The 47,658-nt window shown below is 66.0% G+C and carries 46 protein-coding genes; 17 read left to right on the top strand and 29 right to left on the bottom strand.

Features of this window, described 5'->3' with window-relative positions; genetic code table 11:
* From RT513_RS14985 to RT513_RS14955, 7 genes are all read left to right on the top strand, one after another.
* A partial coding sequence (locus RT513_RS14985) for an outer membrane protein transport protein (protein ID WP_313534133.1) occupies window positions 1-844 on the top strand: 844 nt, incomplete at its 5' end.
* Between the two features lie 83 nt (window positions 845-927).
* Window positions 928-1,800: an ATPase gene (locus RT513_RS14980; RefSeq protein ID WP_290685390.1), complete on the top strand. Its 873-nt coding sequence runs from the start codon at window positions 928-930 to the stop codon at window positions 1,798-1,800.
* A gap of 26 nt (window positions 1,801-1,826) precedes the next feature.
* Window positions 1,827-2,753, top strand: a complete 927-nt coding sequence (metA, locus tag RT513_RS14975; protein WP_290685385.1) for a homoserine O-succinyltransferase — start codon at window positions 1,827-1,829, stop codon at window positions 2,751-2,753.
* A complete protein-coding gene (locus RT513_RS14970; RefSeq protein ID WP_290685383.1) occupies window positions 2,740-3,711 on the top strand; it encodes an alpha/beta fold hydrolase in 972 nt (323 codons plus the stop codon). The genes metA and RT513_RS14970 overlap by 14 nt, the downstream gene beginning before the upstream one ends.
* A gap of 47 nt (window positions 3,712-3,758) precedes the next feature.
* Window positions 3,759-4,640 (top strand): polyphosphate kinase 2, encoded by an 882-nt coding sequence (gene ppk2 / locus RT513_RS14965; protein ID WP_290685381.1) that lies wholly within the window; start codon window positions 3,759-3,761, stop codon window positions 4,638-4,640.
* Window positions 4,633-5,247, top strand: a complete 615-nt coding sequence (locus RT513_RS14960; RefSeq protein ID WP_290685379.1) for a TetR/AcrR family transcriptional regulator — start codon at window positions 4,633-4,635, stop codon at window positions 5,245-5,247. Before ppk2 ends, RT513_RS14960 begins: the two co-directional genes overlap by 8 nt.
* Window positions 5,248-5,256: 9 nt before the next feature.
* Window positions 5,257-5,667, top strand: coding sequence for a GNAT family N-acetyltransferase (locus RT513_RS14955; RefSeq protein WP_290685377.1), 411 nt, complete (start codon window positions 5,257-5,259; stop codon window positions 5,665-5,667).
* 2 nt (window positions 5,668-5,669) lie between these two features.
* Here RT513_RS14955 and RT513_RS14950 read toward each other — a convergent pair whose 3' ends face one another.
* From RT513_RS14950 to RT513_RS14935, 4 genes are all read right to left on the bottom strand, one after another.
* Window positions 5,670-6,752 (bottom strand): ABC transporter ATP-binding protein, encoded by a 1,083-nt coding sequence (locus tag RT513_RS14950; protein ID WP_409518420.1) that lies wholly within the window; start codon window positions 6,750-6,752, stop codon window positions 5,670-5,672.
* Between the two features lie 68 nt (window positions 6,753-6,820).
* Window positions 6,821-7,627, bottom strand: a complete 807-nt coding sequence (locus RT513_RS14945; protein WP_088214980.1) for an ABC transporter permease — start codon at window positions 7,625-7,627, stop codon at window positions 6,821-6,823.
* The gene (locus tag RT513_RS14940) at window positions 7,624-8,505 is read right to left on the bottom strand and encodes an ABC transporter permease (protein WP_290685375.1); all 882 of its coding nucleotides are present in this window, start codon (window positions 8,503-8,505) and stop codon (window positions 7,624-7,626) included. The genes RT513_RS14945 and RT513_RS14940 overlap by 4 nt, the downstream gene beginning before the upstream one ends.
* Window positions 8,506-9,008: 503 nt before the next feature.
* The gene (locus RT513_RS14935) at window positions 9,009-10,463 is read right to left on the bottom strand and encodes an aldehyde dehydrogenase family protein (protein ID WP_290685373.1); all 1,455 of its coding nucleotides are present in this window, start codon (window positions 10,461-10,463) and stop codon (window positions 9,009-9,011) included.
* A gap of 132 nt (window positions 10,464-10,595) precedes the next feature.
* Here RT513_RS14935 and RT513_RS14930 point away from each other — a divergent pair, with 132 nt between their 5' ends.
* Complete coding sequence (locus RT513_RS14930; RefSeq protein ID WP_290685371.1) at window positions 10,596-12,599, top strand: acyltransferase family protein; 2,004 nt, start codon at window positions 10,596-10,598, stop codon at window positions 12,597-12,599.
* 84 nt (window positions 12,600-12,683) lie between these two features.
* Here RT513_RS14930 and rpsI read toward each other — a convergent pair whose 3' ends face one another.
* The 3 genes from rpsI to RT513_RS14915 all read right to left on the bottom strand — a co-directional run bounded on the left by rpsI (window position 12,684) and on the right by RT513_RS14915 (window position 14,232).
* Complete coding sequence (rpsI, locus tag RT513_RS14925) at window positions 12,684-13,187, bottom strand: 30S ribosomal protein S9 (protein ID WP_088214977.1); 504 nt, start codon at window positions 13,185-13,187, stop codon at window positions 12,684-12,686.
* A gap of 4 nt (window positions 13,188-13,191) precedes the next feature.
* Window positions 13,192-13,656: a 50S ribosomal protein L13 gene (rplM, locus tag RT513_RS14920; protein ID WP_035705529.1), complete on the bottom strand. Its 465-nt coding sequence runs from the start codon at window positions 13,654-13,656 to the stop codon at window positions 13,192-13,194.
* A gap of 168 nt (window positions 13,657-13,824) precedes the next feature.
* Window positions 13,825-14,232, bottom strand: coding sequence for a PaaI family thioesterase (locus RT513_RS14915; RefSeq protein WP_179209144.1), 408 nt, complete (start codon window positions 14,230-14,232; stop codon window positions 13,825-13,827).
* Between the two features lie 67 nt (window positions 14,233-14,299).
* Here RT513_RS14915 and RT513_RS14910 point away from each other — a divergent pair, with 67 nt between their 5' ends.
* Entirely contained in the window at window positions 14,300-15,088 is a 789-nt protein-coding gene (locus RT513_RS14910; RefSeq protein WP_290685366.1) for an enoyl-CoA hydratase, read from the top strand.
* A gap of 138 nt (window positions 15,089-15,226) precedes the next feature.
* Here RT513_RS14910 and RT513_RS14905 read toward each other — a convergent pair whose 3' ends face one another.
* The 5 genes from RT513_RS14905 to RT513_RS14885 are packed head-to-tail and all read right to left on the bottom strand — an operon-like array spanning window position 15,227 to window position 19,925.
* Complete coding sequence (locus RT513_RS14905; protein ID WP_290685364.1) at window positions 15,227-15,874, bottom strand: aspartate/glutamate racemase family protein; 648 nt, start codon at window positions 15,872-15,874, stop codon at window positions 15,227-15,229.
* A 3-nt stretch (window positions 15,875-15,877) separates the two neighbouring features.
* The gene (locus RT513_RS14900; protein WP_290685362.1) at window positions 15,878-16,714 is read right to left on the bottom strand and encodes an ABC transporter permease; all 837 of its coding nucleotides are present in this window, start codon (window positions 16,712-16,714) and stop codon (window positions 15,878-15,880) included.
* On the bottom strand, window positions 16,714-17,682 hold the full coding sequence (locus tag RT513_RS14895) for an ABC transporter permease (RefSeq protein ID WP_256947269.1): 969 nt from the start codon (window positions 17,680-17,682) through the stop codon (window positions 16,714-16,716). Before RT513_RS14895 ends, RT513_RS14900 begins: the two co-directional genes overlap by 1 nt.
* On the bottom strand, window positions 17,663-18,928 hold the full coding sequence (locus RT513_RS14890; protein ID WP_290685358.1) for a PotD/PotF family extracellular solute-binding protein: 1,266 nt from the start codon (window positions 18,926-18,928) through the stop codon (window positions 17,663-17,665). The genes RT513_RS14895 and RT513_RS14890 overlap by 20 nt, the downstream gene beginning before the upstream one ends.
* 22 nt (window positions 18,929-18,950) lie before the next feature.
* Window positions 18,951-19,925: an ABC transporter ATP-binding protein gene (locus tag RT513_RS14885; protein ID WP_035743122.1), complete on the bottom strand. Its 975-nt coding sequence runs from the start codon at window positions 19,923-19,925 to the stop codon at window positions 18,951-18,953.
* A gap of 212 nt (window positions 19,926-20,137) precedes the next feature.
* Here RT513_RS14885 and RT513_RS14880 point away from each other — a divergent pair, with 212 nt between their 5' ends.
* Complete coding sequence (locus tag RT513_RS14880) at window positions 20,138-20,845, top strand: GntR family transcriptional regulator (protein ID WP_290685355.1); 708 nt, start codon at window positions 20,138-20,140, stop codon at window positions 20,843-20,845.
* Here RT513_RS14880 and RT513_RS14875 read toward each other — a convergent pair.
* The 14 genes from RT513_RS14875 to RT513_RS14810 form a co-directional block, all read right to left on the bottom strand.
* Window positions 20,833-22,311: a carboxypeptidase M32 gene (locus RT513_RS14875; RefSeq protein ID WP_313534132.1), complete on the bottom strand. Its 1,479-nt coding sequence runs from the start codon at window positions 22,309-22,311 to the stop codon at window positions 20,833-20,835. The genes RT513_RS14880 and RT513_RS14875 overlap by 13 nt on opposite strands.
* Window positions 22,308-23,468, bottom strand: coding sequence for a heme A synthase (gene ctaA / locus RT513_RS14870; RefSeq protein WP_290685353.1), 1,161 nt, complete (start codon window positions 23,466-23,468; stop codon window positions 22,308-22,310). Before ctaA ends, RT513_RS14875 begins: the two co-directional genes overlap by 4 nt.
* A 148-nt stretch (window positions 23,469-23,616) precedes the next feature.
* Complete coding sequence (locus tag RT513_RS14865; protein WP_290685351.1) at window positions 23,617-26,730, bottom strand: efflux RND transporter permease subunit; 3,114 nt, start codon at window positions 26,728-26,730, stop codon at window positions 23,617-23,619.
* Window positions 26,711-27,901 (bottom strand): efflux RND transporter periplasmic adaptor subunit, encoded by a 1,191-nt coding sequence (locus tag RT513_RS14860; protein WP_313534131.1) that lies wholly within the window; start codon window positions 27,899-27,901, stop codon window positions 26,711-26,713. The genes RT513_RS14865 and RT513_RS14860 overlap by 20 nt, the downstream gene beginning before the upstream one ends.
* A gap of 133 nt (window positions 27,902-28,034) precedes the next feature.
* Window positions 28,035-28,595 carry a membrane integrity-associated transporter subunit PqiC gene (locus RT513_RS14855; RefSeq protein ID WP_290685345.1) on the bottom strand — a complete coding sequence of 187 codons (561 nt, stop codon included), beginning with the start codon at window positions 28,593-28,595 and terminating at the stop codon, window positions 28,035-28,037.
* 9 nt (window positions 28,596-28,604) lie between these two features.
* Window positions 28,605-30,722 (bottom strand): MlaD family protein, encoded by a 2,118-nt coding sequence (locus RT513_RS14850; RefSeq protein ID WP_290685343.1) that lies wholly within the window; start codon window positions 30,720-30,722, stop codon window positions 28,605-28,607.
* Window positions 30,715-31,419: a paraquat-inducible protein A gene (locus RT513_RS14845; RefSeq protein ID WP_409518419.1), complete on the bottom strand. Its 705-nt coding sequence runs from the start codon at window positions 31,417-31,419 to the stop codon at window positions 30,715-30,717. The genes RT513_RS14850 and RT513_RS14845 overlap by 8 nt, the downstream gene beginning before the upstream one ends.
* Complete coding sequence (locus RT513_RS14840) at window positions 31,377-32,009, bottom strand: paraquat-inducible protein A (RefSeq protein WP_290685340.1); 633 nt, start codon at window positions 32,007-32,009, stop codon at window positions 31,377-31,379. Before RT513_RS14840 ends, RT513_RS14845 begins: the two co-directional genes overlap by 43 nt.
* A 107-nt stretch (window positions 32,010-32,116) precedes the next feature.
* Window positions 32,117-32,284 carry a hypothetical protein gene (locus RT513_RS14835; RefSeq protein ID WP_290685336.1) on the bottom strand — a complete coding sequence of 56 codons (168 nt, stop codon included), beginning with the start codon at window positions 32,282-32,284 and terminating at the stop codon, window positions 32,117-32,119.
* A gap of 153 nt (window positions 32,285-32,437) precedes the next feature.
* The gene (locus RT513_RS14830; protein ID WP_290685334.1) at window positions 32,438-33,622 is read right to left on the bottom strand and encodes a vWA domain-containing protein; all 1,185 of its coding nucleotides are present in this window, start codon (window positions 33,620-33,622) and stop codon (window positions 32,438-32,440) included.
* A complete protein-coding gene (locus RT513_RS14825; protein ID WP_088214958.1) occupies window positions 33,622-33,795 on the bottom strand; it encodes a hypothetical protein in 174 nt (57 codons plus the stop codon). The genes RT513_RS14830 and RT513_RS14825 overlap by 1 nt, the downstream gene beginning before the upstream one ends.
* 2 nt (window positions 33,796-33,797) lie before the next feature.
* Window positions 33,798-35,183 carry a DUF2927 domain-containing protein gene (locus RT513_RS14820; RefSeq protein ID WP_290685331.1) on the bottom strand — a complete coding sequence of 462 codons (1,386 nt, stop codon included), beginning with the start codon at window positions 35,181-35,183 and terminating at the stop codon, window positions 33,798-33,800.
* A gap of 84 nt (window positions 35,184-35,267) precedes the next feature.
* Window positions 35,268-35,738 carry a GNAT family N-acetyltransferase gene (locus RT513_RS14815; RefSeq protein WP_290685329.1) on the bottom strand — a complete coding sequence of 157 codons (471 nt, stop codon included), beginning with the start codon at window positions 35,736-35,738 and terminating at the stop codon, window positions 35,268-35,270.
* A gap of 9 nt (window positions 35,739-35,747) precedes the next feature.
* Window positions 35,748-36,587 carry an AAA family ATPase gene (locus tag RT513_RS14810; protein ID WP_290685327.1) on the bottom strand — a complete coding sequence of 280 codons (840 nt, stop codon included), beginning with the start codon at window positions 36,585-36,587 and terminating at the stop codon, window positions 35,748-35,750.
* 177 nt (window positions 36,588-36,764) lie between these two features.
* Here RT513_RS14810 and dksA point away from each other — a divergent pair, with 177 nt between their 5' ends.
* Together dksA and RT513_RS14800 are read left to right on the top strand one after the other, a co-directional pair.
* The gene (gene dksA / locus RT513_RS14805) at window positions 36,765-37,187 is read left to right on the top strand and encodes an RNA polymerase-binding protein DksA (RefSeq protein WP_035706764.1); all 423 of its coding nucleotides are present in this window, start codon (window positions 36,765-36,767) and stop codon (window positions 37,185-37,187) included.
* A gap of 105 nt (window positions 37,188-37,292) precedes the next feature.
* Window positions 37,293-38,471 carry an FAD-dependent oxidoreductase gene (locus tag RT513_RS14800; protein WP_290685323.1) on the top strand — a complete coding sequence of 393 codons (1,179 nt, stop codon included), beginning with the start codon at window positions 37,293-37,295 and terminating at the stop codon, window positions 38,469-38,471.
* A 28-nt stretch (window positions 38,472-38,499) separates the two neighbouring features.
* Here RT513_RS14800 and RT513_RS14795 read toward each other — a convergent pair whose 3' ends face one another.
* Window positions 38,500-38,901 (bottom strand): cell division protein ZapA, encoded by a 402-nt coding sequence (locus RT513_RS14795; RefSeq protein ID WP_290685321.1) that lies wholly within the window; start codon window positions 38,899-38,901, stop codon window positions 38,500-38,502.
* Window positions 38,894-39,355 carry a hypothetical protein gene (locus RT513_RS14790; protein WP_290685319.1) on the bottom strand — a complete coding sequence of 154 codons (462 nt, stop codon included), beginning with the start codon at window positions 39,353-39,355 and terminating at the stop codon, window positions 38,894-38,896. Before RT513_RS14790 ends, RT513_RS14795 begins: the two co-directional genes overlap by 8 nt.
* A 227-nt stretch (window positions 39,356-39,582) precedes the next feature.
* On the opposite strand from RT513_RS14790, the gene tkt reads away from it, so the two are divergent.
* Window positions 39,583-41,613 carry a transketolase gene (gene tkt / locus RT513_RS14785; protein WP_290685317.1) on the top strand — a complete coding sequence of 677 codons (2,031 nt, stop codon included), beginning with the start codon at window positions 39,583-39,585 and terminating at the stop codon, window positions 41,611-41,613.
* A gap of 288 nt (window positions 41,614-41,901) precedes the next feature.
* On the opposite strand, the gene RT513_RS14780 is transcribed toward tkt, so the two are convergent.
* Window positions 41,902-42,909: a DUF808 domain-containing protein gene (locus RT513_RS14780; RefSeq protein ID WP_290685315.1), complete on the bottom strand. Its 1,008-nt coding sequence runs from the start codon at window positions 42,907-42,909 to the stop codon at window positions 41,902-41,904.
* A gap of 219 nt (window positions 42,910-43,128) precedes the next feature.
* On the opposite strand from RT513_RS14780, the gene gap reads away from it, so the two are divergent.
* The 4 genes from gap (at window position 43,129) to RT513_RS14760 (ending at window position 47,518) form a co-directional block, all read left to right on the top strand.
* Window positions 43,129-44,130, top strand: coding sequence for a type I glyceraldehyde-3-phosphate dehydrogenase (gap, locus tag RT513_RS14775; protein ID WP_088214950.1), 1,002 nt, complete (start codon window positions 43,129-43,131; stop codon window positions 44,128-44,130).
* Window positions 44,131-44,415: 285 nt separating this feature from the next.
* Window positions 44,416-45,318 (top strand): 5-bromo-4-chloroindolyl phosphate hydrolysis family protein, encoded by a 903-nt coding sequence (locus RT513_RS14770; protein ID WP_290685312.1) that lies wholly within the window; start codon window positions 44,416-44,418, stop codon window positions 45,316-45,318.
* 33 nt (window positions 45,319-45,351) lie between these two features.
* Complete coding sequence (locus tag RT513_RS14765) at window positions 45,352-46,545, top strand: toxic anion resistance protein (protein ID WP_290685310.1); 1,194 nt, start codon at window positions 45,352-45,354, stop codon at window positions 46,543-46,545.
* Between the two features lies 1 nt (window position 46,546).
* Window positions 46,547-47,518: a DUF2927 domain-containing protein gene (locus tag RT513_RS14760; RefSeq protein ID WP_290685308.1), complete on the top strand. Its 972-nt coding sequence runs from the start codon at window positions 46,547-46,549 to the stop codon at window positions 47,516-47,518.
* Window positions 47,519-47,658: the final 140 nt, after the last annotated feature.

Raw genomic sequence — 47,658 nt, 5'->3', positions numbered from 1 at the left:
GTCACATGCCCGGAGCCCGCTGCTCGGCAATTTCCACCACATTCGCGACACGACCGATGTAAGCTATCCGTCCGACACGTATTACCCCCTCGCGGGAACGCGGGCCAAGGTGCGCTCCAACGGCGCGACCCTGATGGCGCGTTACAAGTTCAACGAGAATTTCAGCATCTATGGCGGCCTGCGCGTGCTGCGGACGTCCGGGCACGTGAATCTGAACACGCCGCGGTTCACCTACGGATTGCAGACGGATTCGGAGACCGATCTGGGCTGGCTGGCCGGGGTGGCCTACGAGATCCCGGAATATGCGGTTCGGGTCGCGTTGACCTATACCTCCCCCATCGATCATGATTTCGGGGCGCGGGATACGTTCGTGGGCGACACGCGCTTCACCACCACCATCCCGAAGTCGGTTCAGCTCGAGTTTCAGACCGGCATCGCGCCCGACTGGCTGGCCTTCGGCTCCATCCGCTGGGTGGAATGGTCCAAATTCGATATCAATCCGCCGGCCTACAACATGCTGACGGGCGGGCCGCTGGTGGGGTATGAAGACGATACCACGACCGTCGTGGTGGGCATTGGCCACAAGTTCAACGAAACCTGGTCCGGCGCCGTGCTGTTCGGCTATGAGACCGCGATGGACGGCTATTCCTCCAACCTCGGGCCGCCCAACGGGCGTCGGAGCATCGGCCTGGCCGGAACCTATACCCACGGCCCGATGAAGGTGACGGCTGGCCTCTCCTATCTCGACATGCGGGACAGCGAGACGAACATCGGCGGAGCCTATACCGCGACCTTCAACCAGAAAGGTCTGCTGGCCGCCATGAAAGTGGGCTACGCCTTCTGATTGCCAACCGCCCCGTTCCCGCGCGAACGGGGCTACCCATGCCGGATCGAAGCGGTTATCCCTCCGGCAAAACCGGAGGGATCATGATCTACGCCACCGCCCGCGACTGGCTCGACGCGCCTGCGAAACGGGTGCTGCTGTTCGGCATGTCTGGGCTTGGCAAGACCCATGTTTCCAACATCCTGCGCGACAGTGGGCGCTGGTTCCACTACTCCGTCGATTATCGCATCGGCACGCGCTACATGGGCGAATACATCGTCGATAACTTCAAGCGCGAAGCGATGCGGAACCCGTTCCTGCGCGAGCTTCTGATGAGCGACTCGATCTTCATCGGCTCCAACATCACCTTCGACAACCTCGCACCGCTTTCGACCTATCTCGGCAAACCCGGCAACCCGGAGAAGGGCGGCCTGCCCTTCGCCGAATACATGAAGCGGCAGGAGCAGCACCGGGAGGCGGAGATCGCCTCGCTGCTCGATACCGGGCGCTTCATCGACCGGTCAGAGGATATCTATGGCTATCCGCATTTCGTCTGTGACTCCGGCGGATCCATCTGCGAGGTCGTGGAGCCCGACGACCCGGAGGACACGGTGCTGACGGCGCTCGCCTCCCGTGCCCTGCTCATCTGGATTAAGGGGTCGGAGGCGCATACCGCGGAACTCGTCCGGCGCTTCGACCGGGCGCCGAAGCCGATGTATTACCAGCCCTCCTTCCTCCATGACGCCTGGGCGACCTATCTGACTGATACCGGTCTGGGAGAGACGGAGGTCGATCCCGACGCTTTCGTCCGCTGGACCTATGCCCGCGCCCTCGCCCACCGCCAGCCGCGCTATGCCGCCATGGCGCGGAACTGGGGTATCAGCCTCGATGCGGAGGATGTAGCGCGGGTGAGATCGTCCGATGATTTCGCGGCCCTTGTCGCGAGAGGGCTTGAGGACAAACGCGCGAGAGCATAACTCGCCGCTCTGGAAGGAGCCGCATCATGCCGATCAAACTGCCCGAGAACCTGCCCGCCTACGATGTCCTGTCGCGAGAGGGCGTCATGGTGATGTCGGACGATCGGGCCGCGCGGCAGGACATCCGCCCCTTGCGTATCGGGCTGCTGAACCTGATGCCGAAGAAGATCCAGACGGAGAACCAGTTCGCCCGCCTGATCGGCGCCACCCCGCTGCAGATCGACCTGCACCTCATCCGCATGTCGGAGCATCAGACGAAGAACACCGCCGCCGAGCATATGGAGGAGTTCTACCGCCCCTTCCAGGATGTGAAGGCATCGGGCGAGAAGTTCGACGGCCTGCTCGTCACCGGCGCGCCCATCGAGCATCTGGCCTTCGAAGATGTGACCTACTGGGATGAACTGCGCGAGGTTTTCGACTGGACGCAGCGCAATGTCCACTCCACCTTTGGCGTATGCTGGGGCGGAATGGCGATGATCAACCACTTTCACGGCGTTCAGAAGCACCTCCTGCCAGCCAAGTCCTTCGGATGCTTCCGTCACACCAACATGTCGCCTTCCTCCCCCTATCTCCGCGGCTTTTCCGACGACTTCGTCATTCCTGTCAGCCGCTGGACAGAAATGCGGCAGGCAGAGATCGACGCGCATGAAGGGCTGGTCACGCTCCTCGGCTCCCATGAGGTCGGCCCCTGTCTGGTGGAGGATCCGGCCCATCGCGCGCTCTATATCTTCAATCACTTCGAGTATGATACTCATACTCTGAAGGAAGAATACGACCGGGATGTGGTGCAGGGAAAAACCATCAACGTGCCGCTCAACTATTACCCCGACGACGATCCCGCCCGCCCGCCTGTCAACCGCTGGCGGAGCCACGCCCATCTGCTCTACGGCAACTGGATCAACGAAATCTACCAGTCCACTTCTTATGACATGAGAGAGATTGGCGAGCGGTAGCCTCCTCATCGCCCTCGTGGCAGGCGGGGGCTTCGCGCTCCTCACCCGCCATCGGGCGAAGCGGAACACCCTGCGGGCGGAGGCGGAGTATCCTGCCGTCGGTCCCCCGCTCACCATAGACGGCATACGGGTGGAGGCGGTCACCCGCGGGCATGGGCCGGACCTGGTGCTCATCCACGGGGCGAGCGGCAATCACCGCGACTTCTCCGCATTGTTGCCCCGCCTTGTGGATGCGTTCCGCGTCACTGTCTTCGACCGACCCTCTCTCGGCTGGACAGGCGGGATCGACCGGGAAACCGATCCTGCGGCACAGGCTGAGTTCCTGAGCGCGGCGGCGGACAAGCTGGGGCTTCGCAATCCGATCCTGGTCGGTCATTCCTACGGGGGCGCCGTGGCGCTTGCCTGGGCGATGCAGCGTCCCGGCAGGGTCAGGGCTGTGGTGGCGATCAGCGCGGCGACTCACCCGTATCCCCGGCCCGTCGCGCTCACCACGCGGCTGCTGGCCACGGCCTTTGCCGGTCGGCTTTCCGCGCCGTTCTTCACCGCATGGTCCACGCCGCGCATGATGCGCGCCGCCTTCGGCCCCGCGTTTGCCCCCCAGCTCGCGCCCGGCGATTATGCGCAGACAGCGGGGCTGGCGCTCACGCTCCGCCCTGCGAGCTTCACCGCCAATGCCCGGCAGGTGGCGGGCCTCAGCCGGGCGCTCCGCCGGTTGCGGCAGGGGTATCCCGGACTGATCCTGCCGGTGGAGGTGCTCCACGGCGATGCGGATGCCATCGTGCCCGTTCGCCGCAACGGCGAGGCGCTGGCGATCGATGTGCCGTCGGCGGTGCTGAGCGTGATCCCGCATGCCGGGCACATGCTCCATCACACCCACCCCGACGCGGTGATCGCCGCGATACAACGGGCGCGGCTTCGCTCCGCGGGCGCTGCACGCCCATTGCCGTCGGAGCGATGATCTGGATAGTGGGCATGTCCGGGCCAGCGACATAGCGGGGGAATGCCATGACTGACAAAAGCAAGCTGCCATTCGATGGTGCTATTTCTGCCTACTACGAAAAGGATGCTCCAAAGGAGGTCCGCGAGGCGATCAAGAAAGCGGGCAAGAAGGATGTCCTTGCCAAGGACTATCCCTATCCCACCGAGCTTTCCCGGGACGAATACGACGCGCTGATGGAGCCGCTTCAGATAGAGCTGGCGAAGCTCGTCTCGCATGTGCGGCGCAAGGGGTCACGGCTCATGATCCTGTTCGAGGGGCGGGATGCCGCCGGCAAGGGCGGCACCATCGCGGCGGTGACAGAGAACATGAACCCGCGCGTGGCCCATACCGTCGCGTTGTCCAAACCCTCCGACCGCGAGGCGACGCAGTGGTATTTCCAGCGCTACGTGCAGCACCTGCCCGCCGCCGGAGAGATCATGCTCTTTGACAGGAGCTGGTACAACCGGGGCGTGGTGGAGAAGGTCTTCGGTTTCTGCACCGACATGGAACGCGCCCAGTTCTTCCGCCAGCTCCCGCCGTTCGAGCAGATGATCGTCAGCGAGGGGATCACCTTCGTGAAGGTCTGGCTGAGCGTGGGACGAGCCGAGCAACTCCGCCGGTTTCTCCAGCGCGAACAGGATCCGCTCAAGCAGTGGAAGCTCTCCAATATCGACGTCGAGGGGCTGAAACGCTGGGATGATTACAGCGCCGCCATCCGCGAGACGCTGATCACCAGCCATACCGACTTCGCGCCCTGGACCATCGTGCGCTCCGACGACAAGCGGCGGGAGCGGATCGCGGTGGTTCAGTCCATCCTGCTCAGCCTCGACTACGAGGGGCGCGACAAGAAGGCCATCGGCCAGCCCGACCCGAAGATTTGCGGCGGGCTTGACATGCTGGATGCTTAAGCGCGGCTATCATCACGGCAACCTCCGTCAGGCGCTGGTCGATGCGGCGCTGAAGCTGATAGAGGAGAAGGGACCGCAGGGCTTCACCCTGTCGGAAGCCGCGAAGGCTGCCGGTGTGACGCCTGCGGCGGTCTATCGGCATTTTGCGGGGCGCGACGACCTGATCGCCGAATGCGCGCGGCAGGGGTACGAAATCTTCGCCGACCTGATGGAATTCGCCTTTGACAGCGGGCCGACGGCGCTCGCGGCCTTTGAGGCGACGGGGCGCGCCTACATCGCCTTTGCCCGCAAGTTTCCCGGCCACTACATCGCCATGTTCGAAAGCGGGATTTCCCCCAACATCTCGCCCGGCCTTGCCGATGCGGCGGCGCGCGCGCGGGGCGTGCTGGAGCGCGCCGCAGTGCGGCTTTCGGAAAACATCCCCCCCGAGAAACGCCCGCCCGCCTCCATGTTCAGCGCGCATATCTGGGCGATGAGCCATGGCGTGGTGGAGCTTTACGGCCGGGGTGCGCCGGGTGCCCGATCCCCCTTCCCGCCGGAGGAACTCCTGGAAGCGGGGATCGGCATCTATCTTCGCGGGCTTGGCCTGCTGCCGCCCGATAACTGAGGTGAGACCATGAACGACCGCTACACCCTGCTCGACAGCCTGCCCACGGCGGAGGACTTCTGCCGTCTGCGCGAGGTTTCCGGCCTCTCACCGAAGTCGCTTGCCGCCGCGCGGATCGGCTTGCCGAATTCCGTCCTCGGGGTCTGCGTGACGGAGGCCGGGCGCACCGTCGGCATGGGCCGGGTGATCGGTGACGGGGGAACCGTGTTCCAGATCGTCGATATAGCGGTGGAGCCGGGTCATCAGGGCCAGGGGCTCGGCAAGGCGATCATGGCGCGGATCATGACGCGCCTGAAGGAACTGGCCCCCGGGGCCTATGTCAGCCTCATCGCCGATGGCGAGGCGCGCCACCTCTACGCGCAATACGGCTTTGCGCCGGTGGCGCCCGCGTCCATCGGCATGGCGATCCTGCTGCCCTGATCTCAGACGAAGAGCACGGCGGACCGCGGATCCCAGGCGACCCGCGTCCGCACGCCGCGGTCCAGCACGGGACGGGAGATCAGGTTCTTCATCGACAGGCGAACCGGCTCCTCCAACCCGTCCAGACGCACGTCGTAATAGGTCATATCACCGTAATAGACGACCTCGTCCACCACGCCTTCGGAAACCTGCTGGGCCGGATTGATCGCCTCGTCGCCATAGATCAGCGACATGGATTCCGGCCGGATGCCGATGCTGGCCGCGCCGACCCGCACGCCACCCGGCGCCTGTGCATCCTCCAGCGTGAACCGGCCAAGCCCCGGTGACTGCACCTCGGCCCGGCCCCCGCTATCGGACAGCACCTCCGCGGGCAGGAAGTTCATCATGCCGATGAAATCCGCCACGGCGCGGGTCTTCGGTCGCCGGTAGAGCACTTCGGGGTCGTCCATCTGCGCGATCTGCCCCTCGAACATCACGGCGATGCGGTCGGACATGACCAGCGCCTCCTCCTGATCGTGGGTGACGAGGATGAAAGTGATCCCCACTTGCCGCTGGAGCTTGATGAGTTCGACCTGCATCTGCTCCCGCATCTTCTTGTCGAGCGCGGAGAGCGGCTCGTCCAGGAGCAAAACCTTGGGCTTCAGGATGAGCGCGCGCGCCAGCGCCACCCGCTGCCGCTGCCCGCCCGAGAGCGCATGCGCCGCCCGTTTGCCGTAGCCGGAAAGCCCGACCATCTCCAGCGCCTCGCCCACCCGACGCAATTTCTCCTCCTTCGTGCCAGGATCGCGACGAAGGCCGAAGCCCACGTTCTCCTCCACAGAAAGATGGGGAAAGATCGCATAGGACTGGAACACCATGTTGGTGGGCCGCCGGTTGGCGGGGACGCCCGCCATGTCCTTGCCGTCGATCAGAACGGTGCCGGAGGACAAGTCCTCGAACCCCGCAATGGTGCGGAGCAGGGTCGTCTTGCCGCAACCGGACGGGCCGAGCAGCGAGAAGAACTCCCCTTGCCGGATATCGGCGGTGATGCCACGGAGGGCGTGGTAATCGCCGTAGTATTTCTGGACGTCCCTCAACTCGATGATCGGGCGGCCGGAAGGCTGCACACGCTGCCCCGGACGGGGGGTGCGGGAGGTGGGAGCGGGCGAGAGCGTCACAGGAAGCCTCCGGTATCGACCCCGCCGCGCCGCCGGACACCGCGCCGGCGGAACATCTCGGCGAGGGTCAGGAGCACGACGGACAGGATGACGAGAATTGTCCCCAGCGCCATGACCACCGGCACCTTCGCCGGGAAGCGGAACTGGGAGAAGATATAGACCGGCAGCGTCGGCTGCGATCCGGTGAGAAAGTAGGCGATGATGAATTCGTCGAGCGAGATGGTGAAGCCGATCAGCAGCGACGACACGATCCCCGGCGCCACCAGCGGGAGCGTGACGAGGCGGAAGGTGGACATCCGCGTCTCGCCCAGATCAATGGACGCCTCCTCCAGCGAACGGTCGAGCGAGGAGAAGGCCGAAGACAGGATCGCCACCGCATAGGGCGTGCAGATCAGCACATGTCCGAAGATCACCGTCCAGAAGGCCAGCGGGATGCCCATGGCCAGCAGCACGACCAGCAGCGACACCGCCACGATCACCTCCGGCAGCACCAGCGGCAGCATGATCAGCCCGCTCATCGCCGCCTTGCCGGGGAAGTCGTAGCGTGTGATGGCGCGCGCTGCGAAGATGCCGAGCATGGTGGAGAACACCGCCGAGGAAATCGCGATGATGAGGCTGTTCTTGACGGCCTGATGCAGCGCGGGAATGGTCCACAGCTCATCAAACCATTTCGTCGTGAAGCCGTTCAGCGGAAAGGCGATGATCGTGCCGTCGTTGAAGGCGAACAGCGGCAGCAGAATGATCGGCGCGTACAGAAACAGCAGGTAGAGATAGGCGTAGATACGCAGGCCGCCCGCTTTCATTTCGACCCCTTCAGGAAGCGGCGGTTGAGGAACAGGAACACCAGCGACACCGCCGCGACGATCAGCATGGCGGAGACGGCCAGCGCCGATCCCAGCGGATAGTTGTCGAGCCGCATGTATTGAAGCTGGATGACGTTGGCGATCATCTGCCCCTGCGGCCCTCCGACGAGGTTCGGCGTCACGTAATCCCCGATGGTGGGGATGAACACGATCATCACCGCAGCGATCACCCCCGTCATGGAAAGCGGCAGCGTCACCCGGAGGAAGGACATCACCTTGCCCTCCCCCAGATCCTGGGATGCCTCCAGCAGCGAGCGGTCGATCTTCTCCAGCGCCACGAAGATCGGCAGGATCGCGAAGGGCGCATAGGCATGGGCCAGCGTGATGACCACCGAATTCACATTGTAGAGCAGGAAGGTGAGCGGCTCATCAATCAGGCGGAGCTTCATCAGCCCGGTATTCAGCACGCCGTTGTAGCCAAGGATCACCTTCCACAGGAACACCCGGATCAGGTAGCTCGTCCAGAAGGGGATGGTGATGAGGAAAAGCCACAGCGCTTTTCTGGAGCCGCTGACGTGGAAGGACACGTAATATGCCACCGGATAGGCCAGCACCACAGTCACCAGCGTCACCATCGCCGCGACACCGAGGGAGCGGAGCATGACCTGCCGATAGAGCGGCTCCGTCCAGGCGGCGATATAGTTCTCCATCGTGAAGGTCTTGATGATCTCCAGATAGCCGTCCGTCCAGAAACTGTAGAGCACGATCAGCCCGACCGGCACCGCCAGAAGCAGCACCGAGTAGATGAACGGCGGCGCGATCAGCGCATAGCCGCTCTTCACTTCGGGTTCGCTGAAGCGGTTCACCCTGTTGGCCATCCCATTGTCCCTGCGCCGTTTCCGGTCCTTCCGGCGATTTAGGCAGAAACCACCGCCGGAGAAAAGCCTGCTCCCGCGCGGCATTGCGCCCCGGTGGCGTTTTCTTCATCCGCTGCTCAATCCGAAGGCACATGCAGGCGCGCCCCCGGTCGGGCGGGAGCCGCGGATATGCGGCGGGATATCCGTGTCGCGGGGCGAGCCAGATGTGATGCGGCGCCACTGCATGACGCGTCTCCGGGTGGGCGGCAGCCGTGGATATGCCTCTTGCTGACATATTGCAGGTTCCGCGCGCGATGGCCGTGGTGATGGAGGTATCACATGCGCCGGGCGCATCTCCCGGCCTGCTGTGCCTGCTCATGATCACCGAGCTTGCGCACAGTCCCAGACACGCGTCCCGGGGGCGTGGCCGCCCTGCCCTTCGGCGGAAACGGGCGGCAGAGGCTCCCACCTGTCCGAGCGCGCGAAACGGCCCCAGCCGCGGGTGCAACCCCGGCGCGGTGCTGTCAGCCCTGCGGCAGATGCAGAGTCTTTACCTCCTGGAACGCTTCGATGCCGAGCCTGCCGCCCTCTCGCCCGAGGCCCGATTGCTTCCAGCCGCCGAAGGGAGAGCCCCAGCCCATGCCCGTGCCGTTCACATGGATCGCCCCCGCGTCGAGCGCGCGGCCGACCCGTCCGGCCCGCTCCATATCGCCGGTCTGCACATAGGCGGCGAGGCCATAGGGCGAATCGTTGGCGATGCGGATGGCCTCCGCCTCCCCGTCCACCGGGAGGATGGAAAGGACGGGGCCGAAAATCTCCTCCCGCGCGATCCGCATGTCGGGGGTCACATCGGCAAAGACCGTCGGCCGGACCCAGTAGCCCGCATTGAAACCGGGCGCGAGGCCCGGGCCGCCCGCCACGGCCCGCGCGCCCTCCGACACACCGGCGGCTATCAGGTCCTGCACCCGCTCGAACTGCGTGGCGTTGACCAGCGGGCCGATGTGATCGCCCGGTTCCGAGGGCAGGCCAAGCACGGTGTTCGCCGCCGCATCGGCCGCGATCTCAACCACCCGGTCATAGACGCCTCGCTCCACCAGCATCCGTGTCGGAGCATCGCAGGACTGGCCGGAGTTCAGGAAGCATTCCGCCACGCTGTCGCGCACGCGCTGCTCGAGGTCCGATCCGCAATCGGCAAAGACGAGGTTCGCCGACTTGCCCCCGAGTTCCAGCGTGATGCGCCGGATGTCCTCCGCCGCGGCATCGGCGACGGCCCGCCCCGCCCGCGTGGAGCCGGTGAAGGAGACATGGCTCACCAACGGGTCCGTGGAAAGCGCGACGCCCGCTCCCGGCCCGTTCCCCTGCACCATGTTGACCACGCCCGCAGGCACCCCTGCCGCGTCGAGGATCTCCATATAGACGATGGCGGAAAGCGGCGTGTATTCAGACGGCTTCAGCACGCAGGTGCCGCCTGTCGCGATCACCGGCAGCACCTTCAGCGAGATCTGGTTGATCGGCCAGTTCCACGGCGTGATGAGCCCCGAAATCCCCACCGGGGCGCGGATCAGCAGGTCGCCGTTGGTGAGCCGTTCCTCCTCCTCCATCCCCTCCAGCGCCTCGATGAAGCCCGCGGCATGACCGACGCCCGCCCCCGCCTGCGCTCTTCGGGCCATGTCGATCGGCGCGCCCATTTCCAGGGAAATCGCCTGGGCGAGGTCGCCGATACGCTCCTGCGTCAGATCGTGAATCCGCCGCAGCAATGCCAGCCGTTCCGCCTTGGAGGTGCGGGAGAAACCGGCGAAAGCGCGCCGCGCCGCATCGAGCGCGCGCGCCACATCCTGCGCACCGGCAAGGATGATACTTCCCCGCACCGCCGCGTCATGCGGCGTCTCGAAGGGAAACGCCTCCGTGGAGAGCGGCGCGATCCAGTGGCCATCGACGTAATGGGTGACGAGTTTCTCGGAATCGATCGTGTCGCGCATGGGGCACCTCCGCCAGATACCATCGCTTGCAGGGATGAGTTGCGTCAAGCTTTGCCAGACACAGGCGGCGTCTCCCCTTGACTACCGCCGAAGGTCCACCAGTCTCTTCGCGGTCAGGAGAGCCGCCCCCACATGAAATATCGCCCAGAGATCGACGGCCTGCGCGCCATTGCCGTTGCGACGGTCGTTCTGTTCCACGCGCGTGCGCCCTTCTTCGGCGGTGGCTATATCGGCGTCGATATCTTCTTCGTCATCTCCGGCTTTCTCATTACCGGTATCCTCATTCAGGACATCGAAGCGCGTCGCTACAGCCTGACGGAGTTCTACGTGCGCCGGGCGCGGCGTATCCTTCCCGCGCTTTTCGTGATGCTCGCGGCCTGCATCCCCGTCGCCTGGGTATGGATGCTTCCGGCGGACTTCGCGGATTTCGGGCGGAGCATCGCGGCAGCAGCGCTGTTCCTTTCCAATGTTCACTTCTCCCGACACGCGGATTATTTCAGCACCGCGGCAGAGTTGCAGCCCCTGCTTCACACATGGAGCCTGGCCATCGAAGAGCAGTTCTACCTGGTCTTCCCGCCGCTCCTTTTCCTTCTGGTCACACGCGGCGGACGGAGGATCGCGCTCATCGTGCTGGGCGTGATCGCGCTTGCCTCCCTCGCGCTGGCGGAGGTGGGCTGGCGCATCCGGCCGGAGGAGAACTTCTTCTTCACCCCGTCGCGGATATGGGAGCTTCTGGCCGGGTCGCTTGCAGCCCTCGGCATCCGCCTTCGCCCGCAGGCGCCGCGTGGCGGTCCCGCGGCGCTGGGGCTGGCGATGATCCTCGTATCGCTCCTCTTGCTGCCGGGGATGCCCTCGCCGTCGCTCGCGACGCTGCTGCCGGTTCTCGGGGCGGTGCTGGTGCTGGTATGGGGCGGTCAGGGCACGCGGGTGGGGCAGATCCTCTCACTCCGGCCGGTCGTGTGGCTCGGCCTCATCAGCTACAGCACCTATCTGTGGCACCAGCCGCTGATGGCCTTCACGCGGCTTCGGCTGGCGGAGGAACCCCGTGCGGGCGTGATGGCGCTGCTGGTCATCGCCTCCGTCCTGCTTGGCTGGCTGAGCTGGCGCTGGGTAGAGCAGCCGTTCCGCGGCGGCGCCCCCCTGCTCGCCGGGCGTCGCCTGCCGCTTGCCACAGCGGTCGTGGGGATCGTGCTTTTCTCCGCCGCCGGCATCGGGATCCGCAAGGCGGAAGGGTTCCCTGAGCGTATGCCATGGGCCACGGAGCTTCTGGCGGGGCGGGAGCGGTATCGCGGCCATTGTCTGACCGCCGACAACGATCCCCCGCCCATCCACCCGGTCCGCACCTGTGCCGCCGGTGAATCCGGCCCGCAGGTCGCGATCATGGGCGACAGCCACGCCACCAGTCTCGCCCCGCCGTTGCAGGCGATGCTGACCGGGATGGGCATCGGCAGCTACGTTTCGGGATATGCCGGTTGTCCGCCCGTGCCCGGTCTTGTCCGGCTCGACAAGCTGCCCTCGCGCAGTTGCGACGCATATAATCGCGCCTATCTGGACTGGCTGGAACAGTCCGGCGTCAGAACGGTGGTCCTTGCCGCGCGATGGCCGGTCTATGCGAGCGGGCTCAGGGCGCGAAATGGCGAGGGCGGCAATGAACCGGGACCGCCCATACCGATGGACGTGGCCGCGCTCCCTCCCGGCGATCCCTTCGACGGCGAGCGGGAGGCCCGGGTCATTTCTGCCTATGCCACGCAGGTCGCCGCGCTGGCGGAGCGGTTCAACGTCGTTCTGGTCTATCCCTATCCGGAGGCGGGATGGAAAGTGCCGCTCCGCGTTGCGCGGGAGTTGATGTTCGACCCGGAGGCACAACCGGCAATCTCCACCAGCAGGACATTTTTCCATCGCCGTTCCGATGCCATCATCACCGCCTTCGACGCGATCCACAGCCCGCGTATTGCCCGCGTGCGCCCGGACAGGCTGCTCTGCGACACATTCATTCCAAACCGTTGCGCAAATGCCTTCGGCGGAAAGATGTTCTACTTCGACGACAATCACCCCTCGCCGGAAGGTGCGGCTCTGGTCGCGCCGGAGATCGTGGCCGCCATCCGCGCCCTTGATCGGGAACAGGCCAGCCGCTGACGGTTGGCAAGGGAGGTTCCCGCCACGCGCGCAAACAAAAAGGCCCGCCACAGGGGGCGGGCCTTTCCGAATATCGACGCGAAATCAGCGTTTGGAGAACTGGAAGCTCCGGCGGGCTTTCGCCTTGCCGTATTTCTTCCGTTCGACGACGCGGCTGTCGCGGGTCAGGAAGCCTGCAGCTTTCAGCGCCGAACGCAGCGTGGGATCGTAGAGTTGCAGCGCCTTGGAAATGCCGTGCTTCACCGCACCGGCCTGACCGGAAAGACCGCCGCCCGCAACCGTGGCCATCACGTCGAACTGACCTTCGACATTGGCGACCTGGAACGGCTGGCGCAGGATCATCTGGAGCACCGGGCGCGCGAAATACGCGGTGTAGTCGATGAACTCACCTTTGTTGTTGCGGATGAGGAACTTGCCGGAACCCGGCTTGATCCAGACGCGGGCGACCGCATCCTTCCGCTTGCCGGTGGCGTAGGACCGGCCAAGTTCGTCACGCACGGGCTCACGCGGGGCTTCGTCGGCCACGGCGGCGGCGGACCCGGAGACAACCGATTTCAGGTCATCGAGGGTTTTGATGTCTTCGGCCATTTACTTACGCGCTCCGGGTGTTCTTCGGGTTCAGCGTCTTGACGTCCAGCACTTCGGGTTGCTGGGCTTCATGCGGATGTTCGGCGCCCGCATAGATACGCAGGTTGGTCATCTGCTGGCGCGAGAGCTTGCCGCCCGGCAGCATGCGCTGCACGGCTTTCTCGACCACGCGGGTCGGGAACTTGCCCTCGAGGATCTGACGCGCGGTGCGGTCCTTGATCCCACCCGGATAGCCGGTGTGCCAGTAGTATTTCTTGTCATCCCGCTTGGTGCCGGTGAGTTGCACCTTGTCGGCGTTGATGATGATCACGTTGTCGCCCATGTCCATGTGCGGCGTGAAGGTCGGCTTGTGCTTGCCGCGGAGGCGGTTGGCGACGATCGTGGCGAGGCGGCCCAGAACGACGCCTTCGGCGTCGATCAGGATCCACTTCTTCTCGATGTCCGCAGGCGTCGCGGTGAAGGTCTTCATGGTCCAGATCCCGTTCGTTTGCAGAGAGCCCGGCCGGGACCGGACTCCGAGAATTCGGATTGCGGTGTTCTATAGAAGTTCGCTGCACAGTCAAGCACGTGATGCAAGTAATTTCTTATAGATTTCAATTACTTGAAAAATAGGTATTACAATACCCCACATTTCACCTCATTTCGGCGGGATCGAATAGGTCAGTGTCGCCCGCGCCACTGGCTCTTCCTGCCCGTCGGAGAAGACAAGCACGTCCCCCACCGCCAGAACCCGGCCGAGCTTCAGTATCCGTGTCCGCGCGATCAGGTCCGCACCGGAGACGGGCTTGCGCAGGAAGTCGATGGAACAGTTCGTCGTTACCGTGAGCGCCTTCGGCCCGATCCTGGCAAGGATGGCGAGATAGACCGACACATCCGCCAGCGCGAACATGGCGGGGCCGGAGACGGTGCCGCCCGGCCGCAGATGCCTGTCCCCCACCAGCAGACGGGTGACCAGTTCCTCCTCCCCCAGGGCATCGATGGCGAAATCCGCCGCCACCTGCGGGAACTGTGCGTGCATGAAGGCATCAAGCCCGGTCATCGTCATTGTCAGCGCCACGGCTTCCTCCCCCGTTTTTCGCGCGCTACAGTTCCGGCAACGGGGAGGAATGACAATGGATGATATACTCTTGCGGTCGGATGACGTCGGGGTCGCCACGCTCACGCTGAACAGTCCGGCCAATCTCAATGCCCTGTCGGATGCGATGCTGGCCGCCCTTTCCGACGCATTCCGCGCGCTTTCGCAGGACGAGAGCATCCGTGCCGTCGTGCTGCGGGGGGCAGGCAAGGCGTTCTGCGCAGGGCATGACCTGAAGGAAATGCAGGCGAAGCGCGCAGCGCCCGATGGCGGGGCTGCGGCCTTTGCCGACCTGTTCGACCGTTGCGCAAGGGTGATGACCGCCATCCCCCGCCTGCCCCAGCCCGTGATCGCCGAGGTGCATGGCATCGCCACGGCGGCGGGCTGTCAGCTCGTCGCCTCCTGCGACATGGCGGTGGCGGCGGAGGGCACGCACTTTGGCGTGAACGGGGTGAACATCGGGCTATTCTGCTCCACGCCCATGGTCGCGCTGACCCGCAACATCGCGCGGAAGCAGGCGTTCGAGATGCTGACCACGGGGGAGTTCATCGACGCCGCCCGCGCGCGGGAGCTGGGCCTCGTCAACCGGGTCGTCGCGGCCGAACGGCTGTCGGAGGAGACGGCGCGGCTTGCCGCCACGGTTGCAGGCAAGCTCGGCACTGCGGTGCGGATCGGCAAGCGGACCTTCTACGACCAGATCGGTCTGCCGCTGGAGGATGCCTACGCCCTCGCCGGTGGCGTCATGGTGGAGAACATGCTCCACGCCGACACGAACGAGGGTATCTGCGCCTTTCTGGACAAGCGCAAACCAGACTGGGCGGTCTAGCAGGCTGCTGAATAAGCTTTAAAAATCCGGAAATCAGCCCCGGAACTACCGGCAATGCGTGGATTTCGGGCTGGATTTCCCCGGATTGCGGAGGATTTCCGCTCCCGCGCAGACCTGGAGGCCCTTTTCAGCCCCCTGCTAGGCGGCGCTGCGGAGCCGGGCGAGGCTTTCCGCCAGCAGCGCCGCCGCGGCCACCCCGTCCACCAGCGGCATGGAAAGCCGCGCGGCGAGCCGCGGGCGCAGCGCGCTCATCCCCGCGCAGCCCAGCACCACGGGATCGTCTCCACCGGCGCCCCGGATCGCGGCGGCGAGGCGGTCCACCACCTCCTCCGTGCCGCTGTCGAGGTCCAGCACCGGGATCCCGCTGGCATGCAGACCCGCGCACCGCGGCGCGAACCCATAGGCGGATATGTTCTGCCCGATCACCGGCAGTGCCGCCTCCACCGAGGTCATCACCCGGAAGCGGGGCGCCATCAGGGCCGCCATGTGAAACGCGGCCTCGCCGATGCCGATCACCGGGCAATGGGCACTGGCCCGGATCCGCTCAAGCCCGGTATCGTCGAAACAGGCGATGACGATCGCATCCGCCCCCCAGTCCCGCGCCGCCTCCAGCCGGGAGAGAACGCCCGGAACCGCGCGTTCCCCGTCCTCCGCCCCCTCGATGGCCGGAGGTCCGTCGTGGTTGGTCCAGCCGGCGACCTCTGCCGTCGTCAGCGCGCAGGCGGTCGCCACCACCGCCTCCGTCATGCTGACCGTGGCATTCGGATTGATGAACAGCAGTCGCAAACCCTAGACCCCTCTCCCCGCATCGGAGAGGAGCTTTGCCCGCCGTTTCGCGGCAATGGCAAGAGCCAGAACGAAAACCCCGATCACAAGGAAGGAAAACAGTGTCGTCAGCGTCCCCAGCGCAAAGATCACCGGCGTGGTGACATTGGTGGTCATCCCGTAGATCTCCAGCGGCAGCGTGTTGTAGCTGCCCGCCGTCAGCAGCGTCCGCGCGAATTCGTCATAGGAGAGCGTGAAGCCGAACAGCGCCACCCCGATCAGCGACGGCGCGATGATCGGGATGACCACATGCCAGAGCGTCTGCCATGCCGTCGCCCCCTGATCGCGCGCCGCTTCCTCATAGGCCGGGTTGAAGCGGTTGAAGATGGCGAACATGATCAGCAGCCCGAAGGGCAGCGTCCATGTCAGCTGCGCGCCGAAGCCCGATGTCGCCCAATGCACCGTAAGCCCCGATTGGGAGAAGATCAGCCCGACTCCGAGCGAGACGAGAATGGAGGGAATGACGAGGCTGGTGATGATGAGATAGAACACCAGGCCCGACCCGGTGAACCGCTTGCGGAACGCCAGACCGCCCATGACGGAGATCACCACCGTCGCCACCATCACCATGAGGCCGAGCGCCAGGCTCCGCCGGAAGGCGCCCCAGATGTCGCCGACCGCCTGCTGCTCGAACAGGTCGCGGAACCAGTGGAGCGAGACGCCGCGCATCGGAAAGGTCAACCCGCCCTCCGGCCCCTGAAAGGACAGGATGGCGATGGTGATGGTCGGCCCGTAAAGAAACAGCAAAAACAGCGTAAAGAACGCCGCCAGCGCATAGAAGGACCACGGACGCCGTTCCATCACAGCTCCTTCCTGATATCGACGAAGCGCAGCATGATGCCGATCACGATCAGCACGGTGCAGAGCAGCACCACCGCCGTCGCCGCGGCCGACGGATATTGCAGCAGGGCGATGTCGTTGGAGATGAGCCGCCCCACATTGGCCGATTGCGAGCCGGACATGAACCGGACGGTGATGAAATCACCCATCACCAGCGTTACGACAAAGATCGTGCCGATCATGATGCCAGGCTTGCAGAGCGGGATGATGACGTTCCACAGGATCTGCCAGCCGGATGCGCCCGCATCGTTCGCCGCCTCGATCAGGCTGCGGTCGATCCGCATCATCGTGTTGAAGATCGGCACGACCATGAACAGCGTGTACAGATGCACGAAGGCGAGGATCACCGAAAAGTCGGAGAACAGCAGCCATTCCAGCGGCTCGTCGATCACCCCCCAGGAGATCAGCGCCGAATTGGCCAGCCCGTTGCGCCCCAGAAACGGGATCCAGGAGATCATGCGGATGATGTTCGATGTCCAGAACGGTATCGTGCAAAGCAGGAACAGCACGGTCTGCCATCCCTGGCTGCGAACATGGAAAGCCAGGAAATAGGCAACGGTGAACCCGATGAGCAGCGTCGCCGCCCAGGTGATGAGCGCATATTTGAACGTGTTGAGAAAGACCCGGTAGGTCACCGGCGAACCGAATAGGAATTCATAATTCTCAAAGGAAAAATCGGGAACGATGGTAAATTCGGTGGCGCTCCAGAAGCTCACCGCCACGATCATCGCGATGGGCAGGATCAGAAAGACCAGCAGCACCACCGCCAGCGGAGAGGCCAGCAGCCAACCGGTGAAATTGGCCGACCGCGCCCTCCGCACGGGAGCCGTCAGACTGCCCCTGTCCGGCCCGGAAGGGGAGACGGCCTGCCGGGCCGCCTCCGCCGCCATCGCCTGAAGGGGAGAGACCTCAGGCCGCGATGAACTCATTCCATTTCCTTACCATGTACTGGTTTTCATCCATGACGGAGTTCCAGCAGGCGACATGGCCCATGCGTTCGTAGAACGAACCGCCATCGCGGCTTTCGCCCGCCTTGGCCATGACCTGACCATAGGGGTTGGCGATGTCGGCCGTCGCGGGCTTGCCCTCGAACCAGTAGCCCCATTCGTTGGCGTCCATATGCTCCTTCGAGGTTTCCGGCACGGCGGAATAGTAGCCCTGCCGCATCAGGAAGCCGCCGACCCAGCCGGAGAGATACCAGTTGATATACTCATAGGCCGCGTCCAGCTTGGCCCCGTCCAGCGCCTTGGACAGGCCGATCCCGCCGCCCCAGCTGCGGTAGCCTTCCTCCAGCGGCTGATACACGCAGGGGATGCCGCGCGTCTTGACCGCCGTGATCGCCGGCGACCACATGGACTGGATGACCACCTCTCCCGAGGCCATCAGGTTCACGCTTTCATCGAAGGTCTTCCAGAAGGAGCGGAACTGTCCAGCGCGCTTGGCCTCCGTGAAGATCGCAAGGGTCTTGTCGATCTCCTCGCGGGTCATGTTGCCCTTGTCGCCGTATTTGATCGCCCCCATCGACTCGCAGACCATCGCCGCGTCCATGATCCCGATGGCGGAGATGTCGAGAATGGAGGCCTTGCCCTTGAACTCCGGGTTCAGCAGCTCTTTCCACTGGGTGATGGGGCGGTTGATGATGTCCGGGCGGATGCCCAGCGTATCGGCGTTGTAGATCGTGGGAATGAGGGTCATCCACTGCGTCGGTTCCTTGGCGAAGGTCTTGGAGCCCTGCGCCTCCACGAAGCCGACCGTATGCGGCGCAGTACCCTGCGCGATCACCGACTCCGGCGTGAGCTTGCCGGTCGTGAACAGCGGCACGATCTTGTCGTAGAGCTTGATCTTGGCCGTATCCATCGCCTGAAGGTTGCCGGTCGGCCAGACCTTCTTGCAGATCCAGTATTCGATATCGGCGATGTCGAAGCTGTTGGGTTGGGTCGCGGCGCGCTGCGTCACCGCGTCGCTGTCGAGCGCGGTCATCTCCAGCGTGAACCCGAGGTCCTCCTTCACCTTCTGCGCCACTTCGTTGATGTTGGACACGCCCGTGCCGAACTGGCGCAGCGTGATGTTCCTGATCTCCTGCGCCCAGATCATCGGCGCGGGAAAGGCGGAGGCCGCGGCCGCAGCCGCCCCCGCCTTCAACACACCGCGCCGGCTGTAACCGATCTTGCTCATGTTCCTTGTCCTCTCCGTTGGATCAGGCCAGAAGGCGGTGCTGCCGCCCTTCGTCCCAGGCAAGACGCACGGCGTCGCCCGGTTGCTTCGGATCTCTGTAAAAGACGCCCTCGGGGATCAGCGCGAGGATCTCCTGCTCACCTGCCGCCATGCTGGTGACGGCGACATGCGCGCCCTGATATTCGACGCTGCGCACGACGGCATCCGTCCCCGAGGGCGCGATCCGCACCTCGTCCGCACGGACGGCGAACCGCCCCTGCGGCAACGACACCACGTTGTGCCCGCCCATGAAGCGCGCGACGAATTCCGTGCGCGGGGCGTTGAACATCTCCTGCGGGGTGCCGGACTGTTCGATGACGGCGTTGTTCATCAGCACCATCTCGTCGGCCAGCGCCATCGCTTCGTCCTGACCATGGGTGACATGGATGAAGGTGATGCCCAGCTCCCGCTGAAGCCGCTTCAGCTCCGCCCTCACCTTCAGGCGCAGGAACGGGTCCAGCGCCGAAAGCGGCTCGTCCAGCAGAAGAACCTGCGGATCGGTGATGAGCGCGCGGGCCAGGGCCACGCGCTGCTGCTGCCCGCCCGAAAGCTGCGCCGGCCTGCGCTCGGCAAAGCGCGACATGTCCACAAGCTCCAGCATCTCGCCCGCGCGCTTGCGCCGCGCCGCCTGATCGACACCCTTCATCTTCAGGCTGAACGCCACGTTGTCGGTCACGCTCAGATGCGGGAACAGCGCATAGCTCTGGAACATCATCGCCGTGCCGCGCCGCGCGGGCGGCAGATGAGAGATGTCGGCGCCTGCAAGGACGATCGCCCCGTCCGACACGCTCTCATGGCCCGCGATCATGCGGAGCGTGGTGGATTTGCCGCAGCCGGAGGGGCCCAGCAGGCAGACATAGGTTCCCGCAGGAAACAGGTGGCTCACCCGGTTGACCGCCGTGGTCTGGCCGTATCGCTTGGTGAGGCTGACGAGTTCCAGATCCTGTCCGCTGCGCATGGCCCTGCTCCCGATGGCGACCCCGCGATCATGCGGGACTCCTCCGGCCCCGCGAACGGATTTCGCTCCTGCAGCAGGCCGAGACAGGATTTGCGCCAAATTTGGGCAGGCAGCCGGCGGCGGCGCGCAAAGCCGCGTCGGAAATCGTATACAATCCTGTTGCCGATCTTCGCCTCTTGCCGAGACCCTGCAGAACCTGTGGAGTCGGAAGGGTGGAACAGACAGCACCCCCCTCCTCCCCCTCCACGGCGAGCAGCGACGCCATCGCGGCCCGGTTGGCGGAGGCCATCCATCAACACCGCGTCCTGCCCGGTACAAAACTGTCGGAGGACGAGGTGGGAGAGGTCTATGGGGTGAGCCGGACGGTGGTCCGCGCGGCCTTTCAGCGGCTGGCGCATGACCATCTGATCGTCCTGAAACGCAACCGGGGCGCCTTTGTGGCCCGGCCCTCCGCCCGCGAGGCCCAGGAGGTGTTCGAGGCCCGGCAGATCCTCGAACCCCGCACCGCCCGCCTGGCCGCCGGACGGGCCACGCCCGCGGACATAGACCGGCTGGCGGGCCATATCGCCGCGGAACAGGCAGCTCTCGCGTCGGGCGATACGGGGCGGGCGCTGTATCTCTCCGGCGGGTTCCACGTGGAGGTCGCGCGGCTCGCCGGACAGTCGATCATCTGCGAGTTCGTGGCCTCGCTCGTGTCGCGCTCATCGCTCATCATCGCGCTCTACTGGCAGCGGCGGCAGGCCATCTGCGACAGCCACGCGCATGGTGACCTCCTGCACGCCATTGCGGCAGGCGATGGCGCGCGGGCGGAGATCGCGATGGCGCATCACCTGTCGGACCTGCTCTCCTCCCTCGATCTCGGCCATCCCGCCCTGCCCGCGGGATCGCTGCGCGAGGCGCTGACCGGTCAGAGGTCGTAAAGCCGCCCGAACTTGGCTTCCAGATAGTCGAGCAGCGGCCCCTCCGACGGCGGCTCTCCGGTGGCGCGGGCGATGAGGTCGCGCGGCTCGTAAAGGCCGCCATGCCGCTGCACCGCCTCCTTCAGCCAGTGCAGCGGCGCCGCGAGATCCCCGCGCGCGAGATCGCCGTCCAGTTGCGGCAGATCCCGGCGCATCGCCGAATGAAGGCAGCCCGCATAGACATTGCCAAGCGCATAGGTCGGGAAATAGCCGAACAGCCCCACCGGCCAGTGCACATCCTGAAGCACCCCCTGGCTCGGGCGGGTGACCTGCTGGCCGAAGTCGCGGGCGAAGCGGGCGTTCCACGCCTCCTCCAGATCGGCCGCCTCCATCTCCCCCCGGATCAGCGCGCGTTCCAGATCGAAGCGCAGCATGATATGCAGGTTGTAATGCACCTCGTCCGCCTCCGTGCGGATGAAGCCGGGGTGGACGCGGTTGACGGCGCGGTCGAACTCCGCCGGATCGGAAGGCGCGTTCTCTCCGAACAACTCCACCATGCGGCCGGACAGCCAGCCGGTAAAGGCGCTGCTGCGGCCAAGCTGGTTCTCGAAGATGCGGCTCTGGCTCTCATGTACGCCCATCGACGCGCCGTGGCCGATGGCGGTGAGCAGGTAGGCCGGATCGACCGCCTGTTCATAGACCGCATGGCCCGTCTCGTGGATGGTCGAATAGATGCAGTTCAGCGGATCGGCGGGATCGGTGCGGGTGGTGATCCGCACATCCTGACCGGAGCCGGAGGAGAAGGGATGCACGGCCTTGTCCAGCCGCCCGCGCCCCCAGTCATAGCCGAAAACGCCCGCCAGTTCTGTGGCGAGCGCCATCTGGGCCGCCTCATCGAACCGCCCCGACAGGGCGGAGGCGCCACGGTCCGATGCAAGGATCGCCTCGCGCAGCGCAACGAGGCGGGGCCGCATCCGCCCGAACAGGGCGGCGGTCTCCTCCCCCGTTGCGCCGGGCTCGTAATCCTCCATCAGCGCGTCGTAAGGGTCGCCGCCTCCTGCCAGCGCCTGCCCTTCCTCACGCTTCAGCGCGACGACTTCGGAGAGCGTGGGCAGGAAGCCCGCCACGTCCTCCCGCGCCCGCGCATCGGCCCAGAGCCCCTGCGCCATGCTCGTGGTGCGCGCCAGCGCCGTGGCCAGCCGCAGCGGCACACGCATCTGCCGCTCATGCGCGCGCCGGATCCGCTGAACCTGCGCCGCCTCCGCCGGAGCGAGCCGGACGGTATCGAGCGCCGCCAGCCATTCGCCGATGCGGGGATCGGTGCGGCGCGCGTGCAGCACCCCCTCCAGCGCCGCCGTCTCCTCCCCCCGCTGGGCATAGGCGCCGCGGGGCATGACGGTCTCCTGATCCCAGCCCAGCCGCTCCGCCACTTGGGCCAGCGCCTCCGTCTCCCGCTGGAAGGCGAACAGGTCGGACAGCGCGCTCATGCCCGCGTCCCCCGGATGGAGGTCTGGATCGGATATTGCGACAGATACCGCGCCCGGATGATCATGACCCAGAGCAGGATCGCGCCGAGCTGGTGGGTGATCGCCGCGTGAAGCTGCGCGCCCGTCAGCACCGCGGCGATGCCCAGCACCACCTGCAGGAGCAGCGCCGCCAGCACCATGTTGAACGCGGCACGCGTCGCGGCATGGCTGCTCCGCCGCCCGCGAGCCCAGACCACGATGCCGAAGACGAACAGCAGATAGGCCACCATGCGGTGCATGAACTGCACCACGCCCGGATTCTCGAAGAAATTCCGCCAGAACGGCTCGATGTAGAACCCGCCGGGCGGGAAGAATGCCCCGTCCATCAGGGGCCAGTCGGTGAAGCTGCGGCCCGCGTCGATCCCCGCGACCAGCGCGCCGATGAGAATCTGGAGAAAGGCGAAATGCATCAGGCCGGTGGACATGGAGAACAACTTCGGCTCCCGCGCGCGGCGGGCCTGAAGCAGATCGGCCTCCGACCGGCCCAGAAGCAGTGCATACCACCACAGGAAGCCGAGAATCACGAAGGCAAGGCCAAGATGGATCGCCAGCCGGTAGGAGGCGACGGAGGTCATCTCTCCCGTCAGGCCGGAGGCGACCATCCACCAGCCGATCGCGCCCTGAACCCCGCCCAGCACGCCGGGAAGCAGCAGCCTGCCCGTCCAGCCCGCGGGGATCTTGCGCGCGATCAGGAAGCCGAAGAATCCGAGCGCCCAGACCAGCCCCACCAGGCGGCCCAGCAGGCGGTGCCCCCATTCCCACCAGTAGATCTGCTTGAACGCCTCAAGGCTCATGCCCGCGTTCATGTATTGATACTGCGGACTTGCGCGGTATTTCTCGAACTCCGCCAGCCAGGCCGCATCGTTCATCGGCGGCAGCGCGCCCGTGACGGGGCGCCATTCGGTAATGGACAGCCCCGCGTCGGACAGGCGTGTCAGCCCGCCCACGATGATCATCGCCGCGACGAGTGCAAAGAGGATCAGCAGCCAGATGCGGATGGCGCCGCGCGCACCGCTGCGGCCCTCTCCGATGCGGCCGGGGCGCGCGGCCTCGATCCGGGTTTCGGTCGCGACCTCTTCGAAGATGGCGCGGGTTGGGGTCTTGCGCTTCTCGGCCATGATGTCTCCGGACCCTGACTTGCGGCGGCGAACCTAGTTTCGACACTTCTCCGCCGCAAGCCCCGAAGGACGGCGCAGCGCCTCCGGCGGCGCGGGGGACGCCCCCCGCGACCCCCGGCATGAAACGGCTCGCGCTAGCCCGCAGGCCCTAGCCCGCAGTCTTGGCCGCTGCAGTCTCAGCCGCTGCGGCGAGTTCGCGCACGAGCCGCGCCTCCTCCTCCGCCTTCGCGGGCGAGAACCCGGCGAGCAGCAGATAGACCACCGGCGTGAGATAAAGCGTCGTCACCATGGCAAGCCCCAGCCCGCCCACGATGATCCAGCCGAGCGCCGCCCGCGCCTCCGCCCCCGCGCCGGAGGCAAGCACCAGCGGCACGCCGCCCAGCACGGTCGCAGCCATGGTCATCACCACCGGCCGGAGGCGGATGGAACAGGCCTCCTCCACGGCGGAGCGCACGTCCCGGCCCTTGTCGCGCAGACTGTTGGCGAATTCGACGATGAGAATCCCGTTCTTCGCCATGATCCCCACAAGCAGGACCAGGCCGATCTGGCTATAGACGTTGAGCGACGTGCCGGTGAGCAGCATGGCGAACACGGCGCAGGCCAGCCCGAGCGGCACGGTCGCCATCACGATCACCGCCGAGACGAAGCTCTCGAACTGCGCGGCGAGCACCAGGAGCACGATCAGCAGGGCGAAGCCGAACGTGGTGATGAGCCCGGCCCAGGTCTCCCCCAGCGTCGCAGCCTCCGCCAGCGGGATGACCCGCATCGTCTCAGGCAACGTCTCGGCGGAGAGGGCGCGGACTTCTTCCCACGCCGCCCCGAGGCTCTTCTCCGGGGTCAGGTTCGCGGCGATCTCCACCGAGCGGAGCCGGTCCTCCCGCCCGAGATTGGGGGCCACGGCCCGCTCCGTCATGGTGACGAAGGTCGATACCGGAACCATGTCGCCGCTGGAGGTCCGCACGAAGATCCGCTCCAGATCGGAGGGGTCATCGACAGGATCGGCGGTGGACACGAGCTTGATGTCGAAGCTCCGGTCGGCGATGAAGACGGTGCCCACCGTGCGCCCGTCCAGCATCGCCTGCAACGCCTCGCCCAGCCCGTCGATCGGCACGCCAAGGTCGCTCGCCCTGTCGCGGTCCACCTCGATGAACAGCTGCGGATCGGTTGTCTCGTAGCCCAGCCGCACCTGACCGAAGCCGGGATCCTGCTCCATCCGTTCCGCGAGCTGTGCGGCGACCTTGGCCAGTTCCTCATATGTCGGCCCGAGCAGGGCGAAGCGCAAACCCTGACCCGCCCCCCGGATGCCGAGCGAGTTCGGCTGGTTGGTGAAAATGCGCACGCCGATGATGGCGCGCATCCGCTCCGTCAGATCGGCGAGGATCTCCGACTGGCTCCGCTGCCGCTCCCCCCAGGGCGCAAGCGTCAGCACCATGAAGGCGCGGTTCTGGGAACTGGCCGCGCCGATGATGCCGTAGCTGTGAAGCACCTCGCCCGCGGCGCGAAGCGGGGCCAGCGCATCCTCGATCTCCCCCACCTTCGCGGCGGTGAAGTCGAGCGAGACCCCCTGCGGCGCCCAGACGGAGAGGATCACCGTTGCGCGATCCTCCTCCGGCGTAAGCTCCTGCCGCAACTGGCCCCAGAGGAGGAAGGCCAGAAAGCCGAACAGCGCCGCCACCGTCAACACCACAACCGGTGCGTTCAGACAAGACTTCAACGTCCGGTCATAAGCACCTTGAAACATATGCCATATTCTCCCGCCTTCCGCCTCTTTCATGTCAGTCTGTGGAAGGCGGCTCGCCATGACGGGACACAATGTCAGAGCCACGATGGAAGACAGCAGGATGGAAACGGCAAGCGTGAAGCCGAACTCCCGGAACAGCCCGCCGGTCTGGCCCGGCAGGAAGGAGATCGGCACGAACACGGCGGCCAGTGTCAGCGTCGTCGCGATCACGGCGAAGAACACCTGCCGCGTGCCGAGCACTGCCGCCGCCCGGGGGCCGAGCCCCTCCTGCCTGCGGCGGACAATGTTCTCCAGCACCACGATGGCATCATCCACCACCAGCCCCGTCGCCAGCACGATGGCGAGCAATGTCAGGATGTTGATGGAAAACCCCATGATCCAGATCGCCGCAACCGTGCCGATCAGCGCCACGGGCATCGCGATGGCGGGGATCATCGTCGCGCGCCAGTCCCTAAGGAACAGGTAGATGATCCCGACCACGATCAGCACCGTCAGGATCAGGGCGATCTGCACCTCATGGATCGCGCCCTCTATGAAGGAGGCGCTGTCCTGCGTGATGACGATGCGCACATCGGGCGGCAGGGTCCGGTTCAGCCCCGCGACGATGCGGGTGATCTCCTCCGAAATGATGAGCGTGTTGCTCTGTGCCTGCCGGATGATGCCGATGCCGATGCCGCGCTGGCCATCGACGCGAAGCTCCGAATTGGCGATGTCGGGGCCAAGCGTCACTCGCGCCACATCGCCCAGCCGCACGTTCCCCTTCAGCTCCAGCGCCTCGAACTCCTCCGGCGTGGTCACCGGGGCAGTGGTGCGCACGACCAGCGTCTGCGCCGCAGCCCGCAGCGTGCCCGCGGGCGCATCGAGCGAGGCATTGCCGACCGCGCTGCGTATGTCGGCCAGCGTCAGGCCCCGGGCGGAAAGCTGCATCTGGTCGATGTCGATGCGGAACACCTGATCCCGGTCGCCGCTGATCTGCAGGTCGGCCACGCCGGGCGCGGAGATGAGCTGATCCTCCACCGCGTCATCGACAAGCCGCGTCAGGTCGTCGATCTGGCGGGTGTCGGAGAGCACGGCCAGCCGCATCACCGGGTCGGAATCCGCATCCGCCTTGACGATCTGCGGCTCCTCCACATCATCGGGCAGGTTGTTGCGGATGCGGGAGATCGCGTCCCGCGTATCGGAGGCCGCAACGTCGATGTTGACGTCCTGATTGAACTCCACCGTCACGCGGCTCTGCCCGAAACGGGAGGTGGAGGAGATGGAGGAAACACCGGGCACCCGGCCCGCCGCGCCCTCGATCTCCGCCGTCACCTCCCGGTCGATGGTCTGGGCGGAGGCGGAGGGAAAGCGCGTGGTGACGGTCAGCACGGGACGGTCCACGGAGGGAAGCTCCCGCACCTCCACGGCGAAAAGCGCGGCCAGCCCCGCCAGCACGATCAGCGCATTCAGAACGAAGGCGAGAACCGGGCGCCGGATGAACAGCGCGACGCCGGAATGGGCCTCAGATGTCGCGTCCGCCATCGGCCCTCCGCGTCTCGGTTGCGGGCGCCGTGCCCGCCGGAACGCGGGAGGCCGCCGTGGTCGGCGCATCGGGCGGCGCAATATGCACCTGCTGCCCGGGGCGCAGCGTCTGCGAGCCCTCGCTCACCACCAGATCGCCGGGGACGAGCGCGGCCTGCACCAGCACCCTGTCCGCATCGCGCTGCAGGATGCGGATGGCCACGCGCTCCACCACGTTGCCGCGCACCACCCAGACATAGGAGCCCGCTGCGTTCCATTGCACCGCGAGCGGCGGCACCGCAGGCAGGTCCTCTCCCGGAAACCGCATGTCTATGCGGAAGGCCATGCCGGAGCGGAAACGGTCGTCCTCATTGCCGATCTCTCCCTGCACGCGGAAGCTGCGGGAGGCGGGATCAACCCGGTTGTCGATGGCGTGAACCCTGCCCTCCGCCGCCTCCGCCCCCATGACGGAGAGCGTGGTCGCGGTCAGCGCATCGCCCGCCCGCACACGGCCCGCAAACCGCTCGGGCATGCGGAATTCCACCAGAATCCGGCTCCGGTCGTCGATCACCGTGATGTCCGTGGCAGAGCTGACCTGATCGCCGATGTCGAGATCCAGCAGCCCCACATGACCGGCGATCGGCGCGCGGATCGTGCGCTGCTCCAGCGCATGTGCCGCGTCCCGCAGTTCAAGTTCCGCCGTCTCCACCGTCAGCCGGGCGGCGATGAGCTGTATTTCATTGGTCGTGCCGCTGGCATGCAGCCGCTCGATCCGCTCCAGCGCGGTCTGCGCATCCTCCCGCACCAGCCGCGCCCGTTCCAGCGCGATCCGCTGCACCTCATCATCCAGTGACAGGATGACCTCTCCCGCCGCGACGCGCACGCCGGAGGCGACGGGCACCGCGACCACACGGCCCGACACTTCCGGCCGGAGCGTGACGGAGCGGAAGGCGCGGCCATCGCCGATGGCGGTCATCTGGTCGGCGACGGCGGCCAGCCGCACCGGCTCCGCCACCACCGACGGGATGCCCATGGGCAGGTCGGCCTGATGTTCCGCAGCCGGCGCGCCCGCAAGCCACCCCAGCCCCAGCGGCTCCAGCCGCGCATGCGCCCCCGGATCCAGCCGCGCCCACGCCGCCGCACCTGCAAGGGCAAGCACCAGCGCGGTGGCGATCTGACGGCTCGTTTTCATGCGCGCTTTCCTGATGGCGGGAAGAAGGGTCTGACCCTTCCCTGTCTTCCCGATTCTTCGCACAGAGTGCAATCTCGTGCGACATAAACTAATGGTGTGCCGGGACATTTGCCTCAGGATGAGGCACCCGGCCTCAGGAAAGCTGCGCGATCCGGGTCGCGAGGATCTGGATGGCGCGCGCCTGCGCCGCCGCGATCGCGGCCGGCCCCTCACCGGCGAGCGGAACGGTGATGTCGAAACTGCGCTGCTGATCGCTGCCGGAGAACCCGGCGGGCGAGACGAAATACTGCCCCGACAAGCGGAACAGCCCATCCGCCCCCGCCAGCATCCGCGACACCCGGACCTCCAGCCGCCGGGCGGGCGGTTCGGCGAAGGGCCACGGCTCGGCGATGGCGGTGGCGCCGCTGGCGGCCTCTATCTGCCGGGCGAGCGTCCGCGTCACGGCGCGTTGCGGCGTATCGGCCCAGATGTTCTGCGGATTGCTGCGCACCGCGCCATCCGCCGTCTGCCAGCCGATCTCCTGCCCGGAGGCATAGTCGGGAAGCTGCACGTCCCGCACCTCCACCCGTCCGATGCGGTTCGGAACCGTGGCCGTCAGCGGTGGCGGCTCCAGCGTGAATCGCGCCGTATCCTCGGGTTTGGAACAGGCGGCGAGCGCGGCAAGCCCCACCAGCAGAACGGGTTTCAGGCGCATGATACCTCCTTAGCGGCCGGTGAGGATGGAGCTGGGATTGCGTTCGATGGTCTGCGCCAGCGAGCCTATGGCGGAGGCCGCGCGGCGAAGTTCGCGTAGCGCGCTCAGCGTCTCGGTGCTGAAGCTGGAGCGGGCGCCATACGTCTGGATCAGCCCGTCGAGATTTCGCACCACCGCGTCGAGCCGCTGGCTGATCGCGGGCAGCTGATCGGAGGCGCGCGCCACACCGTCGGCGGCGGCCTGCGCGCTTTGCAGTGTGCGGTTCAGCGTCTCCACAGCGCCGCCGTCCCGCAGCGTCTGCAGAAGTCCGGCAAGCTCATTCAGCGTCGCGCCAAGCTGCGCGGGCAACGCCTGCGTGCCCTCCTGCCCCGCGACCTCCTCCAACCGGGCAAGCAAGCCGCTCATACGGTCACCCAGTTCCTGATAGTTGAGCGCGGCCACCTGATCGGTCAGCGTCTGGAGCCGGTTCACCAGGTCCGGCACCCCCTCTCCCACCTCCGTCACCATGGCGGCGGCGCGCGCGGTTTCGTCGAGCGCGATGCCCACCTTGTCGCCAATCCCTTGGGTGCGCAGGTCGGCCACCAGCCCCTGCACTTCGCCGACCAGCTCCCGCACCGCGGCGGGGGCGCTGCGCATTTCCTCCGAGCCGAGCAGCGCCCGCGCCTGATCCAGCAGGTCGCGCGCAGCGGCTGGCGTCTGGCGGAGATCGTCGCTCATCATGAAGGCGGTGGCGGAGTTCATCAGGCCGGTGGCGGCCTCGATCAGCTGCTCGATCGGCAGGTTGCCGAGCCGGGTGAGCAGCCCCTCCGCAGTGGTGGTCACGTCGCTCAGATCGGCGGGCGCGCTGGGGATCGCCGGGAACGGCTGCGCGGCACGGTCCAGCGCGCCGCCCTCCGCACCCTCAACCCGCGCCAGTTCCATGATCATCGTGTTGCCGAGGAAACCCGTGCCGACGGCCCGCGCGCGCAGTCCCTGCGCGATCTGCTCATCCAGAAACTCGTACATTCCCTCCGGCGTGGTATCGGGCGGCAGGCCCATGCGCTCCGGCACCAGGGAGAGGATGACGCGCTGGCGCACCTCCTCCGACCCGTCCGGCGCGCGGTCGATCTGCACGGCAAGGTTGGTGACTTCGCCGACGGGAAGCGCCTCGTAATGCACCGCCGCCCCCTGCGTCAGCCCCCGGACGGAACTGTCGAGCAGGACGGAGACCTCGATCCGCGTCCCTTCGGATTTGGTGAACAGGCTGTCGCGCGCCGTGCTTTCGCTGGGGAACAGCCGGTATTCCTGCCCCGAACGGCTTACCCCCCCGCCGGAGATCGGTGTGGTGAACTCCACGCCTCCCTGCACCAGTGCGGCAAGGCTGGAGACATTCAGGTTCACCCCGCTCGGCCCGACGGAGACGGAAAAGCCGGAGGTGTCCCAGAAGACGCTCGCCGTCGTAAGGAGCCTGTCATGCGGTTCGGAAACGAAGGCATCCACCAGCACCGTATCCCCCGTCGGCGCGAGGCGGATGTTCTGCAGATGCCCGACCGTGATGCCGCGGTAGAGCACCGGAGCCCCTTCGGCCAGTCCGCGCGGGTCCGCGACGCGGAGGGTGACGGTCGTCCCCGGCCCGTTGAGGATGCCGGGCGGCATCTGCTCCAGCCCGGTGAATTCATAGACGGGTGGCCCATCGGCATGCGAGTCCCAGAATCCTTCGACGAATACCCCGGAAATCACCGTATCCAGCCGCGAAATGCCCTGGGCCGAAACCTCGGGCCGCACGATCCAGAACCGCGCATCCTTGTCAACGAAGGGCGCGATGTCGCGATGCACCCGGATACGGAGCACGACATGCGAAAGATCGTCGCTGAAGCCGGTGGATTCCACCACCCCCACATCCACGTCGCGGAAGCGGAGCGCCGTCTGCCCCGGTATCACCCCGGTGGCATTGGCAAAGGACACCTCGATCAGCACGCCCCGCTCGCTGTAGGCGCGCCATGCGATCCCCAGCGTCACGAGCAGCGCCACGAGCGGCACGATCCAGATCCAGGCGATGCGCCGCCAGAACGGCTCCCGCGTGGGGCGTTGGTCAAGAGACGCGGGGCCGTCGGAGCCCTCGCCCCGGCCGGTGCCTTGATCAGTCATGGAGAAACACCTGTTCGGTCGTTCCGGGGGGCTGGCCCTTGGGGCCGGTCATGGAATTCCTGCCAGATTTCCGCGCCTTGCGCCAGACAAGCCGGCTGTCAAAACTATGCGCGGACACCATGGTAAAGGCGACGCTCAAGGCAAAGGCCGCCGCTGCCGTTCCCGGATGGATGGAGGCGACGAAACCCAGCTGCACCAGCGCCGACAGGATCGCCACCACGAAGACATCGATCATCGACCAGCGCCCGATGAAATCCACCACCTCATAGACATGCTGGTATCGCACGCCCCCCGCCTGCCCGCGTTGCACGCTGACGGCAAGAAAGGCGATGACCGCGAATTTGCAGATCGGGATCAGGATGCTCGCGATGAAGATCACCGAGGCGACGAAATAATCGCCATACTGGAAAAATTCTATCACACCGCCCAGGATCGTCGCGCCGGAACTGTAGATCAGCGTGTCCGTGTAAAGCATCGGAAACAGGTTTGCAGGGATGTAGAAGACCAGCCCGGCAATCAACCAGGCCCAGACCCATTGCAGGCTCGCCGTATCGGGGCTGTGCAGACGGCTGCCGCACAGGCCGCAGCGCTCCTGTCCCTTGGGCCAGGCGCGGCAGCACATCCTGCAGCCGACCAGCCCTGCCTCATCGGCAGTCAGGATCCGTTCCGTGTTTCCAGCGCCGACCATATGGACCATCTGTTGATATAGCCATCGGCGATGGCCACGGTGAAGATCATCGCGGCAAAGGCCCAGAAAGCCGGCCCCAGTGTGATATTGGCCAGTCCCGCGACCTTGACCAGCGCCACGGCGGTGCCGATCACGAAAACCTCCACCATGGACCAGGGGCGCAGCCGCTCCGCCACTCGGAACACCCGAACGGCGTGGCGGAGCGGCGGGCGACCGAGCGCGAGCGGAAGCAGCGTATAGACAAGCGCGATGCAGCGGGTGACGGGCAGCAGGACGATCATCAGAAGCACGGCAAAGGACAGCGGCCGCAGATCTCCGTGAAAGGCCAGCGCCGCCCCGAAGACCGAGCTTTCATTGCTCATCCCGTAGCTGGATACGCCCAGAAACGGAAAGAACACGCCGCCGCTCATGAGAATGAGCGACGTAATGGACAGCACGGAAACCAGAAGCGGCGCGCCCGGCCGGTTGCGGATCAGTGTGGAACCGCAACGCCGGCACAGCGCACGCGCGCCCGGCGCGACGGGCGCCAGCTCATGCAGCGCGTCGCAATAGGGGCAAACGATGAGACTGGAAGCCGGGGTCAGCGGGGCGGAGGTCATGCGGCGAGCATGTAGCGGAGTGCGCCGTCTTTCAATGGTGGAACGCGGCTCTTCACCCTAGGTGGAGTGAATGCGGCACAGTCAGCCCCCGATATCACTTCCCCATGTCAGCCGGTCCGCGTGCGGAGCGCGCCGAACACCATGCCGGCGAGCATTCCGAGAAAGCCGAAACCAAAATAGGACAGTGCCGCAACCAGCAATCCATATCCCCCGACAAGCGACGCTCCCGCAGAGAGAACACCCATCGAACAGCCCAGAATCACGAAGATCGGCATTGGCCTATTCCTTGCTTCGACATCCCCATCAAGAAGTCACGGGCCTTTACCCGCATCGGCGATATTCTGCCTAATTCTATTTAATGTACGAGGGACATCCGCTCAATCAACCTAAAGCGGAGAAATTTACACGTTTTGTTCAGGCTGCCGCCGTCACCGTGCCAATTCCTTGATTCCACGCGATAATCCTTCAAGGGTCAGCGGGAACATCCGATCATCGAAAATTTTACGGATCAGGGTGGTCGAATGCGCGTGCCGCCAGTGCGCTTCCGGCACCGGGTTCAGCCAGATGTTGGACGGCCATTGCAGGCGCGCACGATGCAGCCAGACCTCTCCCGGCTCCGGGTTCCAGTGCTCATTGGCGCCACCCGGATGGGTGACCTCATAGGGCGACATCGCGGCGTCGCCCACGAAGATGCACTTGTAGTCGGCCCCGTAGGTCCGCAGGACCTCCTCGGTCGGAAGCTGCTCGTCCCACCGGCGGCGGTTTTCCCGCCAGACGCCTTCGTAAAGGCAGTTGTGGAAATAATAATATTCGAGATGCTTGAATTCCGCCCGCGCGGCGGAGAAAAGCTCCTCCACCAGCTTCACATGCGGATCCATGGAGCCGCCAACGTCGAAGAACAGCAAGAGCTTCACGGCATTGCGGCGCTCCGGCCGGGTCTGCACATCGAGATAGCCGTGCTCCGCCGTGGCCCTGATGGTCCCGTCGAGGTCCAGTTCCTCCTCCGCCCCGTCCCGCGCCCAGCGGCGGAGCCGCTTCAACGCGACCTTGATGTTGCGGGTGCCGATCTCCACCGTGTCGTCGAGATTGCGGAATTCCCGCTTGTCCCAGACCTTCACGGCGCGTTGATGGCGGCTCTCCTCCTGCCCGATGCGGACGCCCTCGGGGTTGTAGCCATAGGCGCCGAAGGGCGAGGTGCCCGCCGTTCCCACCCATTTGGAGCCCCCCTGATGGCGGCCCTCCTGCTCCTTCAACCGCTGGCGGAGCGTCTCCATCAGCTTCTCGAATCCGCCCATCGCCTCGATCTGGGCACGTTCCTCGGGGGTCAGCAGCTTCTCCGCGCGTTTCTCCAGCCAGTCGGGCGGCAACGACAGCGCCTCCAGCACCTGGCCCACGGAAATCTGCTCCAGCCCGGCGAAGGTCTGGGCAAAGGCACGGTCGAAACGGTCCAGATGCCGCTCGTCCTTCACCATCACCGTGCGGGCGAGGTAATAGAACCCCTCCACGTCATAGATCACCAGATCGGCGTGAAGCCCTTCCAGAAAAGCCAGATATTCCCGGAGACTTACCGGAATGCCCGCGCCGCGCAGCTTCTCGAAGAAGGGCAGGAACATCAGCCCGCCCCCTGCCGCAGCAGCCAGATGGTAACGAACACCATCAGCACCCCGCCGATCAGCGCGTGAACTGCGGCATATTGCGCGATGTCGAAGCCGTTGCCTCCCCGCGCCCGTGCGCGGAAACCGCCGACGACGGCGCCAACCACCGTCCCGAGCAGAACGTAGAGCATCCTCACCCCTTCTTGCGCCCGCTCACCGGGCCGAGCGCCGAGATCTCGGACAGGCGTGCCCTGACCGCCTCATCGGCCCCGAAGCCGTAACGCGCCCAGGCGAGGCTGTCGAGCCGGACCGCGCCCGCCTCCTCTCCGCGCCCGAGCCTGTCCAGCGCCTCCGCCTTCATCATCAGCAGGGTGGAGAGCAGCGCGGCATTTTGCCACCTCTTCGCCTCCTGCAACTCCGGCTCCACCAGCCGCAGCGTCTCCTGCGCATCGCCGGAGGTCAGGGCAAAGGCGGCGAGCTGCATGTCCACATGCGCCTTGTGCGTGGCGCAGGACGGCAGCCCTTCATAAAGCCTGCGGGCAGACATCAGGCTGGTCACCGCCGCCTCCGGGTCGACCGCCATGGCGGTGCGCGCATAGGTGAAATGGCTGAAGGCCAGCCGCGCATCCACCCAGCCGTTCCGCTGCGCGATAGTGACGGCCCGGCGCGCGGCATTGGCCCGCGTTTCCGCCGAACCGCTGCTCAGCGCCGTGTTGATCGCGTCGCGCCAGTCGGCGGTGGTGGGGCCGGCCGGCTTGCGGGCGACGTTCCGGCCCGGCGGGTTCAGCCGGTCGATGATCTTCGGCAGCCGCTCCGCCACCTCCGCCCGCGTCATGCCGCTGGACAGCTCGGGCGCGTAGTAGGTGCGCAGCATCAGCATGTCGAAGCCGGTCAGCGCACCGTGGAAGTTGTCGTCGTTGAACACGCTGTCCGGCAGGCGGTAGAGGTCGTTCAGCGGCCCCATGGCCTGCGCGGTTTCCTCATGCAGACAGTCGCGGATCTCCTGCGGGCTGGCGTCCGCGGGGATGAACACCCCGGCCCGCGTGCGCGTGGTAAGTTTCGTCCAGTCCGCCCGGTCGGTGCGGCGCGCGCTCAGATAATCGCTCCAGCCTGTCACGTTGGGGGCCACGAAGCAGGCCGCGTCGGGGGCGGCGTTGCGGAGCCTGCTTTGCGGGACGAACTCGACCACGATCCTTGCGGCGGCGGGATCCGAGACGCGGGTGATGTCTATATGCGCCTCGCGCCGGAACCGGGTCAGGAGCTTGTCCACCTCGTCCGACGCGCTCGGCGGGACCGGGCCGGTCAGCGCCAGCGTCACCGGGCCTTCGAACCGGGTCAGCACCGGCAGCGCCCGCCCGCTTTCCATCTCGAACGACAGTTCCAGAAAATCATCCACCATGTCCGCATTGGCGCGGCGCGGTGGGTCGATCCGTTCCACCCCAAACGCTTTCATGGCGGGAAGCGCTGTCACAGGCGCGGCGAGGCGGGTGGGCTGATCCCTGACCTGCCCGCAGGCGGAAAGCGCCAACCCCATCGCGAGCGCGATGGAACCGGGACGGAAGGGAAAGTGTTTGAACATGCGGCCTCCGGGCTGTTGGTCGAGGGCCGCTTGCGGCCCCGCGACACTTTGCCCGGGTTTTGTGGGTTCTCCGTGTCGCTTAGTTCAAAATCTATTGTATTTGATGAACGGCGTCACCTTGCCAATTCGGTCATATAGCTGTCGCGCAGTCGTGTTGAACTCCTGGGTCAGCCAATAGACATGCGGCGCCCCTTCCCGGTCTGCCGCGGCATAGACCGCCTCGATGAGCGCGCGGCCCAGCCCGGTTCCCCGCGCAGCCTTGTCCACGAACAGGTCCTGAAGGTAGCACACCTGCTCCACCCGCCAGCAATGCGGGTGAAAGACATAGTGAACCAGCCCCAGCAGCCCATCCCCCTTGTCCGCGACCAAGGCGCGGAACGTGGTGGTATCGTCGCTCAGAAGCCGCTTGAAGGTCGTCTCGTAAACCTCCTCAGATACTGAACTTTCGTAGAATTCCAGATACAGCGTCCACAGCCTGCGCCATTCTGCCTCATCCGAGGCCCGAAGCGGCCGAAGCTCCACCGTCTGATCCTGCTCAGCCATGATCGTCGTCATTCCCATCCCTCAGCGTTGTCCGCGGGCCATGAAGGCCAGCCTCTCGAACAGGTGAACATCCTGCTCGTTCTTCAGAAGCGCGCCGTGAAGCTTTGGCAACAGGCTGCGCGAATCCTTGCGCAGATCCTCCGCGGTCATGTCCTCCGCCAGCAACAGCTTCAGCCAATCCAGCACCTCGGAGGTGGAGGGCTTCTTCTTCAGGCCGGGCTGTTCGCGGATTTCATAGAATCGGGTCAGCGCGGCCGCGAGCAGATCTTCCTTCAGATCGGGAAAATGCACGGCCACGATTCGCCGCATCGTCTCCGCATCCGGGAAACGGATGTAGTGGAAGAAGCACCGGCGCAGGAAAGCGTCCGGCAATTCCTTCTCGTTGTTGGAGGTGATGATCACAATCGGGCGATGGATGGCCCGCACCGTCTCCCCCGTTTCGTAGACATGGAACTCCATCCGGTCGAGTTCCTGAAGCAGATCGTTCGGGAATTCGATGTCGGCCTTGTCGATCTCGTCGATCAGCAGGACGACCTTTCCGGGGGCGTCGAACGCCTGCCACAGCTTCCCCTTGCGGATGTAGTTGCCCACGTCCCGCACCCGCTCGTCGCCAAGCTGGCTGTCCCGCAGCCGGCTCACCGCATCATATTCGTATAGGCCCTGCTGCGCGCGAGTGGTGGATTTCACGTTCCATTCGATCATCGGCAGGCCCAGGCCCGTCGCCACCTGACGGGCCAGTTCGGTCTTGCCCGTCCCCGGTTCCCCCTTCACCAGCAACGGCCGTTCGAGTGCCACCGCCGCGTTCACGGCGATCGTCAGATCCTCCGTCGCCACGTAATCCTGAGTGCCGAGAAACTTCATCCTGCCCGCCGATCTTCCTGATGCTGGCATGAGGGTAACACGCGCCATCTTCGCTGCAAGTGCAGGATCAAAGCTAGTGACAGGTGCTACATCTTGCGGTAATGCACCCTCCCAAGGAGTGCCTGTATGCCGATAAGCGAACCCAGTGCACGGCCCGGTCTGACCAAGGGGGCTGACATGAAGGCAGAAGTCTTTCTACCCGAAGACTATCGACCCGCAGAAGACGAACCATTCATGAATGAGCGACAGCTCGAATATTTTCGCAGAAAATTGATTGCGTGGAAGAATGACCTGCTCTCGGAAAGCCGGGAAACGATCGAAGGTCTTCAGGACAGCACCCGCAATATCCCCGACATCGCAGACCGTGCCAGCGAGGAGACAGACCGCGCGCTGGAGCTTCGCACCCGTGACCGGCAGCGCAAACTCGTGTCCAAGATCGATGCTGCGCTGCGGCGTATCGACAACGGCGAATACGGCTATTGCGAGGAAACCGGAGAGCCCATCTCCCTCAAGCGGCTCGATGCCCGCCCCATCGCAACGCTCAGCCTTGAAGCGCAGGAACGCCACGAACGCCGCGAGCGGGTTCACCGCGACGACTGAGCCTCTGGCGCCCGCCCGGCCGATTGCCGTATGGGCGCCTCCCGGAGACACGACTGGAAACACCGGCGGCGGCGGCCTCCGGTGTTTCGTTTTGGAGGCGATAGGATGGAGCTGAACGGCCGGGAGATCACGGTGGTCGGCGCGGGCGTTGCGGGGCTGGCGGCGGCGCTGGCGCTTTCGCGCCAGGGTGCCCGGGTAACCGTGCTCGAACAGGCTGAAGCGGTGCGAGAGTTCGGAGCCGGTTTCCAGATCACCCCCAACGGCGCCCGCGTGCTGGAAGCCCTTGGCCTCGGAGAGCAGCTCTCCACCCTGTCGCTCCGCTCCCGCGGGGTGGAGATCGTGGACGGCCCGACCGGGCGGCGCGTGATCCGGCTCGACCTCGCCCGGCTCAGACCGGAGGAGCCGCACCGCTTCGTCCGCAGGCCCGATCTCATCGCCCTCCTTTTCGACGCGATCCGGGAGGCGGGCGTCACTCTCCGCCTGAAGACACGCGTTCTGGCCGCCGATGTGACGGGCCAGACCGTGCGCCTGAGCCTTGCCGGCGGCGAAACCCATGAGGCCCATCTCCTCATCGGCGCCGACGGCATCCATTCGCCCGTGCGGACCGCGGTGGAGGGGGAGGACGGCACCCAGCCCTTCTTCACCGGTCAGGTCGCCTGGCGCGCCGTCGTGCAGGGAGAGGCGGAGCCGGTCGCACGGGTCCATACCGGGCCGGGGCGGCATCTGGTGACCTATCCTCTGCCCCGCGGCCTGCTGAACATCGTCGCGGTGGAGGAGCGTGCCGCATGGGCGGCGGAGGACTGGCGGGCGGTGGACGATCCCGCCAACCTCCGCGCCGCCTTTGCTGGATTCGCAGCGCCCGTGCGCAGCCTGCTCGCGGAGGTTGACGAGGTGCATCTCTGGGGGCTGTTCCGCCACGGTCTCGTGCAGCACTGGCACCGGGGCGCGGCCATCGTCATCGGTGACGCCGCCCATCCCACCCTGCCGTTCCTTGCCCAGGGGGCGAACATGGCGCTGGAGGATGCGTGGCTGATCGCAGCAGCGCTTGCCGCCGCACCGGATGCGGAACAGGGATTCGCCGATTTCGTGCGTCTCCGCCGCGCGCGGGTCGCCCGTCTCGTCGCGGCGGCGAATGCGAATGCGCGCAACTACCACCTGACGGGCGCATCCCGGCAGGCGGCGCATATGGTCCTGCGGGTAGGCGGTACGCTGGCGCCATCGGCCGCCATCGGCCGATTCGACTGGATCTACCGCTACGATCCCGTCGCGGCCTGCCGGACCTGACGGGACGTGAGCAGGCCCCGGCGGGGGGTCAGGAGGCCCGCCTGATCCGGTCTTCCAGCTCGCCCGCCAGCGCCTCCGCCCGCGCCGCGATTTCCGAAAGCGTGTCGATCACGATCTCCGGTATCACCGGCACCTCGATCCGCGCAGGCTCCGGCGCCGGCCGAGAGAGCGCCTCCTCCAGCGCCGACTCCGCCTCCGCCGCGCGCATTTCGGCGAGACGCAGCCGCTCCTCCAGCCCCGCCGTGCGGTCGGCGAGCATGAGCCCCGCCATCAGCAGAAGCCGGGGCTCCGGGATGCGCGCGCTCTGCTGGACCAGCACCTGCGCCTGATCGTCCAGAAGCGCCGCCGCGGTTTGCACGAAGGACTCCTGCCCCTCCTGACATGCGACGGCGAATTCACGGCCGCCGATCGAAACAGTCACTTCAGGCATCAGTTGGCTCTCCGATCAGAGGACGCAGTTCTTCCAGGATTTGCTCCACTTGTGCAAGATCCGCCGCACGACGGCTGCGGAGTTCCTCCGCCTCGGCCAGCAGAGCGCGGTTCAGCACGCCCGCCTCCGGGTCACGGGCCTCGCGCAGCTCGCGCATCGCCTCGGAGAGTGCGGCGTTCACATTGCGAAGCCGCCCCATTTCCTCCGTCGCGAGGTCGAGCGCCCCCGCCAGATCGGCAACCCGCCGCTCCAGCTCGGCGACCAGAGCCTCCTGCTCCGAACGAATCGCGCCGGCCCGCGCTTCCAGCGTACGGTTGCGCTCCTCCTCCGCCACAAGGGCGGCGCGGAGCGCGCCATCGCCATCCATACCGGGGGCGGGAATGCCGTCCATTCCCCGCCGCAGACGTTCCAGCGCGGTCGTGATCCGTCTTTCCAGATCGGCGATCTCGTTCATGGCCCCCCCGTTAGGCTGCGACTGTCGCTCCGATGCGTTTCCATGGTGCCGCGGTACCTTCGCCGACAAACTTCGACCAAAGCGGCAGCCGGTTCAAGGCCGCATCTGCGCCCTGACGATCATCGGCGGGCCTTCGCAGCCTTGAACTTGGGCGACAGGCTGCTATCACGCCCCGGAAACCGCCGCGGGAAGGACCGATTTCCGGCGGCCCTGCGAAAGGAAAGCGCATGGATATCGCAACGCTCCGCGACCGCTATCCCGAACACTGGCAGCAGGCGGCCGCGGTCCGCGCTCTGGCAATGGACGCGGTTCAAGCGGCAAATTCCGGCCACCCCGGCATGCCGATGGGCATGGCCGACGTGGCCACGGTGCTGTTCACCCGGCACATGAAGTTCGACGCCTCGCACCCTGACTGGGCGGACCGCGACCGGTTCATCCTCTCGGCGGGCCACGGCTCGATGCTGATCTACGCGCTCCTCCACCTGCTGGGCTACGAGGAAGTGACGATCGAGGAGATCCGCAACTTCCGCCAATGGGGGGCCAAGACGGCCGGACACCCGGAATACGGCCATGTGAAGGGGGTGGAGACGACCACCGGCCCGCTGGGTCAGGGGCTGGGCAACGCCGTGGGCTTCGCCATCGCGGAGGAGGCACTCCGCGCCCGTTTCGGCGCGAAGGCGGTGGATCACCACACCTATGTCATCGCGGGCGACGGCTGCCTGATGGAGGGCATCAGCCAGGAGGCCATCGGCCTCGCGGGGATGCAGAAGCTCTCGAAGCTCATCGTGCTGTGGGACAACAACGGCATCTCCATCGACGGCAAGGTCTCCCTCTCCGACATCACCGATCAGCGGGCGCGCTTCGCGGCCTCTGGCTGGACGGTGCTGCACTGCGACGGGCACGACCCGGCGGCGATAGACGCCGCGCTGACGGAGGCCAAGCGCTCCGAGCAGCCGGTCTTCATCGACTGCAAGACGCATATCGGCTTCGGCAGCCCGAAGAAACAGGACACGGCCGGCGCGCATGGCTCGCCGCTCGGCCCGGATGAAATCGCCGCCGTGCGGGAGATTTACGGCTGGAACCACGCGGCTTTCGACATCCCGGACGATATCCGTGCAAGCTGGCGCGAAGCGGGCCTGCGCGGCTCCGCCGACCGGCAGGAGTGGGAGAGCCGCATCGCCGCCCTGCCCTCCGGCCGCAGGACCAGCTTCGACCGGGCACTCTCCGGGGAGCTGCCGGCAAAGGTCGCAGGCCTCATCCGGGGGCTGAAAAGGCAGGCGGCGGAGTCGAAGCCCAAGGTCGCGACGCGGAAATCGTCGGAGATGGTGCTGGAGGTGCTGAACCCCGCGGTCCCGGAGATGCTCGGCGGTTCCGCCGACCTCACCGGCTCCAACAACACCAAGACGGCCGATCTGGGCATCTTCTCGCCGGAGAACCGCAAGGGCCGCTACATCCACTACGGCATCCGTGAGCACGGCATGGCGGCGGCGATGAACGGCATCCAGCTTCACGGCGGGTTCCGTCCCTATGGCGGCACCTTCTTCGCCTTCACCGACTATGCGCGGGGGGCCATGCGGCTTTCGGCGCTGATGGGTCTCCCGGTCGTCTATGTGATGACCCACGATTCCATCGGTCTGGGCGAGGACGGCCCGACGCACCAGCCGGTCGAGCATCTGGCGATCTGCCGCGCGACGCCCAACACGCTGACCATCCGTCCCGCCGATACGGTGGAGACGGCGGAGGCGTGGGAGATCGCGCTGAACCAGAAGGCGACGCCGACGGTGCTCGTCCTCTCCCGCCAGAACCTGCCGACGGTGCGGACCGACTTCACCGCGAAGAACCTGACCCAGCAGGGCGCTTATATCCTGCGGGAAGCCACGGGCAAGCGTCAGGCCATCCTGATCGCCACCGGTTCGGAGGTGGAGATCGCGCTCGCCGCGCGGGAGGCGCTGGAGGCCGAAGGCATCGGCACCCGCGTCGTCTCCATGCCCTGTGCGGAACTGTTCGCCCAGCAGCCGGAGGCCTATCGCCGCAAGGTGCTGCCCGCAGGCCCCGTCCGCGTGGCGGTGGAAGCGGCGACCGGCTTCGGCTGGGATCGCTGGCTGATCGGCGAACGCGGGCGCGACGGCAAGGCCGCCTTCGTCGGCATGACCGGCTTCGGCGCCTCCGCACCGGCGGAACGGCTGTATCAGGAGTTCGGCATCACCGCCGAAAACGTGGCGGCGCAGACGCGCGCCCTGCTTGGCCGCAACAGCTAAGGCCCCGGGGGCCGGTCCCGCCGCGGATCGGCCCTTCACCATAGCCGCATCGACGGCGCGCCGTCCTCAGGTCGCCTTCATCCTCAGGCCAAGGTCCTCCTCAGGTCGCCATCCTCCTCAGGTGGCGGCCTCCTCAGGCCACCGCCCTGCCCAGGTCACCGTCCTCCTCAGGTGGCGGCCTCCTCAGGTGGCGGCCTCCTCAGGCCATCGCCCTGCCCAAGTCGCTATCCTGCCCAGGTTGCCGTCCTCCCCAGGCCGCCCTCCTCCCCAGATCACCGTGTTCACAGATCAATGACCCGCCTCCGGCGCGGTCTTGCGGAACAGTCCCGCCAGCGGCGTGATCACATATTTCGCCAGCGGGATCAGCACGAACCCCAGCGCCAGCCCGAAGATCCCGTCGAAGAACGCCGTGACGATCCAGTGCGTCGCGCTGTGAAGCGTCCCCGTCTCCTCCACCGCATCGGCGGCGGCATCGGCCATATCCTCGATCTCATGCCCGATCACGCCGAGCCCGAAGCTCTCCAGCCCGTGAATGACGATGGAGCCACCCACCCAGATCATCGCCGCAGTGCCGACGATGGTCAAAAGCTTCATGAAGACCGGCATTCCCCTGACCAGCCCGCGCCCCAGCGCCCGGACGATGCCCGAGGCGCCCGTGAACCCCTTGTAGCGGCTCAGCGACAGGCCGATGTCATCCATCTTCACGATGATCGCCACGCCGCCATAGACCACGGCGGTGATCATGATGCCGACGATGGCGAGAATCAGCGCTTCCATCCACAGGCTCTCCGGCGGAATGGCGGCAAGCGCGATGGTCATGATCTCCGCCGACAGGATGAAGTCGGTCTTGATTGCGCCTTTCACCCGCACTTCCTCCAGCAGGCGCGCGCCTTCCTCGCCCGCCGCGACAGAAACCGCGGCCTCCGTGCCATGATCCTCGGAGGGGAACAGCCAGTGGTGGACCTTCTCCGCCCCCTCGAAACACAGATAGGCCCCGCCCAGCATGAGCAGCGGCGTGATCGCCCAGGGCGCGAATGTGGACAGCAGGAGCGCCAGCGGCAGCAGGATCACCAGCTTGTTGACGAGCGACCCCATGGCGATCTTGCCCACGATGGGCAGTTCCCGCCGGGGCGCAAAGCCCTGCACGTATTTCGGCGTGACCGCGGCGTCGTCGATCACCGCGCCCGCGGCCTTGGCGCCCGCCTTTGCCGCCTGCCCGGTCACATCGTCCAGCGAAGCCGCGGCCACCTTGGCGATAGCCGCCACGTCATCCAGCAGTGCCAGCAATCCACTCATCTTGAATCCGCTCCTCGTGTCGGGGCAAAACTAGCGTCGCGACGGAATGTCGCAAGGGTGTCCCGCTGTTGGCGCAAGCGTTTGCGCTAACTTTCAAAGATTGCGCTAACATATTGGAGTATCGCGGGTTTCGACTTTTCGGTTGAGCCGATCAAGCCTATATTGGTGCGCAATCCCGATACTTTCGGACGATCCCCATTCCCCGCGACGGAGCACTCCATGACGATCACCCTCGGCATCAACGGTTTCGGTCGCATCGGCCGCTGCACATTGTCCCACCTCGCGCAGAGCGCGCGCAACGATGTGAAGGTCGTGAGGATGAACGCGACCGGACCGATCGACACCGCCGCGCACCTGATCCGTTATGACAGCGTCCACGGCCGCTTCCCCGGTCTGGTGAAGGTGGAGGGTGACACGCTGGATCTGGGCCAGGGCCCGATCGAGGTGATGTCCACCTATAACCCGGAGGAGCTGGACTGGACGGGCGTGGACGTGGTGCTCGAATGCTCCGGCAAGTTCAACGACCGTGACAAGGCCGCCGTGCATCTGGAGCGGGGGGCGAAGCGGGTGCTCGTCTCCGCCCCGGCGAAAAAGGCCGACCGGACCATCGTCTTCGGCGTGAACGACGGCGTGCTGACGACGAAGGATCTCGTCGTCTCCAACGGCTCCTGCACGACGAACTGCCTCGCCCCGGTGGCGAAAGTGCTGAACGATGCCATCGGCATCGAGCGCGGCATCATGACCACCATCCACTCCTATACCGGCGATCAGCCGACGCTGGACCGCCGCCACAAGGATCTCTACCGCGCGCGGGCCGCTGCCATGGCGATCATCCCCACCTCCACCGGCGCGGCGAAAGCCATCGGAGAGGTTCTGCCCGATCTCGCCGGCCGGCTCGACGGCACCGCCCTCCGCGTGCCGACGCCCAACGTCTCCTGCGTTGACCTGACCTTCGAGGCGAAGAAGGATGTGACGGTCGAGGATGTGAACGAGATCGTCCGTGAGGCCGTTCAGGGCCCCATCGGCCGCGTGCTCGCCTATGACCCGGAGATGAAGGTCTCCATCGACTTCAACCACACCGAATATTCCTCCATCTTCGCGCCGGATCAGACCAAGGTGGTGGGCAAGCGCACCGTGCGGGTGCTGGCGTGGTATGACAACGAATGGGGCTTCTCCTGCCGGATGGCCGATGTCGCGGCGGCCATGGGCCGGCTGATCTGACCTTTCGCTAACCGACTGAAAAGAGGCCCGTCGCGCATCGCGGCGGGCCTTTGCCGTTGCGGACGCATGATCCCGCCCGGGAGGTGCGGACTTTCTGACCTCAGTCCCGGAAACTCTGCCAGAACACTGGAAATATGGCAGCCGCTGGCCTATCCTCTCCAGACGAGCGTTTTTCGGGGCTACGGCAAGGACCGCAATGGGCAAGGACGGGCTGCGCAGAATCGCCTTCTTCCTGCTGGTGGCGCTCATGTTCTATGTGGCCACGGCAGGCGCGGGGCCTGCTTGATGGCGGAACGGTATCGCGGCCCTTACAGCCCCGGTGGCGACGGCTCTGACACGCCCCGTTCCGAAGGTTCCGCCCCATCCCGCACCATCCCCCCGCGCCGCCGCAGGCGGCGGGCGGGCGGTCGGGCGAATTTCCTCTTCCTCGCCCCCGTCCTGTTCCTGCTCACCGCGTTCGGCAAGGAGCCGGTGGGCATGGCCCTTGGCCTTGCCGCTTTCGGGGTGCTGGAACTTGCCGCCTGGCTCACCCATCAGGGTCTGGTGGCGGAGGAGGCGTATGAGGCCCGCAACATCGCCCGCCGTCCCGCCATCCCGCGCAAGCTCTTCGGCAGCGTGCTGACGGCGGCGGGGCTGTTCCTCGGCGGCTATGTGCCGGGGGGGAGCCTCGTCAACCCGGTGATCTACGCGGTGCTGGGCTTTGCGCTGCACTTCTTCGCCTTCGGCCCCGATCCCATGCGCGACAAGGGCATGACCGGCATCGACCGGTTCGAGGGCGACCGCGTCGCCCGCGCCGTGGACGAGGCGGAGAGCCATCTCCGCGACATGAAGGACGCGATCAAGCGCGCGGGCGACCGGCGGCTGGAAGCGCGGGTGGACCGTTTCGCCGATACCGCCCGCGCCATGTTCCGCCGGGTGGAGGCCGACCCCCGCGACCTGACGGGCTCGCGCCGTTACCTCGGCGTCTATCTGCTGGGCGCGCGGGACGCGACCGTCAAGTTCGCCGACCTCTATGCCCAGAACCGCGACCCCTCCGCCCGCGCGGCCTATGAGGCATTGCTGGACGATCTGGAGACCAATTTTTCCAGCCGGACGCAGGATCTGCTCCTCAACGACAGGACCGATCTCGACGTGGAGATCGACGTTCTGCGGGAGCGGCTTCAGCGTGAAGGCGTCAAGACCGACTGAAGCGATATCAACAGACTGACGAGGGAGAAGCACATGGCCGAAAGCGTCCGCCGTCAGGCGACCGACACGCAGAAGGAACTGAACGACGTGGTGGAGGTGACGCTCCCCCCGCCCGCGCCGGAGGTTCCCGCGCTCGAACAGGCCCGGCCGGAGCTGCAGGAGCAGATCCGCAAGCGCATGGCCGAACTCGACATGTCGAACACCCAGTCGATCATCGGCTTCGGCTCCCGCGCGCAGGCCGGGTTGCAGGAGATCAGCCAGTCCATGCTGGCCGATGTCCGCAACAAGGATGTCGGCCCCGCGGGTGACAGCCTGCGGGAGATCGTGACCACGATCCGCGGCTTCTCCGTCTCCGAACTCGACATGCGCCGGGAGCGGAGCTGGTGGGAAAAGCTGATGGGCCGCGCTACCCCCTTCGCCAAGTTCGTCGCCCGGTATGAGGACGTGCAGGGCCAGATCGACCGCGTGACGGACCAGTTGCTGACGCATGAGCACAAGCTGCTGAAGGACATCAAGTCGCTCGACATCCTCTATGAACGCACGCTGACATTCTACGACGAACTGGCGCTCTATATCGCGGCGGGGGAAGCCAAGCTGGCGGAGATCGACGCGACCGACGTTCCCGCCGCCGAACGGCGGGTGGAGGAGGCGGCGGAGGATCATAAGGTGCTCCGCGCGCAGGATCTGCGCGATCTGCGCGCCGCGCGGGACGATCTGGAACGCCGGGTGCATGACCTGAAACTGACCCGTCAGGTGACGATGCAGTCCCTCCCCTCCATCCGGCTGGTGCAGGAGAATGACAAGTCTCTGGTAACCAAGATCAACTCCACCCTCGTCAACACCGTGCCGCTTTGGGAAACCCAGCTTGCGCAGGCGGTGACCATCCAGCGCTCGCGCGAGGCGGCGACAGCGGTGAAGGAAGCCAACGACCTCACCAACGAACTGCTGACCAAGAATGCGGAGAACCTGCGCGAGGCCAACAAGGTCGTCCGCACGGAGATGGAGCGCGGCGTCTTTGACATCGAGGCGGTGAAGAAGGCCAATGCGGAACTGATCGCCACCATCAACGAAAGCCTTCAGATCGCCGATGACGGCAAGGCCAAGCGCGCCGCGGCAGAGGCCGATCTGGAGAAGATGGAAATCGAACTGCGCGAGACGCTCTCCTCCGCCAAGGCGCGGGGCGACGGTCTCGGCGCCACGGCGGGCGGCGCGGTTCCGAAGGGTTGAAATGCTGGCTTCCCTGCTGCGCCGCGGGCTTCTCCCGGCGCTCCTCCTCCTGCTCGCCGCCTGTGCAAAGCCGCCTTCGGATGTCGTGACCGCCCCGCAGGCGCATGAACGTCCGAAGCCGCGCCCCGCGGAGGCTCCCGCAGCCGTTCCATCGCGAAGCGCGGAAAGCGAGGCGCTGGTGCAATATTACGCCCGCGTCCAGAATGACCTGCTCTCGCAGGGCCTGATGCGGATGGATGGCGGCGGTGTGGACACCCCGTTCGACGCGCGGATTCTGGCGGAGAATTTCATCCGCATCGCCCTTTACGATGAATACACCACGTTGCCGGGCGGCACCCGCGTGGCCCGCGTCACGCCGAGCGTGCTTCGCCGCTGGGACAAGCCCATCCGCATGAGCGTCGAGTTCGGCGCCTCCGTTCCGCAACCGCAGCGGGATCGGGATGGCACGATGGTCGCGGGCTATGCCATGCGCCTGTCGCTGCTCACCGGCGTGCCGCTGACGATGACCCGGCCGGAACATGCGAATTTCCACGTGTTCATCGTGAACGAGGATGAGCGCCGCGCCATGGGCGAACGCCTTGCCCGTCTGGTTCCGGGGATCGGCGCCGCCGATATCCGCTCCGTCACCGATCTGGACCGCGCGACCTTCTGCTTCGCCTATGCGTTTTCCGAACGCGGTCAGTCCACCTACCGTCAGGCCATTGCACTGATCCGCGCGGAGCATCCCGACCTCCTCCGCCGCTCCTGCGTGCATGAGGAGCTGGCGCAGGCCATGGGGCTTGTGAACGACAGCCCGCAGGCGCGGCCGTCGATCTTCAACGATGACGAGGAATTTGCCCTGCTGACCCGGCAGGATGAATTGATGCTGCGCATCCTCTACGACCCACGGCTGCAACCCGGAATGACCCCGGAGGAAGCCCGCCCCATAGTAGAGGAGATCGCGCGGGAGCTGATGGGAGAAACCTCGGTCTGAAGCCCCAAGTCTGAAGCGCCAACGTCCCGTCAAACCTTGCCGGCTGGCGCTCCCGGACCAGCGCCTCAGACAAGGGTGCGAGGTCTGCGAGGTCTGCGAGGTCTGCGAGGTCTGCGAGGTCTGCGAGGTCTGCGAGGTCT

It is taken from the genome of Haematobacter sp. (assembly GCF_032102465.1).
Lineage (GTDB): Bacteria > Pseudomonadota > Alphaproteobacteria > Rhodobacterales > Rhodobacteraceae > Haematobacter.
The sequence above is the reverse complement of the archived record's forward strand: the minus strand, read 5'-3'. Positions and strand labels throughout refer to the sequence as shown.

What these genes read in the sequence shown, in the direction of transcription:
- RT513_RS14980 (WP_290685390.1), top strand. Translation starts at nt 928, where the DNA reads ATGATCTACGCCACCGCCCGCGACTGGCTCGACGCGCCTGCGAAACGG.
- metA (WP_290685385.1), top strand. Translation starts at nt 1,827, where the DNA reads ATGCCGATCAAACTGCCCGAGAACCTGCCCGCCTACGATGTCCTGTCG.
- ppk2 (WP_290685381.1), top strand. Translation starts at nt 3,759, where the DNA reads ATGACTGACAAAAGCAAGCTGCCATTCGATGGTGCTATTTCTGCCTAC.
- RT513_RS14960 (WP_290685379.1), top strand. Translation starts at nt 4,633, where the DNA reads ATGCTTAAGCGCGGCTATCATCACGGCAACCTCCGTCAGGCGCTGGTC.
- RT513_RS14955 (WP_290685377.1), top strand. Translation starts at nt 5,257, where the DNA reads ATGAACGACCGCTACACCCTGCTCGACAGCCTGCCCACGGCGGAGGAC.
- RT513_RS14945 (WP_088214980.1), bottom strand. Translation starts at nt 7,627, where the DNA reads ATGAAAGCGGGCGGCCTGCGTATCTACGCCTATCTCTACCTGCTGTTT.
- RT513_RS14940 (WP_290685375.1), bottom strand. Translation starts at nt 8,505, where the DNA reads ATGGCCAACAGGGTGAACCGCTTCAGCGAACCCGAAGTGAAGAGCGGC.
- RT513_RS14935 (WP_290685373.1), bottom strand. Translation starts at nt 10,463, where the DNA reads ATGCGCGACACGATCGATTCCGAGAAACTCGTCACCCATTACGTCGAT.
- RT513_RS14930 (WP_290685371.1), top strand. Translation starts at nt 10,596, where the DNA reads ATGAAATATCGCCCAGAGATCGACGGCCTGCGCGCCATTGCCGTTGCG.
- rpsI (WP_088214977.1), bottom strand. Translation starts at nt 13,187, where the DNA reads ATGGCCGAAGACATCAAAACCCTCGATGACCTGAAATCGGTTGTCTCC.
- rplM (WP_035705529.1), bottom strand. Translation starts at nt 13,656, where the DNA reads ATGAAGACCTTCACCGCGACGCCTGCGGACATCGAGAAGAAGTGGATC.
- RT513_RS14915 (WP_179209144.1), bottom strand. Translation starts at nt 14,232, where the DNA reads ATGACGATGACCGGGCTTGATGCCTTCATGCACGCACAGTTCCCGCAG.
- RT513_RS14910 (WP_290685366.1), top strand. Translation starts at nt 14,300, where the DNA reads ATGGATGATATACTCTTGCGGTCGGATGACGTCGGGGTCGCCACGCTC.
- RT513_RS14900 (WP_290685362.1), bottom strand. Translation starts at nt 16,714, where the DNA reads ATGGAACGGCGTCCGTGGTCCTTCTATGCGCTGGCGGCGTTCTTTACG.
- RT513_RS14895 (WP_256947269.1), bottom strand. Translation starts at nt 17,682, where the DNA reads ATGAGTTCATCGCGGCCTGAGGTCTCTCCCCTTCAGGCGATGGCGGCG.
- RT513_RS14890 (WP_290685358.1), bottom strand. Translation starts at nt 18,928, where the DNA reads ATGAGCAAGATCGGTTACAGCCGGCGCGGTGTGTTGAAGGCGGGGGCG.
- RT513_RS14885 (WP_035743122.1), bottom strand. Translation starts at nt 19,925, where the DNA reads ATGCGCAGCGGACAGGATCTGGAACTCGTCAGCCTCACCAAGCGATAC.
- RT513_RS14875 (WP_313534132.1), bottom strand. Translation starts at nt 22,311, where the DNA reads ATGAGCGCGCTGTCCGACCTGTTCGCCTTCCAGCGGGAGACGGAGGCG.
- ctaA (WP_290685353.1), bottom strand. Translation starts at nt 23,468, where the DNA reads ATGGCCGAGAAGCGCAAGACCCCAACCCGCGCCATCTTCGAAGAGGTC.
- RT513_RS14865 (WP_290685351.1), bottom strand. Translation starts at nt 26,730, where the DNA reads ATGGCGGACGCGACATCTGAGGCCCATTCCGGCGTCGCGCTGTTCATC.
- RT513_RS14860 (WP_313534131.1), bottom strand. Translation starts at nt 27,901, where the DNA reads ATGAAAACGAGCCGTCAGATCGCCACCGCGCTGGTGCTTGCCCTTGCA.
- RT513_RS14855 (WP_290685345.1), bottom strand. Translation starts at nt 28,595, where the DNA reads ATGCGCCTGAAACCCGTTCTGCTGGTGGGGCTTGCCGCGCTCGCCGCC.
- RT513_RS14850 (WP_290685343.1), bottom strand. Translation starts at nt 30,722, where the DNA reads ATGACTGATCAAGGCACCGGCCGGGGCGAGGGCTCCGACGGCCCCGCG.
- RT513_RS14845 (WP_409518419.1), bottom strand. Translation starts at nt 31,419, where the DNA reads ATGGTCCATATGGTCGGCGCTGGAAACACGGAACGGATCCTGACTGCC.
- RT513_RS14840 (WP_290685340.1), bottom strand. Translation starts at nt 32,009, where the DNA reads ATGACCTCCGCCCCGCTGACCCCGGCTTCCAGTCTCATCGTTTGCCCC.
- RT513_RS14835 (WP_290685336.1), bottom strand. Translation starts at nt 32,284, where the DNA reads ATGCCGATCTTCGTGATTCTGGGCTGTTCGATGGGTGTTCTCTCTGCG.
- RT513_RS14830 (WP_290685334.1), bottom strand. Translation starts at nt 33,622, where the DNA reads ATGTTCCTGCCCTTCTTCGAGAAGCTGCGCGGCGCGGGCATTCCGGTA.
- RT513_RS14825 (WP_088214958.1), bottom strand. Translation starts at nt 33,795, where the DNA reads ATGCTCTACGTTCTGCTCGGGACGGTGGTTGGCGCCGTCGTCGGCGGT.
- RT513_RS14820 (WP_290685331.1), bottom strand. Translation starts at nt 35,183, where the DNA reads ATGTTCAAACACTTTCCCTTCCGTCCCGGTTCCATCGCGCTCGCGATG.
- RT513_RS14815 (WP_290685329.1), bottom strand. Translation starts at nt 35,738, where the DNA reads ATGACGACGATCATGGCTGAGCAGGATCAGACGGTGGAGCTTCGGCCG.
- RT513_RS14810 (WP_290685327.1), bottom strand. Translation starts at nt 36,587, where the DNA reads ATGAAGTTTCTCGGCACTCAGGATTACGTGGCGACGGAGGATCTGACG.
- dksA (WP_035706764.1), top strand. Translation starts at nt 36,765, where the DNA reads ATGAAGGCAGAAGTCTTTCTACCCGAAGACTATCGACCCGCAGAAGAC.
- RT513_RS14800 (WP_290685323.1), top strand. Translation starts at nt 37,293, where the DNA reads ATGGAGCTGAACGGCCGGGAGATCACGGTGGTCGGCGCGGGCGTTGCG.
- RT513_RS14795 (WP_290685321.1), bottom strand. Translation starts at nt 38,901, where the DNA reads ATGCCTGAAGTGACTGTTTCGATCGGCGGCCGTGAATTCGCCGTCGCA.
- RT513_RS14790 (WP_290685319.1), bottom strand. Translation starts at nt 39,355, where the DNA reads ATGAACGAGATCGCCGATCTGGAAAGACGGATCACGACCGCGCTGGAA.
- tkt (WP_290685317.1), top strand. Translation starts at nt 39,583, where the DNA reads ATGGATATCGCAACGCTCCGCGACCGCTATCCCGAACACTGGCAGCAG.
- RT513_RS14780 (WP_290685315.1), bottom strand. Translation starts at nt 42,909, where the DNA reads ATGAGTGGATTGCTGGCACTGCTGGATGACGTGGCGGCTATCGCCAAG.
- gap (WP_088214950.1), top strand. Translation starts at nt 43,129, where the DNA reads ATGACGATCACCCTCGGCATCAACGGTTTCGGTCGCATCGGCCGCTGC.
- RT513_RS14770 (WP_290685312.1), top strand. Translation starts at nt 44,416, where the DNA reads ATGGCGGAACGGTATCGCGGCCCTTACAGCCCCGGTGGCGACGGCTCT.
- RT513_RS14765 (WP_290685310.1), top strand. Translation starts at nt 45,352, where the DNA reads ATGGCCGAAAGCGTCCGCCGTCAGGCGACCGACACGCAGAAGGAACTG.
- RT513_RS14760 (WP_290685308.1), top strand. Translation starts at nt 46,547, where the DNA reads ATGCTGGCTTCCCTGCTGCGCCGCGGGCTTCTCCCGGCGCTCCTCCTC.